Below are 57,671 nucleotides of genomic sequence, written 5' to 3'. Positions count from 1 at the left end.
TTCGCGCGCCTGTTCCGGCCGGTCATCGCCGCCCTGAACGCCGTCGCCAACCGGCTCGTACGCGCCCTGGGCATCGAGCCCACCGAGGAGCTGGCCTCCGCGCGCACCCCCGGTGAACTGGTCTCCCTGGCCCGCCACTCCGCGCGCGCCGGAACCCTGGAGCAGGACACCGCGGACCTGTTCGTACGGACCCTCTCGCTCGGCGAGCTGGCCGCGCAGCACGTGATGACCCCGCGGGTGAAGGTCAGCGCGCTCCAGTCGTCCGCGACCGCCGAGGACGTGGTCAATCTGACCCGGGCCACCGGCCTGTCCCGCTTCCCCGTCTACCGGGAGCGCATCGACGAGGTCGTCGGCATGGTCCATCTCAAGGACGCGCTCGCCGTGCCCGCCGCCGAGCGGCTGCGCACCCCGGTCGACGCGATCGCCCGCCCGCCCCTGCTGGTCCCCGAGACCCTGCCGGTCCGGCCGCTGCTGGCCCGGCTGCGCAGCGAGCAGCCCATCGCGGTCGTGGTCGACGAGTACGGCGGCACCGCGGGTGTGGTCACCCTGGAGGACATCGTCGAGGAGATCGTCGGCGAGGTCCGCGACGAGCACGACGGACAGGACCTGCCCGAACTCGCCGCGGCCCCGGCCGAGGACGGCAGGCCCGCCTGGGACGCCGACGGCAGTTGCCGGGTCGACATCCTGCAGCGGATAGGTCTCGACGTGCCCGAGGGCCCGTACGAGACCGTCGCCGGACTCGTCGCCGATCTGCTCGGCCGGATCCCGGTCCCCGGCGACAAGGCCGAACTGCCCGGCTGGCGGCTGTCGGTGCGCCAGGTCGGCCACTACCGCGCCGAGCGGGTCCGCCTGGTGCGGACCGCCCCCGTGGCGGAGGCCGCCCGATGAGCCTGCTCCAACTCCTGCTCGCCGCCCTGCTCGTGCTCGCCAACGGCTTCTTCGTCGGCGCCGAGTTCGCGCTGGTCTCCGTGCGCCGCAGCCAGATCGAACCGCTCGGCACCGCCCGCGCCCGCCAGGTGCTCTACGGCCTGGAACACCTGCCGCAGATGATGGCGGCCGCCCAGTTCGGCATCACGGTCTGCTCCCTGACGCTCGGCGCGGTCGCCGAACCGACCGTGGCCCGCCTCCTGGAACCGGTCTTCGCCTGGATCCACCTTCCGCACGCGATGATCCACCCCCTCGGGTACGTCATCGCCCTCGCGACGGTTGTCTTCTTCCACCTCGTCATCGGCGAGATGGTCCCGAAGAACCTGGCGATGGCCGCGCCGGAGAAGGCCGCGCTGTGGCTCAGCCCCGGCCTGGTCGCCTTCGCCCGGCTGTGCCGCCCGATCACCGTCGCCCTCGGCGCCTGCGCCCAGGGCATCCTGCGGCTCTTCCGCGTGGAGCCGAAGGACGAGGTGGAGGCGGTCTTCACCAGCGTGCAGCTGGGCCGGCTGGTGGAGGACGCGGGCCAGGCGGGTCTGCTGGACCCCGAGGAGCAGGAACGCCTGGAGGACGCCCTGGAACTGGGGTCCCGCCCGGTCACGGACGTGCTCCTGGCCCGGGAGTCCCTGGTGACGGTCCCGCCCTCGGTCACCCCGGGTCAGATCGTCGGCCTCACCGCCCGCACCGGGTACTCCCGCTTCCCGGTGGTCGCCGACTCGGGCGCCTTCATGGGCTATCTGCACGTGAAGGACGTACTGGACCTGGAGGACACCGAACGGGCGGTGCCGCAGCAGGTGTGGCGGCCGATGACGACGCTGCGGCCCGAACTCCCGCTGGACGACGCCCTGACGGTGATGCGGCGGGCGGCGACCCATCTGGCACAGGTCGCGGACGCCTCCGGCCGGGTGCTCGGCCTGGTGGCGCTGGAGGACGTCCTGGAACTGCTGGTCGGGGAGGTGACCGACCCGGCGCACCGGACCCTGCCGAAGCAGGCGCTGGCGAGCTAGGTCCACAACTGACGTGGCCCCGCGCCCCCCAGGGGGCGCGGGCTCACATCCCCGGCGGGTCCTGGGGCCCCCGGCCCGACAGCACTTCCCCGTACGCCTGCATCAGGTCCGGCAGCCGCAGAGTCGACAGGTCGTCCCGCGTCAGCGTCCCGGGGTACGTCGACAGCCGCAGATCCCGGTAGGCGCAGCTCTTCTCGTACAGCGTGCGCAGGAACCGTCCGTTGCCCAGCTCGTCGATCCAGCCCTGGTCCACCACGTGCCCCGCGATGGAGCGCAGCTCGTCCAGGGCCTCCTCGTCCCACACGTCGCCGTTCTCCGCGGCCAGCACCTCGCCGATCGCGGTGAGCTCCAGCGGGCGGTAGGAGGGGAAGTCCACGCGAGTGGTGAAGCGGGAGGAGAGCCCGGGGTTGGCGGCGAGCAGCCGGTCCATGCCCTCGGGGTACCCGGCGAGGATCACCACCAGGTGGTCCCGGTTGTCCTCGGCCCGCTTCAGCAGCACCTGGAGCGCCTCGTCGCCGTACGCGTCGCCCTTGCCGTAGCCCGAGTTGGACAGCGAGTACGCCTCGTCGACGAAGAGAACGCCGCCGAGCGCGGAGTCGATGAGCTCGTTGGCCTTCACGGCCGTCTGCCCGAGGTACTCGCCGACGAGGTCGGCGCGCTGTGCCTCGACGAGATGGTCGCCGCCGAGCAGGCCGAGCGCGTAGAACACGCGGCCCAGGATGCGCGCGACCGTGGTCTTGCCGGTGCCGGAGGGCCCGGAGAAGACGAAGTGCCGTTTCGGCGGCTGGACCGGAAGCCCCTGCCCCGCCCGCAGCCGGGCCATGTTCAGCTGCGCGGACAGCGCCTTCACCTGGCGCTTGACCGGCTCCAGGCCCACCATGCGCTCCAGTTCGGCGAGCGCCTCCTCAAGTAACCCGGGGTCGGTGGGTCCCGCGGGCGGCGGCTGGCCGGGCAGGCTCGCCCGCTCCCGTACGGCAGGATCGGGCACCGGGGGCAGCGGACCGGAGGAGGGCATCTCGGGACCGGAGAGCTTCAGGTCGCGGCCCTCGCCGAAGAGCGGGTCCAGGGTGTCGGGGCCGTCCACGGAGTCCTGGCCGAACCCGGTCAGCGTGATCGGGGCGAGATCGCCGGCCTCCTCGTACCCGTCGCCCTCGGCGATGGCGGCGAGCCGGGCGGAGGTGTCCATGAAGGCGGGGTCCACCCGGTGCACCGCCCGGTACAGCGGCAGCGCGGCGGCCGAGCGGCCGGTGCCCTCGTGGGCGCGGGCCAGCCAGTAGCGCAGTTCCTTGCGCTGCGGCTGCTCGCTGCGGCAGCGCATCAGCGCCGTGGACAGCAGCGGTTCGGCCTGGCCGTACATCTCCAGGCGGACCCGGGCCATGCCGCCGAAGAGCCCGGCCTCGATGCCGAGCATGGGGTCGTCGAGCAGCGGGTCGGTGTGCCGTACGAGCTGTTCCCAGTCCTTGACCAGGTAGGCCCGGCAGGCGTGCAGGAAGCGGACCTGGGGGTCGGTGTCCACCGGCGGCAGACCGGCCAGGGCCCGGTCCAGTTCGGGCACGTGGCGGCCGTCCAGCCAGTGCGAGGCGTGCGCGAGCAGCAGGTCGCGCGGGCTCTCCAGCACCGGCTGCACCCACCAGCCCAGCCAGTACCAGGAGTTGAGGGTGCGGCGGTGGCGGGCGCGCTGTTCGCCGAAGCGGTCGCGGTGGCGGAACATCCGCAGCAGCGCGGTCGTGGTGTCCACGCGCAGCGCGTGCAGGCCGAGCCAGCCGTCGGCCATGCCGGGATCGATCCGCACCGCGGTGCGGAACTCCTCCTCCGCCTGCGGATAGGCGCCCATGGTGTAGGCGTCCACGCCTCGCAACCAGGCGAGGTCGGCCGGGGCCTCGGGGCCCTGCGTGCCGAAGTCCATCACGTCCCCCACAAACCGTGCCCCCGTCGGTTGGCCGGCGGGCGTTCACCCGTCGGCCGCCAAGTCGAACCGCCGTACGGCGGACCGCAGTTGCAACGGTGCGCGGAGCAACTGTCCAGGTCGCACCGAGGGCATCGTACCTGCGGTGGTGTCGCCCGCCCCAGGGTCCCGCACGGCCCGTTTGGCGAGGTGGGGACGGATCCGGAGCGCACGAAACGGTGACCGAGGGTGAGCGGATTTCGCCTCGGTACGGCCGGAAAACGGGGTCAGGGCAGAACGAAGCCCCCGATCACGGGGGAACAACCGGGGGCTTCGCGTCTTTCGGGCGGCCTTCGAGGACCGCACATTGAGAACGTAAGACCTGTACGGCCCTTGGGTCAAGCCGAGTTGGGGCACTCCGGCGAGTTCTCGCAGGCCGCCCTTCACAACTTCACCACATTGGGGACGGTCCGTCACTGAGGGTGAGGAAGTGGTCCGTTTCTCCTGTCCCGGCAGGCCCGGGACGCACCTCGTATCCCTCCTCGCACTGACGTACCAGCCAGTCGGCGAAGGGCTTCGAGGGGTCGTCCGCGAAGTGCTTCCGCTCCGCCCGGACCCAGCCGTCCCAGAACTCCCGCTGCTCCTCTCCGTCCCGCGCCCGGCCCCGTGCCCAGGACTGCTCGCGCGGCAGATCCATCCACAGGAGCAAAGCCAGATACGGCCGCAGCGCCCGGCGCCCGGCGCCGACGCCCTCGACGAGGACGACGGGGGAGGGCGGCAGCGGAACGGGGGCCCCGAAGGCACGGGCGTGCCAGTCGTAGGGGGTGTAGTGGGCGCTCTCGCCGCGGGAGAGGGGGGTGATCACCTGGGTCAGCAGCCGGTCGGTCCAGTCGAACAGCTCGTCGTGGCTGGCGATGTCGTCGAGCCGGAGCACCGGCGCCCCGCCCAGCGCTCGTGCCAGCCGCGCGGCGAACGTGGACTTCCCGGACCCGGCGTGCCCGTCGACCCCGACCAGCCGGACCGGACCACAGGAGGGGGACAGGCGGAGAAGGCGCGAGGCGAACTGGTCGATGACGGGTCCCGGAGGGTGTGGGGCAGGTGCCTGCCGAGTCTAGTGATCCGGCCCCCGGGTGATGTCAGAGGTCGAGTCCAATGTTCCTGCGGCGGCATGCCCCGAAGTGCTGGCAGGAGCCCTTTCGTACGTCCATAGTTGGCCCACACACCATAAGGACCTGCCCCGACTCGGACACCTGGGGGTCTTTCCGCCCATGAGCAGATCCGAACAGCCGTCCCGCAGAACCGTCCTGACCGCCGCGGTCGCCGCCGCCGTGGCCGGTGGCGCCGGCGCGGTACCGGCCGCCGCCGCCCCCACCGGGGCGCCCGGCCACGGCAAGCACCCGGCCCGCCCGATCGACAACCGCGCCTGGACGACGTACACCGACTGGCGCTCGGGCACCACCAGGGGCACCCGTGCCGTCGCGGGCTCCCGGCCCGGCGTGATGATCGGTTCCCCCATCGGCCTCGCCGACTACACCGACCCGCACACCGGCACCACCGCCACCTGGGAGTACGCCACCTGGACCTCGCCGGTCCACCGGCTGTCCGTGCCCTCGACCGAGGCCATCGCCTCTTGGAACGCGCACACCCCGGCCGGAACCTGGATCCAGATCGAACTGAAGGGCACCTACTCCGACGGCACCGACAGCCCCTGGTACGTGATGGGGCGCTGGGCCGCCGGGGACGAGGACATCAAGCGGACCTCCGTCGACGACCAGACCGACGACAGGTCGACCGTCTGGACCGACACCTTCGCCATCGACGACCCGGCGACCGGCCTACGCCTGACCGCGTACCGGCTCAGGCTGACCCTGTACCGCAGGCCCGGCACGAAGAAGTCGCCGGTCGTGTGGCGGCTCGGCGCGATGGGCTCCGACATCCCGGACCGCTTCACCGTCCCGGCCTCCACGCCGGGCCTCGCCCAGGAACTGGCGGTGCCCCGGTACTCGCAGGAGATCCACGTCGGCCAGTACCCCGAGTACGACAACGGCGGCGAGGCCTGGTGCAGCCCCACCTCCTCGCAGATGATCATCGAGTACTGGGGCGGCCGGCTCACCCCGGAGCAACTGGCCTGGGTGGACCCGACGTTCGCCGATCCGCAGGTGTGCCACGCGGCCCGGTACACCTACGACTACCAGTACGGCGGCTGCGGCAACTGGCCGTTCAACGCCGCCTACGCGGCCACCTTCGACGGCCTCCAGGGCGTGGTCACGCGGCTCGGCTCACTGGCCGAGCTGGAGCGGCTGATCGCGGCCGATATCCCGGCCATAACGTCCCAATCCTTCCTGAAGGAGGAGCTGACCGGGGCGGGGTACGGCACCTCGGGCCATCTGATGACCGTGATCGGCTTCACCGCCGACGGCGACGTGATCGCCAACGACCCGGCCTCGCCGACCAACGACGCCGTGCGGCGGGTCTACCGCAGGCGCGAGTTCGAGAACATCTGGCTGCGCACCAAGCGGTACAACGCCAGCGGCAAGGTCGTCTCGGGCACCGGAGGCGTCTGCTACCTGTACTTCCCGGCCCGTCCCTCGGGCCGCCAGCGGCTGGCGCTGGCCTCGGTGGGCGTGCGCTGACGGGTGGGCGGCGGCGGCCCTCGGACACGGGTCCGGGGGCCGTCCCCTGTGACCAAACTCTCGGTCGCAAAAGCCCCGCCCGGTGGCAAGGTGGGCGGATGAGCACGAACGCAGCGACGGCCGGCCGGGTCCGCACCGGCGGGCCCCAGGAGAACGGCCCGAAGATCCTCGAACACGTCATGGGGTGGACCCTGGTCGTGGTGGTCGCGATGCTCGTGACCCAACTCGGCCTGCTCTGACCCGTTGTGACCCGACCGGTGTGACCTGACACATATTCGAACCTGTCATACTGCGGATGTCCCGCCGCCCGTATGAAGACCAGGGTCGACATTGAACAGTCAGCAGCACGTTGCCGTCGTCCGGCCCCGGCCCCGCGGTACCGAGCGATCGGCGGCCCGGCGCGCCGAACTCATCGCCATCGGGCGGAGGTTGTTCGCCGACACCTCCTACGACGCGCTCTCCATGGACGACATCGCGCGCCACGCCCATGTCGCCAAGGGGCTGATCTACTACTACTTCCAGTCCAAGCGCGGCTACTACCTGGCGATCATCGAGGACTCCGTCGCCGACCTGGTCACCTATGCGGCGAGCGGTGTCGAACTGCCCCCGGTGGAGCGGGTCCACCGCACGATCGACAGCTATCTGCGCTACGCCGAGGCCAACCAGGCCGCCTACCGCACCATCGTCAGCGGCGGCGTCGGCTTCGACACCGAGGTGCACGGCATCCGGGACGGGGTGCGCGAGGCGATCATCACGACCATCGCCGAGGGCGCGTACGGCCGTACCGACATCGACCCGGTGGCCCGGATGGGTCTGCTGGCCTGGGTGTGCAGCGTCGAGGGTGCGGCCCTGGACTGGATCGACCGTCCCGAACTCTCCCGCGACACCATGCGCGACCTGCTGGTGAAGATGCTGGGCGGCGCCCTGCGCGCCGTCGAGGAACTCGCCCCCTCCTTCCCGGCGCCGGCCCCGGCCCGCCGCGAGCGGTGACACGACTCCCCTTTACGGATCATTGGTCCGGACCAATGCGGTCGGCTCCAGCTTTCTTGGAGTAAGCGGTCGTTAACTGGTGACTGGGTGCCTCCAATCGGGCATACTCACAGCGCACAGCCGCTGGTCAGCAGCTTCCGTGACCCGGGAGTGCGAGCCTCGGCCCGCACCAAGTGAGACCCCGGCGGAGCCGCCCCACCCAAGGCGCACGTCCGCCGATGCGCCCGAAAAGGGAGGAGAGCGTCGCCATGCCCGACCGCGCCCCGCAGCCGGTGGACCGGCAACTGCCCACGGACGAGGCCCGGGACTTGATCTCGCTCGTCCGCGACATCGCCCAGCGCGAGATCGCCCCGAAGGCGGCCGAGGAGGAGGACGCCGGACGCTTCCCGCGCGAGGTGTTCCGACTGCTGTCCGAGTCGGGACTGCTCGGACTTCCCTACGACGCCGAGTACGGCGGTGGCGAGCAGCCCTACGAGGTCTACCTCCAGGTCCTTGAGGAGCTCGCGGCGGCCCGCCTCACGGTCGGCCTCGGAGTCAGCGTGCACACCCTGGCCTCCTACGCCCTCGCCGCCTACGGCACCAAGGAACAGCAGGTCGAGCACCTGCCCGCGATGCTCGGCGGCGGACTGCTGGGCGCCTACTGCCTCTCCGAGCCGTCCTCCGGCTCCGACGCCGCCTCCCTGCGCACCAAGGCGGTGCGCGAAGGCGACGACTGGGTGATCACCGGCACGAAGGCCTGGATCACCCACGGCGGCATCGCCGACTTCTACACGGTCATGGCCCGCACCGGCGAGGACGGCCCGCGCGGGATCACCGCCTTCCTGGTGCCCGGCGACGCCGAGGGGCTGAGCGCGGCGGCGCCCGAGAAGAAGATGGGCATGAAGGGCTCCCCGACCGCCCAGGTCCACTTCGACGGCGTCCGAGTCTCCGACGACCGGCGCCTCGGGGAGGAGGGCCAGGGCTTCGCCATCGCCCTGTCCGCGCTGGACTCCGGGCGGCTCGGCATCGCGGCCTGCGCCATAGGCGTGGCCCAGGCGGCGCTGGACGAGGCCCTGACGTACGCGCGGGGGCGAAAGCAGTTCGGACGGCCGATCTCCGACTTCCAGGGCCTGCGCTTCATGCTCGCCGACATGGCGACCCAGATCGAGGCGGGCCGCGCGCTGTACCTGGCGGCGGCGCGGCTGAGGGACGCGGGGCGGCCGTTCGCCAAGCAGGCCGCCATGGCCAAGCTGCACTGCACCGACACCGCGATGAAGGTGACCACGGACGCCGTGCAGATCCTCGGCGGCTACGGCTACACCGCCGACTTCCCGGCCGAGCGCTACATGCGCGAGGCCAAGGTGCTCCAGATCGTCGAGGGCACCAATCAGATCCAGCGCATGGTCATCGCCCGTCACCTCGCGGGTCCCGAGGGGCGCTGAACGCACCGGGCCGCACCGTCGGCGCCGCCAGCCTGACCCACTCCGGGTCGTGGCGGCCCGGCAGCGTGCGGCCCCGGCCCGCCCACGTACGCACCAGGTCCCGGTAGATCGGCGGGTCGGGGTGGAGCGGCGGTGCCGGCGGAAGCGATTCTGCGGGTGGCGGAACGAAGATGCGGAGCTGACGCCCGGTCGTGGAATAGGTGGGGGTCATACCAGGGCAACGCGGGGGTGACCGGGCAGGTCACCGGTCCCCCGATTCGGGAGTGCGTTCGCCGCTGCCCACCGAGAACCGCCGAAACCGCACCGCGGCACGTCAGGAGCCGCGGTACGGGTTCGGGGTGGTGCGCTACGGGGCCGCTCTCAGGCGGCGTGGCGCCGCATCGTCGGTACGCGCATCGGGCGTGAGCCCGGGCCGCCGACGTGCGAGAAGGGCTGCATCCGCCAGTCGAGGCCCTGCGGGAGCGTCAACAGAAGGGCGGTGTCCTGCTCCTGGGGTTCGGCCGACTCGTCCGCGGAGCGGGCCTCACTGGCGCGGCGGCCGGTGCCGGCGCACACGGTCAGGCCGAACGGGTTCCACGGCGAGGCGCACAGCGCGTGCTCCGGCAGGACCTCCTCGTCCGCCAGCAGCGCGATGGGCTGCGCGCAGTCCGGGCAGATCACCCGGTACATCTCGAAGGTGTCGTACGCGTCGAACTCCTCGTCCGCGGCATCGGACGCGACGGGTTCGACGCCCTCCGGCTCGGGCTCGACAACCGGCTTGGAACGCTTTGCCGCGGTACGACCGGGGCGCTTCAGACTCTGCATGGGATTCTCCCCCTCGGGCTGGGCCGTTCAGGCACTGCGGCCTCGACCACAGCAAGCACTTCCCGCCCCGTCTCGGCGGTAATCACGAGAACATCACGGAGCCGGTTCCATGCCTGTGGCGTTCGTCACATGCCGCCCGCAGGTGCCCGCGGCGGCCGGTTTGTCCCCCGGCCGGCCCACCGGCCGGGCGCCCGCAGATCACGAACTGGGTATGACCTGGGCCGCCGAGGTGTCCCGGGAGGTCAGGGGCACTGTAGGTTCTTGCGCCATGGAGGAGCTGGATCGACAGATCGTGCAGCTGCTCGTCAAGGACGGGCGTATGAGCTACACCGACCTGGGCAAGGCCACGGGCCTGTCCACATCCGCCGTGCATCAGCGGGTGCGACGGCTCGAACAGCGTGGCGTCATCCGCGGTTACCGCGCGGTCGTGGACCCCGAGGCGGTCGGGCTGCCCATGACCGCCTTCATCTCGGTGAAGCCGTTCGACCCCAGCGCGCCCGACGACATCGCGGAGCGACTCGCCGGGGTGCCGGAGATCGAGGCGTGCCACAGCGTCGCGGGCGACGAGAACTACATCCTCAAGGTGCGCGTGTCGACCCCGCACGAACTGGAGGAACTCCTGGCCCGGCTGCGCTCGTTGGCCGGCGTCTCCACCCGTACGACGGTGGTCCTGTCCACGCCCTACGAGGCACGCCCGCCGCGCATCTGAGGCGACCCGCGCGCAGGACGGCCCCGGACAGGCGCGAGACTGTTCCCCATGAGTGAGCGCACCGCCGAGTCCACCACCGTCCTGCTCCGCCGCGGAGAGGTCCACAGCCCCGCCGACCCGTTCGCCACCGCGATGGTCGTCGAGCGGGGCCAGGTCGCCTGGGTCGGCTCCGAGGGCGCCGCGGACGCCTTCGCGGACGGTGTGGACGAGGTCGTGGACCTGGACGGCGCCCTGGTCACCCCGGCCTTCACCGACGCCCATGTGCACACCACCGCCACCGGCCTCGCCCTGACCGGCCTCGACCTGTCCGCCGCCCCCACCCGTCAGGCGGCCCTGGACCTCGTACGGGACTTCGCCGCCACCCGCCCGCACGACAAGGTCCTGCTCGGCCACGGCTGGGACGCCGCCCGCTGGCCCGGCGGCCGCCCGCCGGCCCGGGCCGAGCTGGACGCGGCGACCGGCGGACGGCCCCTGTACCTCTCCCGCATCGACGTCCACTCGGCGGTCGTCACCACGGCCCTGCTGGACCTGGTCCCGGGCCTCGACGCGCCCGACGCCCCGCTCACCGCCGACGCCCACCACGCCGTACGGGCCGCCGCGCTCGGCGCCGTCACCCCCGCCCAGCGCGCCGAGGCCCAGCGCGCCGCCCTCGCCCACGCCGCCTCCCTGGGCATCGGCACCCTGCACGAGTGCGCGGGCCCGGACATCTCCTCCGAGGACGACTTCACCGGTCTGCTCCGGCTCGCCGCCGAGGAGCCGGGCCCCCGGGTGGTCGGCTACTGGGCCGAGCGCGACGTCGACAAGGCACGCGCGCTCGGCGCGGTGGGCGCGGCGGGGGACCTCTTCGTCGACGGCGCCCTCGGCTCGCACACCGCCTGTCTGCACGGGCCGTACGCCGACGCCGAGCACACCGGCGTGGCCTACCTGGACGCCGCCGCAGTCGCGGAGCATGTCGCCGCCTGCACCGAGGCGGGGCTCCAGGCGGGCTTCCACGCCATCGGCGACGCCGCCGTGACCGCCGTCGTGGAGGGCGTGCGCGCCGCCGCCGAGAAGGTCGGCCTCGCCCGCGTCCGCGCCGCCCGGCACCGGGTCGAGCACGTCGAGATGCTCACCCCCGAGACCATCGCCGCCTTCGCCGAGCTCGGCCTGACCGCCTCCGTCCAGCCCGCCTTCGACGCCCTGTGGGGCGGCGAGGAGGGCATGTACGCCGCCCGCCTGGGCGCCGAGCGGGCCCGCACCCTCAACCCCTTCGCGGCGCTGCTGCGGGCCGGGGTGCCGCTGGCCTTCGGCTCCGACAGCCCGGTGACCCCGCTGGACCCCTGGGGCACGGTCCGCGCCGCCGCCTTCCACCGCACCCCCGAGCACCGGGTCTCGGTACGGGCCGCGTTCACCGCGCACACCCGGGGCGGCTGGCGGGCGACCGGCCGCGACGACGCGGGCGTCCTGGTGCCCGGCGCGCCCGCCGACTACGCCGTGTGGCGCACCGACGAACTGGTCGTGCAGGCCCCCGACGACCGGGTGGCCCGCTGGTCCACCGACCCCCGCTCCGGCACCCCCGGCCTGCCCGATCTCACCCCCGGCCGTGACCTGCCGGTCTGTCTGCGCACGGTGGTCGGCGGACGGACGGTGTTCGTACGGCCGGGCGAGTGATCTCCCGGGGTGGCGTACCGCCGATCCGGCGCCGCCACCGCGTCGCGCGACCTGCGCATCCTCCCCGCTGACCAGGGCATTGGCTGAGAAGTCGCAGATCAGACGGCTGTTGACAGCCGACGGCGGGGGGCGGGTAGGTTCGGCGAGTCCACCACCGGACGCCCGACCCGGCACCAGGCAACGTCCGGGAACTCGTCGCGAACGCCGCTGGGTCAGGGACGGTGTGCCGCACCGGGGCACCGTCACTGGGAGCCAGGCTCAGCGCCCGCGCCACGGCGAGGGAACGTTCCGGCCGGTCGGGGAGGTGTGACCCGGGTGGGGCCCGGGTGCTCAGTAGACAACGGCTTTCGGTCGACCCGCAGCCAGCGGGTCCCAGGTCGGCCCGAAGGGTGCCGGGCCCCCATCCGCCGCGCGACGGCATGATCCGAAATGCGGATGACTACCCCGCTCTTGTGCAATGAACACCACCATACGAACGTGATGTCACGTAATCGCAGGCCGAGACCACTAAGGTGGTGCATCTGCGGACGCACACGAAGGGGCAGCAGTGAGCAACGACGGCGACGGGATCCGTGAGGCGGAGTCCTCGGGGAAGCGGTTCGGCCCGCTCGGCACGGCGTTGGTGATCATTCCGACCTACAACGAGGCGGAGAACATCAAGGCGATCGTCGGCCGGGTGCGCACGGCGGTACCCGAAGCGCACATCCTGGTGGCCGACGACAACAGCCCCGACGGCACCGGCAAGCTCGCCGACGAACTGGCCGCCGAGGACGACCACGTCCAGGTGCTGCACCGCAAGGGCAAGGAGGGCCTCGGCGCCGCCTACCTCGCGGGCTTCCGCTGGGGCCTGGAGCACGGCTACGGCGTGCTGGTCGAGATGGACGCCGACGGCTCCCACCGCCCCGAGGAACTGCCCCGGCTGCTCACCGCCCTCAAGGGCGCCGACCTGGTGCTCGGCTCGCGCTGGGTGCCCGGCGGCCGGGTGGTGAACTGGCCCAAGAGCCGGGAGTTCATCTCCCGCGGCGGCAGCCTGTACTCCCGGGTGGCCCTGGACCTGCCGCTGCGCGACATCACCGGCGGCTACCGCGCCTTCCGCCGCGAGACCCTGGAGGGTCTCGGCCTCGACGACGTGGCCTCGCAGGGCTACTGCTTCCAGGTCGACCTGGCCCGCCGCGCGGTCAAGGCCGGCTACCACGTGGTCGAGGTGCCCATCACCTTCGTCGAGCGCGAGCTGGGCGACTCGAAGATGAGCCGCGACATCCTCGTCGAGGCCCTGTGGCGGGTCACCACCTGGGGCGCGCAGGAGAGGGCGGGCAAGCTCCTCGGGCGGGGGAAGAAGCCCGCCGGGCCGCCCCGGCCGTAACCCGCCGAGCCGCCCCGGCCGTAACCCGCCGAGCCGCCCGGCCGTAACCCGCCGAGCCGCCCGGCCGTAACCCCGCCACCGGCGCTTATCCCGCACTGAGCCGCCGCCAGGCACACTGGACGCATGACGACTGGCGCTCCGAGTCCCACGTATCCCGCGCGGCCCCGGCGCTCGCGGCTGCGCACCTTCCTGCCGCTGGGCATCGCCGCCTGGCTGGTGCTGGAGATCTGGCTGCTGCTCCTGGTCGCCGACGCGACGAGCGGCTTCGTGGTCTTCCTGCTGCTGGTCGCCGGCCTGGTGCTCGGCGGCGTGGTCATCAAGCGCGCGGGCCGGCGCGCCTTCCAGAACCTCAACGAGGCACTGCAGCGCGGTGGCACCCCGGCGCCCTCCGGCGGCGGCAACGGCCTGATGATGCTCGGCGGCCTGCTGCTGATGCTGCCCGGGCTGATCTCGGACGCGGTCGGTCTGCTCCTGCTGGTCCCGCCGGTCCAGAAGGCGCTCGGCCGGTACGCGGAGCGGACGGTCGAGAAGAAGCTCCGCCAGGCCGGACCCGGCTCCCTGGGCGACGCCTTCCAGCAGGCCCGCATCCGCCGGCCCGACGGCAAGGTCGTACAGGGCGAGGTCATCCGGGACGAACCGCGGGACACCCCTGAGGACCGGCGGCCCCCGCTGACCCACTGAGCGCCGCCCACTCACGCGGACACACGAAGACCGCGGGCGCCGTACGTCGAAACGTACGGCGCCCGCGGTCTTGTGTTGCTCTCTCGGGTTCCGGACCCGCTGGGACTAGGCCGACTTGCGGCTGTCCCTCGGGTGGACCGCGATGTTCATCGCGCCGGAACGCAGAACGGCCAGGCGCTCCTCAAGGACCTCTTCGAGTTCCTCGCGGGTGCGCCGCTCCATCAGCATGTCCCAGTGCGTACGCGCGGGCTTGGCCTTCTTCTCCTCAGGGCCGTCACCGTCAACCAGGAGTGCCTGGGCCCCGCAGACCTTGCACTCCCACTCCGGCGGGATCTCCGCCTCGACCGAGAAGGGCATCTCGAAGCGGTGCCCCTTCTCGCATGCGTACTCCACGGCCTGGCGAGGGGCCAGGTCGATGCCGCGGTCCGTCTCGTAGCTGGTCACCACGAGGCGCGTGCCGCGAAGAGCTCGCTCACTCATGAATCGTGCCTCCCGGGCTTGTCGCCCACAGGACAGGTGTCGCTGTCGTCGTCATCCGGTCAACGTCCGGTCGGCGGTAAAGATTCCCGTTCCGGGTCATGCGTCGCCGTCGTAGCCGCCCCTTGTTCTACCCACCGGCGCCCGGTTTGTCACATCTGCTAGCAGATGTCACCCAGCGTTTCGGCATCTTTGACGCGCAGTAACGGTACGCCTGGCAGGCCAAACGCGTACACTACAGCCCTTTCGCGTCCAACGCTAAATCCTTGCCGGAACGGGGTTCCCGGCCGCCGCGATCGCCTGCCGCACCGGAACCCGTGCGAGCAGGACGAACCCGAGCGCGAAGAACGCCACCAGGGAGATGATCGCGTCGCGATAGCTCCCGGTCAGCTGGTAGGTGAGCCCGAACAGCAGCGGGCCGAGCCAGCTCATTCCGCGGTCGCTCACCTCGTATGCGGAGAAGTACTCGGCCTCCTTGCCCGGCGGCACCAGATGGGAGAACAGGGAACGGGACAGGGCCTGGCTGCCGCCGAGCACCAGTCCGATCCCGGCCGCCAGGACGAAGAACCACACCGGCGCCCCGGCGGGCAGGAAGTAGCCGGCCGCGAGCGTCACCGTCCACGCCACCAGCGAGCCGAGGATGGTGCGCTTCGCGCCGTAGGTTCTCGCCAGCCGCCCCAGCAGCAGCGCCCCGGCCACCGCCAGCACCTGGACCAGCAGTACGGCGCCGATCAGCGTGGACTGGCCGAGCCCCAGTTCCTCGGAGCCGTAGAGGGAGGCCTGGGAGATCACCGTCTGGATGCCGTCGTTGTAGACCAGGTATGCCAGCAGGAAGGCGAGGGTCAGCGGGTGGCGACGCATGTCGCGCAGGGTCGCCGCGAGCTGCCGGAAGCCGGTTGCTGTCGGCGTCGCGATGCCCTGGGCGGCCGAGCGGCGGTCGCGCAGGCGCCGGAGCGGGACGAGCGTGAAGGCGCCCCACCACAGTCCGGCGGAGGCCAGGCAGATCCGCACGGCGGCGGACTCGGAGAGGCCGAACCTGTCGTGGGCGAGATACAGCACCAGGTTCAGGACGAGGACGAGGGCGCCCGCCGCGTAGCCGAAGGCCCAGCCGCGCGAGGAGACCGCGTCGCGCTCCTCGGGCGGGGCGATCTGCGGCAGGTAGGAGTTGTAGAGCATCATCGCCACGGACTGCGCGGCGTTGGCGACGACCAGCAGGGCGCCGCCGAGCAGATAGCGGTCGCCGTCCAGGAAGAACATCGCCGTCGTCGCGGCCGCCCCGGTGTACGCGGCGGCCGCCAGCAGCGGCTTCTTCCGGCCCGTGCGGTCGGCGGCGGCGCCGACCAGCGGCATCACCAGCACGGCCACGATCACCGACAGGGACACCGAGTAGGCGAAGAAGGACCCGGCGCGCACCGGGATACCGAGCGGATGGACGAAGCCGTCCGCGTCCGCGGCGTTCTCGGCGACCGAGGTCAAGTAGGGGCCGAGGAACACCGTGAGCACGCTCGTCGAATAGACGGAGCAGGCCCAGTCGTAGAAGTACCAGCCGCGCTGTTCGCGGCGCCGGTCCGCGACCTGCTCGGCCGCCGTCGTGCCCATGGTGCCGGTGTCCACCCGCGCCCCTCACTTCCGTCCGGGCCGCGGGCCGCCGGGGTTCAGACCCAGACGCCCCGGTCCTCCATGACCTTGCGCAATGCCTCGATGTGATCGGTCATGATGCCATCGACTCCCAGGTCCAGGAGCCGGTGCATCCGATCTTCCTCGTTGACCGTCCATACGTGGACCTGCAGCCCGCGCGCGTGGGCGGCGCGCACGAAGCGGTGGTCGACGACGGGGATCCCGGACTGTGCCTCGGGAACCTGTGCGGCGACGGCCGACGCGCGCACCGGCGCGGGCAGTCCCCAGGAACGCAGCCGCAGGCCGAGCACCCCGCGCGTGCCGTACGACGTGGCCAGCCGCGGACCGGCCAGCCGCTGTGCCCGGACCACCCGCGTCTCCGAGAACGAGCCCAGACACACCCGGTCCCAGGCGCCGACGCGCTCCACCAGCTCAAGGAAGGGCAGCAGCGCCGGCTCCGCCTTCACATCCACGTTCCAGCGCGCCTCGGGGAACTCCTCCAGCAGTTCCTCGAAGAGCGGCACCGGTTCCCTGCCCGCCACGCGCGCGTGCCGCACGTCGCCCCAGGGCAGGTCGGCGATCCGGCCCGCCCCGTCGGTGACCCGGTCCAGCGTGTCGTCGTGGAAGGCGACGAGCCTGCCGTCGGCAGTGGCGTGGACGTCGGTCTCCAGGTACCGGTAGCCCAGCTCCACCGCCCGGCGGAACTGGAACAGGGTGTTCTCCAGGCCGTCGGCGTCCCCGCCGCGGTGGGCGAAGGGGATCGGACCGGGGTGGTCGAGGTAGGGGTGGCGTATCGGCGTGGTCACCGTCGCAGTATGGCGCGCCGGGGGAGACGCGAGGCAACGACCGCGCTGCCGCCGGGCGCCGCGGGGACGGCGAAGACGCGCAGGAAGAGCTGGGCGAGCGGGCCGATGGCGAGCGCGTACAGGACGGTGCCCACACCGACCGTGCCGCCCAGCAGGAAGCCGGTGATGACCACCGCGATCTCGATGCCGGTGCGCATCAGCCGGATCGAGCGTCCGGTGCGCCGGTGCAGCCCCGTCATCAGGCCGTCGCGCGGGCCGGGTCCGAAGCTGGCCGCGATGTAGAGGCCGGTGGCCACACCGTTGAGGACGATGCCGGCGACGAGAAGGGGTATCCGGACGGCCAGGGAGTGCGCCGCGGGGACGGCGGCCAGGGTCGCGTCCATGGCGATGCCGACCACGAACACATTGGAGACGGTGCCGAGTCCGGGCCGCTGGCGCAGCGGGATCCACAGGAGCAGCACCGCCGCGCCCACGATGATCGACACCACGCCGATCGTCAGCCCGGTCAGTTCGGCGAGGCCCTGGTGCAGCACGTTCCAGGGTTCGAGGCCGAGGCCCGCCTCGACCAGAAGGGCGGAGCTGGCCCCGTACAGCGCGAGACCGGCGTACAGCTGGGTCAACCGTCGTCCTAGACGGCTCCTGGTGGACAAGGTGGGTGCCCCCTGTGGTGGTAGTGGCCTGCCTCATGACACCCTGTGGCTTGAGGAGAACGGCCATCCATGGCCAATTCGGGGAAGGTGGACTGATTTCCATGGCGCAGTGGACCTCGGCGGTGGGGCCGGCTCAGCTCGCCCGGCTGCTCCACTCCCAGCAGGACCGCCCCGCGGGCCCCGGCACGCGCCGCCCGCCCGCCTACCGCGCGCTCGCCGACGGCATCCGGCTGCTGGTCCTGGAGGGCCGCGTGCCCGTGGCCGCACGGCTGCCCGCCGAACGCGAACTGGCGCTCAGTCTGTCCGTCAGCCGGACCACCGTCGCCGCCGCCTACGAGGCCCTGCGCGCCGAGGGCTTCCTGGAGTCCCGGCGCGGCGCCGGCAGCTGGACCGCCGTACCGGCCGGAAACCCGCTGCCCGCGCGCGGCCTGGAACCACTGCCCCCCGAGGCCCTCGGCTCCATGATCGACCTCGGTTGCGCTGCCCTGCCCGCCCCCGAGCCCTGGCTCACCCGCTCGGTGCAGGGCGCGCTGGAGGAGCTGCCGCCGTACGCCCACACGCACGGCGACTATCCGGCGGGGCTGCCCGCGCTGCGCGCCATGATCGCCGAGCGGTACACCGCGCGCGGCATCCCCACCATGCCCGAGCAGATCATGGTGACCACCGGCGCCATGGGCGCCATCGACGCCATCTGCCACCTCTTCGCCGGGCGCGGCGAGCGGATTGCGGTGGAGTCCCCCTCGTACGCCAACATCCTCCAGCTGATGCGGGAGGCGGGCGCCCGCCTGGTGCCGGTCGCCATGGCCGAGGGGCTCACCGGCTGGGACATGGACCGCTGGCGGCAGGTGCTGCGCGACGCGGCCCCCCGTATCGCCTACGTCGTCGCCGACTTCCACAACCCGACCGGCGCCCTGGCCGACGACGACCAGCGCCGGGCGATGGTGGACGCGGCCCGCTCGGCCGGGACCGTGCTGGTCGCCGACGAGACGATGAGTGAGCTGTGGCTGGACGAGGACGTCACCATGCCGCGGCCGGTCTGCGCCTTCGACCCCGCCGGGGCCACGGTCATCACGGTCGGCTCGGCGAGCAAGGCGTTCTGGGCGGGCATGCGCATCGGCTGGGTCCGGGCCGCCCCCGACGTCATCCGTAGCCTGGTCGCCGCACGCGCCTACGCCGACCTCGGGACCCCCGTGCTGGAGCAGCTCGCGGTGAACTGGCTGTTCAGCACCGGGGGCTGGGAGCAGGCGGTGGAAATGCGCCGCAGCCAGGCGCTGGAGAACAGGGAGGCGCTGGTCGCCGCCGTGCGCCGGGAGCTGCCCGACTGGGAGTTCGAGGTCCCCAAGGGCGGTCTCACCCTGTGGGTCCGCACCGGCGGCCTGTCCGGCTCGCGGCTCGCCGAGGCGGGGGAGCGAGTCGGCGTCCGGGTCCCGTCCGGGCCGCGCTTCGGGGTCGACGGGGCCTTCGAGGGGTACGTCCGGCTGCCGTTCACCGTGGGGGGCGCGGTCGCCGAGGAGGCGGCGGTGCGGCTGGCCGCGGCGGCGCGGGTGGTGGAGAACGGCGGGGCCGGGGGCGGGGAGGCGCCGCGGACGTTCGTGGCGTGAGCCTTGTGGGCGGGCGTCAGCCTTGTGGACGTGGCGTGAGCCCTTTGGAAGTGAGTCCTTTGGAAGTGGCGTGAGCCATGGGGAACACGAGAACCGCCTCCTGCCGGTCCGTCGGCGGGAGGCGGTTCTCGTACGGTTCGGGTCCCGCTAGCTCGTCTCGGCGGGTACCGCCTCGGCCGCGACCGGCGCTTCCTGGTCCGCCGGGGTGGTGCGGGGCGGGAGCAGGTCCAGCACCGCCTGGCGGTGGGCGTCGGAGGTGGCGTCGTCGTAGGGGTCCGGGGTGGCCGGGACCTGGAGGCGCAGGACCGGACCGGAGCCCAGGCGGGCGTAGCCGCGGCCGGGGGGCACCTGGGCGAGCGGGGTGGTCTGCGGGGGAGCGCCCAGGAACGCCGTGAGCTGGTCGGCGGTCGCGGGGCCGAGGACGGCACGCGCGCGTGTGTGCTGACGTACCGCGTCGCTCAGCAGGTCGGCGGTGTCGAACTGGTCGGCCACGACGACCGTGACATTGGCGGCGCGGCCGTGGCGCAGCGGGACCTGGAGCAGGGACTGGGGGTCCTTGTGGCCGTCGGTCGCGGCCAGGTGGGCGAAGGCCGTCGGGCGGTCCAGCAGGATCCACAGCGGGCGCCTGGTGTCCTCCGGCGGCGGATGCCCCGCCTGCCGGGCGCGGTTGGCGGCGATCAGCCGTCGTTCCGTCTCGTGCGCGGCCCACTCCAGGCTGGCCAGCGCCCCGGCCAGCGCGCACTCCACGGCCAGCACGCCGTCGCGGCCGATCAGACAGGCGTACTCGCCGGTGCCGCCGCCCTCGACGATGACGACGTCCCCGTGCTGGAGCGCCTGGAGGGCGATCGAGCGGAGCAATGTGGACGTGCCGGTGCCGGGCTGGCCGAGGACCAGCAGGTGCGGCTCGGTGGAGCGGATGCCGGTGCGCCAGACGACCGGCGGCATGTCGCGCTGCTCCTCGCCGTGGGTGAGGGGAAGCGTGCGCTGGACCTCACCCGGGTCGGTGAAGCCGAGCACGGTCTCGCCCGGTGCCGTGACGAACCGCTGGGCGGCGATGTCCGTGGGCAGCGGGGGAAGGGCCGAGACGGAGAGCTGGTTGCCCTCCTCGTCCCAGGTGAAGCGGTACTCGCGGCCGCGCCCCGACTTCGCGGTGAGCAGGTGCTCGATCCGTGCGCGGGCCTCGGGCTCGCCGTCGGTGAAGTAGGCGGGGTAGCGGACCGTCAGGCTCGTGACCCGCCCCGAGGAGTCGAACTCGTACGCCGGGAAGGCACTCTCCCAGGCACCGCCGTGGGAGTACATGGGGGCCGGGTCCTCGGCCGTGGAGAAGTACGGCACCAGCGCCTCGTACAGCGACTTCAGGCGCTCCGTCTGTGATTCGTCCGGTCCCTCGGGGGCCTGCGGGGCGCGTTCCCGGCCGTGCCAGGCCGCCGCCGCCATCAGGGTGATGGCGGCGAGCAGCGGGCCGTACGGGACGAGCACCACCACGAGGATCACCGAGGCCGCCAGGAACAGCAGGGGTCCGCGTTTGTCCTTCGGGGTGTCGGACCATTTGTGCCGCCCGGCCGAGGCCAGCCGACGCAACCCGCGGCTGATGGTGATCAGCGGATGCAGGACGTCGGTGGCGCTGTCGGCCGCCGTGCGGGCCAGCTCCCGGCTCCGGGCGATCTGGGCGCTGCCTGTGCTCAGGATGCGAGGGAGGGGGCGGCGGGCCACTGCTGTCTCCTGTTGGTGCGTACGGACGGGAGGGTCGGGCTCAGAACTTGATGCCGCCGAGCAGGCTCGCCAGGCTCTCGCCGCCGGCCTTGATGCTCGGCGCGATGGCCGTACTGGCCAGGTAGAAGCCGAACAGGGATGCGACGAGTGCGTGCGACGCCTTGAGCCCGTCCTTCTTGAAGAACAGGAAGACGATGATGCCGAGCAGGACCACGCCTGAGATGGAGAGGATCATTTGGGATCTCCTGGTTCGCGGGGACAGTCACCATGAGTACTTCCAGGCTCACAGGATGTATCCATACGATAAAAGGTGCAAACGGATGAAATTCGGCGGATTTCCCCCGCTCGGTGGAGCTGTCGCGGTCCGGATGAGCTGCGCTCTTGCGTCCGACCGGGTTCGTGGTGATCTTTACCTCGGGCACATCGGGTCATGTGCCGCGCGAGCCAGTACCCTGGCGATTCACCTGAACGGTTGTATGGAGAGGCGGTCCGGCGATGAGTGAAGCCCCCGACCCCGAGGTCGTGGAGCTGGCGACCAAGATCTTCGATCTGGCCCGGCAGGGGCGGACCGAGGCGCTGGTGGCGTACCTCGACGCGGGCGTCCCGGCCAACCTCACCAATGACCGGGGCGACTCCCTGGTGATGCTCGCCGCCTACCACGGCCACGCCGACGCGGTGCGCGCGCTCCTCGCGCGCGGCGCCGAGGCGGACCGGATCAACGACCGGGGCCAAACCCCGCTCGCCGGGGCCGTGTTCAAGGGTGAGACGGAAGTGATCAAGGTGCTCCTGGAAGGCGGAGCCGATCCTTCCGCCGGGACGCCGTCGGCGGTCGACACCGCCCGGATGTTCGCCAGAACAGAACTGCTCGAACTGTTCGGCGCGCAGTGATCCGTATGGTCTGACCAGCAACGACACAGAAAACGGGGGAGGCGGTAAGGGGCCGCCGAAATATCGGTCGCGGCAGGTGGAAGTGCCGAGTCATCATGGCGTCGTGATTCACGGACGCGATGGCTGGGCAGGTGTTGCCGCACCGCGCGGACCGTGATGCGGTCCGCATGGGCCACCGACGAGAGGCAGAGGAAAATGGTCTACAGCAAGCAGGAAACGGCGGGCGCCCCGACGTGTTGTCACGCGGCCAGGTAGAGCACGTTCCCGGTTGCGTCGACGCTTGATGTGAGGCTGTTTCCCATGTTCGATCCGGTCATAGCGCCCAGCGGCACGCTGCTCGGCCTGCTCCAGCGGGGCCGCGGCGACGGCACGCTGCACGCGCTCACCGCACCGCGGGCCGAAGCGCTCGCGGCCCTCAACCACTGCGTGCTCAACGACCCCCGCCACGACTGGCAGGTGGAGAACCGCTCCCTCTACTACGCCCGGCTCTACCTCGACCTCAACGGCGAGCTGGACGAGATCGAGGCCCATCTCCTCGGCGTCGAGGACGTCTACGACACCGAGGAGTCACGCACGGGCCTGGCCCTGGCCGTCCTCGGCCACCTGGCGTCCTACGGCAGGCGCGACGCGCTCGCCCTGTTGCGCAGGTACGCCGCCACCGGCTCGAACTGGGCCTGGGCCCTGGACGAGCTCGCGCTGCGCGACGACGACGCGGGCCTGCGCGCCCTCGCGGCGCCGGTACTGGCCCGCTTCTCCACCGACCCCGAGGGCGAGGCCGCCCTGGCCGCCGCCGTACGCGACGCCTTTGAGCCACGCCCATGGCGGCTGTGGGCCGAGGATCCGCGCGAATCGATCGCCACGCGTGTGCGTGCCGCCCAGGAGGCCGGCTGTTTCGACCGCTGGCAGCGGCAGATGCGCCCCTCCGGGCCCCGCCCCGGCTGGAGCGTGCGCGCCGTCTTCGAATGGGCCCAGCAGGGCGTCGACCGAGGCGCCGCGCTCCATGTGCCCGCCGCACGGTGCCTCGCCGCCGTCGCGGGCCCGGAGGACCGGCCCGAGATCGTGCGGGCCGCCAAGGACGGCACCGAGGGTGCCCGCTGTACCGCCCTGCGCTATCTCGCCGACAGCGACGACCCCGACGCCCTCGACCTGATCGAGGCCGCCGTCTCCGACGGGCCGCGCCCCGTCGTGGACGCCGCCGTCGACGCCTTCGAACGAATGAGCGGCGCCGCCGTCGACCGGGCCCGCGGCTGGGTCCACCGCCCCGATCCGCTGGGCGCCGCCGCCGGACGCGTACTCGCCTGCCGCGGCGGAGCCCAGGACAAGGACCTGGTCCTCGCGGCACTGCGCGAGGCCGTACGGGGCGAGGGCCCCGACGCACCGACCCTGTGGACGCTCGTCGACGGCACCGGTCGGCTCGGCATCGCCTGCGCCGCCCCCGTCCTGCGCCACATCTACCGCGAGACCGCCTCCTCCCACCTGCGCGGCCGCACCGCCCGCGCCCTGGCCGCCACCGATCCCTCCTTCCGCTCCGGCTTCGCCGTCGAATGCCTCTGGGACTGCGAGGAGACCACCCGCGAGATCGCCGCACGGCACGCCGAGACCGGTGACAACCGCGTCGTGGAACGCCTGCGCAGGCTCGCCGCCGACCCGGCCGAGGAGGCCGAGGTACAGACCGCCGTACGCAGCCGGATCGGGCCGGACACGCCTGCCGGGTGAAACGCGCCCCACGCGGGTCAGGCCGTCCTGAGGCCTGACCCGCGTGTTGTTCATTGCCGTTGTGTCGCTATGAACCGGACCGGCGTCCCCGGTACCGCCTGCGCCGCTGCCGGAAGGTCCTCGGGGCGGACCACCGCGATCACCGGGTAGCCCCCCGTCGTCGGATGGTCCGCCAGGAACACCACCGGCCTGCCGTCGGGCGGGACCTGGACCGCGCCCAGCACCATGCCCTCGCTGGGGAGTTCGCCGGACACCGACCGCTCCAGGGCGGGCCCCCGGGTGCGCAGGCCGATGCGGTTGCTCGCGGGGGAGACCTGGTACGCGCGGGAGGTGAAGGTCCGTACGGCCTCCGGTGTGAACCAGTCGTCACGGGGGCCGAGAGTGACGCGGAGGAGCAGTTCCGAGGGCGGGGACGGCTGCGGAGCCACGTCCACGCGCGCGTGGAGATTCATCGGGGCGCCCAGGGGGAGCACCGTGCCGTCCGTCAGCGGTGCGGGGCCGAGGCCGGAGAGCAGGTCCGTGGAGCGGCTGCCGAGCACCGGGTCCACGACGATGCCGCCCGCGAAGGCGACATAGCTGCGCAGGCCGAGAGCGGCCGGGCCGACGTCCAGTACCGCTCCGGCGGGCACCTGCACCGGGGCGCTCCACGGCGCCGGGCGGCCGTCCACGGTGACCGCGCAGGGGGCGCCCGTGACGGCGGCGGTGACCGCCGAACGCGGACGCACGGCGACGCCGTTGAGCGTGGTCTCCAGTACCGCCGCCTCGGGCGGATTGCCCACCAGCCGGTTCGCCAGCGCCGCCCCGGGGGCGTCCAGGGCACCGGAGCGGGGCACCCCGAGGTGGGCGTGACCCGGACGGCCGGTGTCCTGGACCGTGGTCAGGGCACCCGCGCGTACGACGGCCAGAGCGCGGTCGGTCATGCGGGCCTCGCGGCGGATACCGGCGCGGCCACGGGAACGAACCGCACGCGCGTGCCCGGCGTCAGCAACGCGGCCGGTACGCGCGCGTGGTCCCACAGAACCGCGTCCGTGGTGCCGACGATCTGCCAGCCGCCCGGGGACGAGCGCGGGTAGACGCCCGTGTACGGCCCGGCGAGCGCCACCGAACCGGCGGGGACCGCGGTACGCGGTGTGGCCCGGCGGGGCACTTCGTAGCGCGGGGGCAGCCCCGTCAGATAGCCGAAGCCGGGTGCGAAGCCGCAGAAGGCGACCGTGAACTCGGTGTCCGCGTGGATACGGGCGACCTCCTCGGTGTCGACACCCCAGTGCGCGGCGACGTCCGCCAGGTCCGGGCCGTCGTAGCGGACGGGGAGTTCGACGACCTCGCCCGCGCGTGGGGGCGCGGCCGGGGTCCCGGCGGCGGTCAGTTCCGACGCCAGCCGGGCCGGGTCGGCCACTCCGTCGAGGAGGACCGTACGCGCGGCCGGGACGATCTCGCGGACGGACAACGAGCCCTCCGCGCGGCGGCGCAGCAACTCCGCGTGGAGCGCCTGGGCCTGCTCGCCCGAGGACACCTCGACGAGCAGGGCGTCGCCGCCGACGCGCAGCGCCCTCATGCGAACGCCTCCACCCGGACGCCCGCGCGCACGAGGCGTTCGCGGATCCGGCGGGCCAGATCCACCGCGCCGGGCGTGTCGCCGTGCAGGCACAGGGAGCGGGCCCGTACCCGGATGTGCGCCCCGCCGTGGGCGTCGACCTCGCCGAAGCGGGCCATGCGCACCGAGCGGGCCACGACGGCGTCCGGGTCGGTGACCACGGCGCCCTCACGTCCGCGCGGCACGAGCGTGCCCTCCTCGGTGTAGGCGCGGTCCGCGAACGCCTCCGTCACGGTCGGCAGCCCCGCCTTCTCGGCCAGCTCCAGCAACCGGGAGCCGGGTAGCCCGAGCACCGGCAGCGAGGCGTCGGCGAGGAGCACTCCGTCGACGACCGCGCCCGCCTGCTCCTCGTCGTGCACGACCCGGTTGTAGAGCGCGCCGTGCGGTTTGACGTAGGACACGCGCGTGCCCGCCGCGCGGGCGAAGACCTCCAACGCGCCGATCTGGTAGGCGATCTCGGCCGTCAGCTCCGCGGACGGCACGTCCATAGCGCGCCGCCCGAACCCCGCGAGGTCCCGGTAGGAGACCTGGGCGCCGATCCGGACCCCGCGCTCGGCCGCCAGCTCGCACACCCGCCGCATGGTGGCGGCGTCCCCGGCGTGGAACCCGCAGGCCACGTTGGCGCTGGTGACGACGGACAGCAGCCGTTCGTCGTCGGTCAGCCGCCAGCGGCCGAAGCCCTCGCCGAGGTCGGCGTTCAGATCGATCGCGGTCATGGGTCTCCTGTTCTCAGATGCTCAGCACGTGGTTCCGGGTGCCGTTCATGCCAGCTCCCTCCCGCGCGTCTCCGGCAGCCCCAGCAGCGCCAGCGCGGCCAGGCCGTAACCGATCGCGCCGAAGACCAGCGCACCGCCGACACCCCAGCTGTCGGCCAGGAAGCCGACCGTGGTCGGGAAGACGGCGCCCACCGCGCGGCCGGTGTTGTACGTGAAGCCCTGCCCGGTGCCGCGCACCGCCGTCGGGTACAGCTCGCTCAGGTACGAACCGAAGCCCGCGAAGATCGCCGACATGCAGAACCCGAGCGGGAAACCCAGGACGAGCAGCAGGGTGTTGGCGCCGCTCGGGATGTTCGCGTACGCCAGGACGCAGACCGCCGACAGCAGCGCGAACAGCCAGATGTTGCGCCGCCTGCCGAGCCGGTCGGTGAGGTAACCGCCGGTCAGATAGCCGAGGAAGGCGCCCGAGATCAGAAAGGTGAGGTAGCCGCCCGTGCCGACGACCGAGAGGTCGCGCTCGGTCTTGAGGTACGTCGGCACCCATGTCGCCAGCGTGTAGTAACCGCCTTGGACCCCGGTGGAGAGCAGCACGGCGAAGACCGTGGTGCGCAGCAGGCCCGGCGATCCCGCCCGGCCCGGCTTGAAGATCGCGGCGAACGAGCCCTTCCGGGCACTGTGTTCGCGTACGGCGACCGCCTGGGGCGCGTCGTGCACCCGGCGGCGCATCCACACCACGAGCAGGGCGGGCAGGGCGCCGGTCCAGAACATCACGCGCCAGGCCAGGTCGTCGTCGAGCAACGAGAACACCAGCGTGTACATGATCGCGGCGAGGGCCCAGCCGACGGCCCAGGAGCTCTGGATCGCGCCGAGGGTACGGCCGCGGTGCCTGGCGCTCGCGTACTCGGCGACCAGGATCGCGCCGACCGCCCACTCGCCGCCGAAGCCCAGGCCCTGCAGGGCGCGGAATACCAGCAGGGTCTCGTAGTTGGGGGCGAAGCCGCAGGCCACGGTGAAGACCGCGTACGTGACGACGGTGATCATCAGGGCCTTGACCCGGCCGATCCGGTCCGCGACGACTCCGGCCAGGGCGCCGCCGACCGCCGAGACCACCAGGGTGACCGTGGTGAACAGACCGGTCTGGCCGCTGTCCAGGCCGAAGTACGCGGCCAGCGCCACCATGCTCAACGGCAGCGTGAAGTAGTCGTAGGAGTCCAGGGCATAGCCGCCGAAGGCGCCGGCGAAGGCGCGGCGGCCGCGCGGCCCCAGGGCGTGCAGCCAGGCGAGGGCGCCGTCGTCGGGGGAGGGCGCGGGGGCTGTGGCGGTCGGGGCGGCGTTCGTTTCGGCCGGGGTCGTGCTCATGGGCACCTCGCAGAGGGAGGACGAAGGGTGCGGGGACTGAGCCGTGCCGTGCGCAAGTGAACCTGCCGTGCGGGAGGGCGGCGCCGCGCGGTGAGGGAAGCGGGCGCCGTCCGTAGCAAGGTAGAGGATTGTTGAACGATCCCTCAATACCCACGTTGTTTCGTTCTTGTGTCTGCGGTTGAATTCCGGGCATGGCAGAGCAGCTCTCGGATCTGGCCGGCGACCGCGCGCTCCTGGGGCGTACCAGTACCGCCGAGCGGGTCTCCGACATCCTCAGGACCCGGATCTCCGAGGGGTACTTCCCGCCCGGCACCCGTCTGTCGGAGGACAGCATCGGCGGGGCACTCGGGGTCTCCCGCAACACGCTGCGCGAGGCGTTCCGGCTGCTCACGCACGAACGTCTGCTCGTCCACGAGCTGAACCGGGGCGTTTTCGTCCGGGTCCTGACCGTCGAGGACGTCGAGGACATCTACCGCACCCGCCGGCTCGTCGAGTGCGCCGTCGTACGCGGGCTCGGCCAACCTCCGTACGAGCTGGGCGCCCTGGAGGAGGCCGTCGCGGGCGGGCAGCGGGCGGCGCGCGAAGGTGACTGGAACGGAGTGGGTACGGCCAACATCCACTTCCACCGGGAACTGGTGGCCCTCGCGGGCAGCGACCGTACCGACGAACTGATGCGCAGCGTCTTCGCGGAACTGCGGCTGGCCTTCCATGTCGTGGACGATCCGCAGCAGCTCCACGAGCCCTACCTCAGCCGCAACCAGGAGATTCTCAAGGCGCTCGGCGCCGGCGACCGGGGCGCGGCGGAGCGGCTGCTCGCGGTGTATCTGGAGGACTCGCTGCGGCGGATGGTGGAGGTGTACCGGCGGAGGGTCGGGGAGGACGGGGGCCTCTGACGGCGGCGGCGGGTCGGCGGGGACCGGAGCCTCCGAGGGTGATGACGGGTCGGCGGGGACCGGAGCCTCCGAGGGTGATGGCGGGTCGGCGGGGACCGGAGCCTCCGAGGGCGATGGCGGGTCGGGGCAGACCGGAGCCTTCGTGATGGCGAGGGCTGTCGCGTCCCGGTGACGACCGGGGCTTCTGAGTCGTTTGGGTCGATGTCAGACCTAGCACCTAGTCTGTGCACCGTGACTTCGCCTGCATCGACGGACAGCGTTCCGCCCCAGCTCAGCGCGGGGCCGCGCCCCGCGCCGGGCCCGGCCGCCGACGAGGGTCTGGCGCGGCGCCTGCGCGCGCTCGCCTGCACCGCCCCCCTGCACGACCTCGACGCGCGCAAGGCGAACCTCGCCGGTGAGTACTCGGTCTACGGCATGGCGGAGGTGGCGCTCGCCGCCATCGACCTGGTCACCCTGAACATGGACTTCGACACCGGCGCCGACCACGACCAGATAGTGGCCAGGCTCATCCCGCGCATCGCCGCCCAGGCCCCGCAGCGCCCCGTCGCCGAGCACGAGCGCGTGGCGCGCTGGGTGCTGGAGAACCTGATCAACGTCGGCAGCGTCGACCGCGGATTCCGCGCGGTATACGGCACTTTCACCGCCGATGGCACTTATGTCCGGCGCGACTACGACTTCAAGCTGATCGAAGAGGTCCCCGGCCCGGGCGGCACGGTGTATCTGCGGACCACGGACGAGGCCGTGAACGTCCTCGTCGGCGCCCTCGACACCGACGTGACCAGCGCCCAGATCGCCGCCGAGGTCAAGCTGGAGGTGCTGATCAGCCGGGGCCGTCTCGCCGACGCCCAGCTCGCCGCCGAGCAGGCCCGCTACCGGACCGTGCAGTACTCGGAGACCCTGCGCAGGGCCCTGGACGCGACCCGGCGCAACGTCCGGGCGGTGGACTGGCTCCAAGCCGTGCCCGACATGATCGCCGAAGCGCTGGACCACGTCGCCGACCGCTACCGCCACGAGAACGCGATCCTCACCAACATCCGCAAGGCCCGCGACGAGTCCGAGGACCCCGAGCACAAGCGCCGCGCCGCCGAGCTCGTCGACATCGTCAAGGACTGCATCCGGCGCCACACCCAGCTGCAGTCCCGTCTGCTGGAGGCCGGACCGCTGTTCCGCGCGGAGCAGGACCGGCAGGCCTTCGCCGCCCCCACGACGACCTCGGGGATCGACCTCTACGGCCAGCTCGTCGCGCCCCTGCTGCCGATGCCGGTCGAACAGGCGGTCCGCGTCACCGACGCGTTCTTCGCGCACGGGACCGGTCTGCGCACGCCCGTGGCGGTACGCGTGGCCGACCTGGTCGACATACTGCTGACGCCACCGGTGGAGCGGGAGCACCTGGGCGCGGAGATGCCCGAGCCGGACCTCATCGCCACCCCGGACGACAGCCGGTTCTCGGAGGAACAGCTCGCCGCGGCCATGGAACTGCTGGACCTCCCGGCGGACGCGCCGCGCCGTCTGTCCGGACTGCTCGCCGAGGCCCGCCGCTGCGACCCCGACCTGCCCTATCTGGTCGCCCTGCTGGCCGTGCACGCCGCCAGCCCGGCCGTCGGCACCGCCTACCGGCAGGGCGAGGAGAGGCTGTTGTTCGCCGTGGACGACGGCACCGAACTCGACGACCCGGAGTTCGGCGGGGCGGACCTGATCGTCGGTACGGCCCTGCTGGACGCGGCCGGAATGGCGGCGGACCGGACGGAAGCAGCATGACCCGCACGACAGCACAGCAAGGAGACCGACCGTGACCGAGCACGTCGAGTGGAGCGAGCCGGAGGCCGCAGCCCCCTCCGCCGGTGCCGCCGTCACGCCCGCCGACGCCGCCGACGCGGCCCGCCTGGTGTCCTTCGGCCTCCAGCCGAAGCTCCAGCCCGCGCGGGACCAGGAGTACACCGAACTGCTCCGGCGCTACCGCGACGACCCGCCCTTCGCCCGGCTCGCGGACGCCGTCGCCACAGGGCTCGGCCTGGTCGTCCTGGAGGTGTCTCCGCGCGCGGGGATGGCGGTGACCGCCGCCGAGGACTCGGTGTTCGCCGTCCGCATGGGCGACTACGCCCGGCGCACCTCCGCCGACGGCGGCGACCGGTTCCTGCACGGCCTCGCCCATCTCGCCGTCGCCGCCATGGCCTTCCCGCGGCCCGAGGACCTCGCCGACGACGGCTACATCGGCCGTGTCTCCGTCAACGGCGTCGACGCCTTCGTACGCCAGGCGTGCCGGCGCCTGGAGGAGCGGGCCGAGCAGCAGGGCGAGAACACCGACCCGGCCACCGACGCGCCCGGTCTGGAGGCCGCCTGGCGGATCTGGGCCAGACGCACCGCCACCGGCGCCACCAAGGACGCCCGCCGCCTCGCCGGGTCCACCACCGGCATCGTCGGCAAGGCCGTCGCCTTCCTCACCGACTCCGGGTTCCTCCAGCGGACCGGCGACGACAACGGCGGCACGTACCGCACGACCGCCCGTTACCAGCTCCAGGTCCGTGACATGGCGGGCAGCGCCGCCATGGCAGAGCTGCTGGAACTGGGCGTCGTCCCGGTCACCGACGGCTCGGCGACCCTGCTGCCGCCGGACGAGGCCGACGACCTGGACCTGGTGGCCGACGCCGGGCTGCCGTTCCACTCCGCCTGAACACCCCCCCACCTGCCGAAGACTTACGAGAGTCCGCCATGTACGAGCTGTCCCGGGTCCGCCTCTACTCCATCGGGCCCGCCGGTGCGCGTTACGCCGACACCGTGCTTGACCTGCGCGGCGTGGGCGAGCCCGTGCCCGACCCCGCGCCCACGCAGGCGGAGTTCTTCGAGGAGGAGCCCGTCGGCCCGCCGCGCCGCCCCGCGCCCGCGGGCGTGCTGTTCCTGGAGAACGGCGGCGGCAAGTCCGTCCTGCTCAAGCTGATCTTCTCGGTGATGCTCCCCGGCCACCGCAACACCCTCGGCGGCGCCAGCTCCGGCGTGCTGCGCAAGTTCCTGCTCGCCGACGACTGCGGCCATGTCGCCCTGGAATGGCAGCACACGCTGACGGGCGAGTGCGTGGTGGTCGGCAAGGTCAGCGAGTGGCGCGGCCGGCAGGTCTCCAACGACCCGCGCAAGTTCGCCGAGGCCTGGTACTCCTTCCGGCCCGGCCCCGGCCTCTCCCTGGACAGCCTGCCGGTCGCCGAGTCCACCGCCGTACGGCCGCCCGCCGAGGGCACCTCGGGCGCGCAGGGGCGGCGGCGCACCATGAAGGGCTTCCGGGACGCGCTCACCGAGGCGGGCAAGGCGTATCCGCACCTGGAGGTGCACTGGGAGGAGATCCACGACCGGTGGATCGAGCACCTCGGCGACCTCGGCCTTGACCCGGAACTCTTCCGCTATCAGCGCGAGATGAACGCCGACGAGGGCGAGGCGGCCGGTCTCTTCGCGGTGAAGAAGGACTCCGACTTCACCGATCTGCTGCTGCGCGCGGTGACCGACACCCGGGACACCGACGGCCTCGCCGACCTGGTCAGCGGTTTCGGCAACAAGCTCGGCCGACGCGCCGAACTGATCGCCGAGCGCGACTTCACGGCCGGTTCCGTCGACCTGCTCGGCCGGATCGTGGAGGCCGCCGAGACGCGCTCCCGCGCGCGTGACATCCACGCCGGGGCCGAGCGCCGCACCCGGACCCTGGCCCGGCGGCTGTCCGCTCGCGGCGTCCAGGAGCGGGTACGAGCCGCCGACCTCGCCCAGCGGGTCACCGCCGCCGCGTACGCCGTCACGCACGCCGAGGCCGCCCGCGAGCGCAGCGCGCTCGTCGCCGCCGAACTCGCCTACCGGCACGCCTCGCTGGCGCTCGCCGCGGCGGAGAAGTCCGCGGCCGCGCAGAAGCGCGAGCTGGCCGACGCCCGCACCCTGCACTCGGCGTGGCAGGCCGCCGAGGCCGTACTGCGCCATCGCGCCGCCGCCGACCGGGTCACGCGCGTGGCCGCCGCCATCCAGGAGGCCGAGCGCGACGCGGCCCCCGCCCTCGCCGCCCGCGCGAAGGCCGCCGTCGATCTCGTCCGCGCGCTGCACGCGGCCGCGGAGAGCGCCGAGGCCCTCGCCAACGAGGGCGAGGAGCGCTCGGCCGCCCTCCAGGAAGTCAGCGAATCCGCCTACCGCGACTCCACCTCCGCCGCCACCGAGGCCCAGCGCGCCCGCAGCGAGATCGGCCACCTCAAGCAGCGGCTCGCCGAGGTCGAGCAGGAGACGGCCGAGGCCGTCCGCGCGGGCTGGCTGGACGACAGCGCGCCCGACGCCGACCCGGCCCGCGCGGCGCTCGCCGCCAGCGACGCCGAGAAGAGCGCCGTCGCCGCCTGGGACACCGCGCGGGAGGCCGCGCGGCGCGCCTCGGAGCACGCGCGCGAGGCTGCCGCCGCCGAGTCCCGCGCGGAGCTGACCGCGGCCCGCGCCTCCGACGCGGCCACGGCGGCGGAGCGGTCCTTTGAGGCCGAACGGCGCCTCGCGGAGGCCCTGGCGGCCGAGGAAAGGCTGGCGGAACTGCTCAGCCTCACCGGCTCCGGCCGGACGACCGTCCCGCAGCCCCGGCACGAAGAGCGCGGCGCGCTGAGCGCCGAGGAACTCGACCGGTTCGCCGACGAGCTGCGCGAACTCCTCGACGACGCCGTCTCCTCCGCCGAACGGCAGCTCTTCGACCTGCGCACCGCCGCCGCCGACGACTCCCGCATCCTCGGCGCCCTCGGCGACGGGGGACTGCTGCCGCCGGGACCGGACGTCCTGGCCACCGTGGAGTTCCTCGGCGAGCACGGCATCCCCGCACTGCCCGGCTGGCGCTACCTCGCCCAAGCGGTCGACCCCGCCGACCACGCGCGCGTGCTGGCCGCCCGGCCCGAACTCGTCGACGGCGTGATCATCACCGACCCCGACACCCACGTCCGCGCCCGTGAGGCGCTCAGCGAGGCGGCCCTGCTGCCCCGCTCCGCCGTGGCCGTCGGCACCGCCGCCGCCCTCCTCGCGCCGACCCCGGGAACGGACGCGCTGAGCGGCGACGTCTTCCTCGTACCGCCGAACCCGGCGATGCACGACGAGCACGCCGCCGACGAGGAACGGCAGGCACTGCGCGCCCGCGCCACCGAGCGGGACGAGGAGATCCGCACCCTCGCCGCCCGGCTCGGCAAGGACCGCGAACTGGCCGCCCGGCTCGCCTCCTGGCGCACCGGCTGCCCGGCCGGACGGCTCGTGGAGCTGGCCGAGGCAGCCCGCGAGGCGCGCGCGTTCGCCGAGGAGGCCGAGGCCGAGCTGGCCGAGGCCCGCACCGTGCGCGCGGAGGCCGACGAAGCCGCCGCCGAAGCGGCCCAGGTCCGCGACGAGCGGCAGGAGGCCGCGCAGAGGGCCCGGCGCGCCGCCGACGCCCTCGCCGGGCTCGCCTTCCGGCTGCGCGAGCGGGCGGGCTGGCAGGCCAAGCTGCGCGAACTCGCCGACGAGGCCACCGAGTCCGAGGCCCGCGCACAGGCCTGCCTGGAACGGGCCCGCGCCGCCGACGAGGACCGGCGCGCCGCCCAGCGCGCCGCCGACGACGCCCGCCGCACGGCCCGCGCCCTGCGCGCCGAGCGCTCCGAGATCGCCGGCGCCCCCGACGACGTACCGGACACTGACACGGACGCCCCGACGGCGTCGCTGCCCGCGCTCCGCGAGGCGTATCGCGCCGCCTCGCAGGTCTACGAGAAGGTCGGCGTGGGCGCCGACCTGCGGGCCGAACAGGCGCGCGCGGAGAGCGACGAGAGCGCGGCACGCGCGGAGCTGGACCGGCTCAGCAACAAGGTCCGCACCCGCGCCGAGCAACTGCTGCAGTCGCCCGACGGCTCCGACGGTCCGTCCCGACAGGCGGCCGTCGCCCGCGCCGAGGAGCTGGTGCAGCTCCTGGAGACACGCATGTCGAGCGCCAGCGAACAGCTCGGCCGGCTGCGCGGCGAGGCCGAACGGCTCGCACCCGAGGACGGCGAGGCGCACACCGGGCTGTCCGAGGAGCTCCAGCCGCGCGACGCCGACCACGCCCAGGCCCTTCTGCGCACCGCCACCGCCGAACTCGCCTCACGCACCGAGGCATTGGCCCAGGCCCGCGAGGCGCACGCCGAGCTGCTGGCCGCCCACCGCGCCGCCGAGGACGCGGCCGCGGGCTTCGAGGAGATCGCCGCGATGCTCCGCGACCTGCTGCGCGAGCACGCCCCGGAGGAGGACCACGAGGAGCCCGAGCCGTACCCCGGCACGCTGGAGGAGGCCCGGCACTCCGCCGCCGAGGCCCGCCGCTCCCTGCGCGGCTGCGCCGCCGACCTCTCTGCCGCCGAGTCCGCCGTCCGCGACGCGAGCGACGTGCTGGTGCGGCACGCCAACTCCACCCGCTACGAACAGGTACGCACTCCCGCACGCCAGCAGATCCGGGAACTGCCCGCCGCCGCGCTGCCCGAGCACGCGCAGAAGTGGGCCGATGCCTTCGCACCCCGCCTGCGCGTCCTCACCGACGAGCTGGACCAGCTGGAGCGCAACCGCGACTCCATCGTGGACCGGCTGCGCGGCCTGGTGGAGTCCGCGCTGGCGACGCTCCGGTCCGCGCAGCGGCTGTCCCGGCTGCCCGAGGGCCTCGGCGAGTGGTCGGGGCAGGAGTTCCTGCGCATCCGGTTCGAGGAACCGGACCAGGCCACCCTCACCGAACGGCTCGGCGAGGTCATCGACGAGGCCACCCGTGCCGCGGTGAAGAAGAACTCCGACCTGCGCCGGGACGGCATGTCCCTGCTGCTGCGCGGAGTCGCCGCCGCGCTCCAGCCGAAGGGCGTCGCCGTCGAGATCCTCAAGCCGGACGCCGTCCTGCGCGCCGAGCGCGTGCCTGTCGGACAGATGGGCGATGTGTTCTCCGGCGGTCAGCTCCTGACCGCGGCGATCGCGCTGTACTGCACGATGGCCGCCCTGCGCTCCAACGACCGGGGCCGGGACAAGCACCGGCACGCGGGCACGCTCTTCCTGGACAACCCCATCGGCCGCGCCAACGCCACCTACCTGCTGGAGCTCCAGCGAGCCGTCTCCGACGCCCTCGGTGTGCAACTGCTGTACACCACGGGCCTGTTCGACACCACCGCGCTCGCCGAGTTCCCGCTGGTCATCCGGCTGCGCAATGACGCGGACCTCAGGGCGGGCCTGAAGTACATCAGCGTCGAGGAGCATCTCCGCCCCGGCCTGCCCCAGCAGGCCCAGGGGGACGAGGCGGTGCACAGCGAGATCACGGCGACCCGGATGTTCAAGCGGCCCCAGCCCTGACCGTCTCCAGGGAGGGACGCGCGACCCCTCCCGGCAGACGCTGTCAGGGGTGCGACAGCTGCCCGGCGCCGCCCCGCCTGCGTATCCGCTCGTGGGCGCGCTGGGCCGCGCGCTCCTGGCGGCGGGCCCGGCGCCGCTCGCGGCGCAGCGCGCGTGCGGTGCTGGCCGGGGTCGAGACCACGCCGTTGCGCTGCTTCCACACCTGGCGGGTCACCCAGACGTCCAGCGCCGCCCAGGTGGCGACCACCGTGCTCGCCACACCGCTCAGCACCATGGGGAACGCCAGCCACGATCCGGCCAGGGTGCACAGGAAGGCCACCATCGCCTGGATCAGCGTCACCGCGATGATCAGGACCGCACGCACCGCCGCGGTCCGCACCGGATCGGGCATGCGGTGCCGCTTCGCGGGCTCCTCGACCCACAGCGGGCGGTACGCCACCCGCTCCGGAACCTCCTCGAACTCCTCTTCCTCAACAGCCTCGTCGGTCACGGGCGCCGCCTTCTCCTCGACGGCCCTGAATGATTCGCTCCGGACCGCCGGAATGTCGCGATCCGACGCCCGAGGGCTCTCACGCACCGTCGAGCGCGCCGCCGCTCCACCGTCGTCGGGCGCCTCGCGCCGCTCCGCCGTGCCCATCACCGTGTCACTCCCCACCGCCAGCAGACCGCTCGCTCCCGTGTCCGAAGACCCGGCTTCCCTGTGGCTGCCCGGCTTGCGCTGATTTACGCCGCCCGGTTGCGAGACGCGGCTCCTGTGGCCGATTCCGCCCCCGTTTCCTGATGAGTAGGACGAACGACACGCCCCGAAGATTCCCAACGAAGGAAAAATTCCGGCCAATTGGCGCGACCGTTGAACAGAGCTTGTTCGGCCGGTCGGCACTCGAAATCCGGGAGGCAATCTCCCCCAATGACCCGACAACTCCCCATCTCTCGCCCCCGGTGCGGAAGTTCAGGTTCCGGTCAGCTCTTCGAGTTACCAGTCCGTCGGTAGTAGGCTCGCGCCGTTTGTTGACGCACATATGTACCCCCGCCCGACGGGGGCCGAGCTGGGGGAGGCCATGCGCTTTCGCGGGAAGTCCATCCGCCGGAAGATCGTGGCGTTGCTTCTCGTGCCGCTGGTGTCCCTGACCGCCATCTGGGGTTTCGCCACGGTACTGACGGGGCGCGAGGCACAACAGCTGTTCAACGTGTCGTCCGTCGTGGAGCAGATCGGCTACCCCATCGAGGACACGGTCCGCGTCCTGCAGCAGGAACGCCGCCAGACCCTCGTCCACCTCGCCGACCCCCGTGCCTCCGACGGCCAGTCCGCCCTCGCCCGCAGCCGCACCGCCACCGACAGGGCCATCGCCGAGATCCGCGCGAACGCCGAGGACCCCGATGTGCGCGACGCCATGGGCCAGGGCACGGCCGAGCGTCTCACCACGGTCCTGGACGCCTTCGACGGCCTCGGCCCGCTGCGCCGCAGCGTCGACGACGGCACCGTCAACCGCGCCACCGCCCTCGACCTCTACAACGGTCTGGTCGACCCCTGCTACAACCTGCTCGCCAACCTCCACGTCGTCGACAACGTGGAGATGGACAAGCAGTACCGCGCCCTGATCAACCTCGCCCGCGCCCGTGAACTCCTCTCCCGCGAGGACGCCCTCCTCGGCTCCGCGCTCGTCGTCGGCGAACTCACCCGCGTGGAGGTCCGGGAGGTCTCCGACTACGCGGCCCAGCGCGACCTCCTCTACGACGTCAACCTCCCTCTGCTGCCCTCCTGGGAACGCGACCGCTTCAGCCGCTTCTGGAAGAACGCCGGCAGCGCCCCGCTGCGCGTCGCCGAGCAGGCCGCCGTCTCCGACGGGGCGGGCACCCCCAGCGGTGTCACGGCGAAGAGCTGGGACACCGCGGCCGGCAATGTGCTGGCCGAAGTGGCCGAACTCAACGACGAGGCGGGCGACCGCTATCAGGAACGCGTCCGGCCCGTCGCGATGGGCGTCATCGCCAAGGCGGTCATCGCCGGTGTGCTCGGCCTCCTCGCCCTGCTGGTCTCCCTGTTCCTGTCCGTCCGCATCGGCCGCGGCCTGATCCGCGATCTGCGCCAGCTGCGCCTGGACGCCCACGAGGCCTCCGGCGTCCGGCTGCCCAGCGTGATGCGCCGCTTGTCGGCGGGCGAACAGGTCGACGTCGAGACCGAAGTGCCGCGCCTGGAGTACGACAAGAACGAGATCGGCGAAGTCGGCCAGGCCCTCAACACCCTCCAGCGCGCCGCCGTCGAGGCCGCCGTCAAACAGGCCGAACTGCGCGCCGGTGTCTCCGAGGTCTTCGTCAACCTGGCCCGCCGCAGCCAGGTGCTGCTCCACAAGCAGCTCACCCTCCTCGACACCATGGAACGCCGGACCGAGGACACCGACGAACTCGCCGACCTGTTCCGCCTCGACCACCTCACCACCCGTATGCGGCGGCACGCCGAGGGCCTGGTGATCCTCTCCGGCGCCGCCCCGTCCCGGCAGTGGCGCAAGCCCGTCCAGCTCATGGACGTGGTGCGCGCCGCCGTGGCCGAGGTGGAGGACTACGAGCGCATCGAGGTCCGCAGGCTGCCCCGCGTCGCCGTCACGGGCCCGGCCGTCGCGGACGTCACCCATCTGGTGGCCGAACTGCTGGAGAACGCCACCGTGTTCTCCCCGCCGCACACCGCGGTGCAGGTGCTCGGTGAGCGCGTCGCCAACGGCTTCACCCTGGAGATCCACGACCGCGGACTCGGTATGGCCGCCGACGCCCTGCTGGACGCCAACCTGCGGCTCGCCGAGACCCCCGAGTTCGAGCTCTCCGACACCGACCGGCTCGGCCTGTTCGTGGTCAGCCGGCTCGCCCAGCGCCAGAACGTCCGCGTCTCCCTCCAGCCGTCCCCGTACGGCGGCACCACCGCCGTCGTGTTCATCCCCGACGCCCTGCTGTCCGACGAGGTCCCGGACACCAACGGCATCGGCTTCCGCCTGGACCGTCCCGGCCCTTCCAAGGAGGCCGAGCTGGAGGAAGCCCGCCGGCTGGAGGAGAGCCGCCGCACCGCGCTGGCCCAGGTGCCCGTACCGCTCCCCGGTCTGCCCACCCAGCTCCTGGACGGTCCGGTCGAGCTGGAAGCGCCGGTCGACCTGGACGCCCTGGACGACTTCCCGGACGCGCTGGACGAGGACGACGGCGAGCAGGGCGGCCTGTTCCGCCCCCGCCGGTCCCGTCTCTCCCGCACCGAGGACACCACCGGCAGGCCACGCACCGGTGCCCCCGACCGGCTCGCGCCGGACGACCAGCTCGGCGCGGCCGTCCCCCTGGTCCGGCGCGGCGCCCCCAAGCTGGTCAGCTCCCACGGGCGCCCGGTCACCGACCAGCGCTCCCGGCGGGACGAGCCCAAGGGCGGGTCCACGTCGGACGCCGGCCAGCACGACCCCGACGCCCCCGCACCGCTGCCCACCAGGCGCCGGGGCGCCTCGCCACTGCGCCGCGGCCCGGGCGGCACGGAGCCGTCGGCGCGGGCCGACATCGCGCCGCAGCTGGGCGAGCCCAGGGAAGCGGCTCGCGGTGATGCGGACGGGGAGCCCCCGTCGCTTCCCCGCCGCATCCGCCGTGCCGAGATCGAGTCCCGCACCCCGAACTCCCCGGACCGCCGCCAGGCACCCGGTCCGGCCGATGCCGACGCCGGCCCGGACCCCGCGCCACCGCAGCCCGGTGCGGCGCCCCTGCCCAGGCGCGTACGCCAGGCCAATCTGGCGCCCCAGCTCAAACGGGAGCCCGCTCGACCGACCGAGGGCACGACCGAGCCCGACGAGCGGGACGCCGATGAGGTCCGCAGCCGGATGTCCGCGCTCCAGCGCGGCTGGCAGCGCGGCCGTGAGGAGAACGCCGCGGGGGACGACGCCCCGGGCGGCACAGCACCACGAGGAACGAACAAGGGGGACGGTCGATGACCGCACCGAAGGCGACCGACGACACCGGGACCACGGGGTCCGGCGAGCTCAACTGGCTCCTCGACGAGCTGGTGGACCGCGTCGCAAGCATCCGCAAGGCCGTCGTGCTCTCCGGCGACGGACTGCCGACAGGCGCGTCCAAGGACCTGACCCGGGAGGACAGCGAGCACCTGGCCGCCGTCGCCTCCGGCTTCCACAGCCTGGCCAAGGGCGTCGGCCGCCACTTCGAGGCCGGCAGCGTCAGGCAGACCGTGGTCGAGCTCGACGAGGCCTTCCTCTTCGTGACGGCCGCGGGCGACGGCAGCTGCCTGGCCGTGCTCTCGGACGCCGACTCCGACGTCGGCCAGGTCGCCTACGAGATGACGCTCCTCGTCAAGCGGGTCGGTGTGCATCTGGGCACGACTCCACGCACCGATCTGCCCGCGGGCGGGTAGTGGGATGACATGAGTGCAGAGGGTCAGGCAACAAGCCACTGGTTCGACGACGAGGCCGGGCCGGTCGTCCGTCCGTACGCCATGACGCGCGGCCGCACCACGAGTGCGGCCCAGCACCGCCTCGACCTCATCGCGGTGGTCGTCGCGGACGCGCGCGCGGACGACCCGGAAGAGGACTCGACGCTGTCCCCCGAACACGTGGACATCGTCGAACGCTGCCGCGACACCCCGCAGTCCGTCGCAGAACTCGCCGCCGAACTCGACCTGCCCATCGGTGTGGTGCGCGTCCTCGTCGGGGACCTCGTGGCGGAGAAACTCGTCCATGTGAACCGGCCCGTCCCCCCGGCGGAGCTGGTCGACGAGAGTATCCTGCGCGACGTGATCAACGGCCTCCGGGCGCTGTGACCGGCGCGGAAGCGAGGTAGCGACGTGACAGGCTGGCAGTTCTGGGTCGACCGAGGCGGAACCTTCACGGACATCGTCGCGCGACGCCCCGACGGCCGACTGCTCACTCACAAACTCCTCTCGGAGAACCCGGCACGCTACTCCGACGCCGCCGTCGCAGGGGTCCGCCTGCTGATGAACGGCTCCGACGAGCCGATCGAGGCCGTCCGGATGGGCACCACCGTCGCCACCAACGCCCTCCTGGAACGCAAGGGCGAGCGCACCCTCCTCGTCATCACCCGCGGCTTCCGCGACGCCCTGCGCATCGCCTACCAGAACCGGCCCCGCATCTTCGCCCGCCGCATCGAACTCCCCGAGCAGCTCCACGAGCGGGTCGTCGAGGTCGACGAGCGCATCGCCGCCGACGGCACCGTGCTGCGCGCCCCCGACCTGGACGCCCTCGCCGGGCCGCTGCGCCAGGCGTACGACGACGGGATCCGGGCCGTCGCGGTGGTGTGCATGCACAGCCACCTCCACCCCGCCCACGAACAGGCCGTGGGACAGCTCGCCGAGGACATCGGCTTTCCCCAGATCTCGCTGTCCAGCGAGGTCAGCCCGCTGATGAAGCTCGTCCCGCGCGGGGACACCGCCGTCGTCGACGCCTACCTCTCCCCGGTCCTGCGCCGCTACGTCCAGCACGTCGCCGACGAGCTCCACGGCGTCCGGCTGATGTTCATGCAGTCCAACGGAGGCCTCGCCGAGGCCCGGCAGTTCCGCGGCAAGGACGCCGTCCTGTCCGGCCCGGCCGGCGGCATCGTCGGCATGGCCCGTATGTCGCAGCTGGCCGGATTCGACAAGGTCATCGGCTTCGACATGGGCGGCACCTCCACCGATGTCTCGCACTTCGCGGGCGAGTACGAGCGGGTCTTCACCACCCAGATCGCCGGTGTCCGGCTGCGCGCGCCCATGCTGGATATCCACACCGTCGCCGCGGGCGGCGGCTCCGTGCTCCACTTCGACGGCTCCCGCTACCGCGTGGGACCCGACTCGGCGGGAGCGGACCCCGGCCCCGCCTGCTACCGCGGCGGCGGCCCGCTCGCCGTCACCGACGCCAACGTCATGCTCGGCCGTATCCAACCGGCCCACTTCCCGCATGTGTTCGGCCCCGACGGCGACCAGCCGCTCGACGCGGACCTCGTCCGTGAACGGTTCACCGCCCTCGCGCGCGAGATCCGGGAACAGACCGGCGACGACCGCACCCCGGAACAGGTCGCCGAGGGCTACCTCCAGATCGCCGTCGCCAACATCGCCAACGCGGTCAAGCGGATCTCCGTGCAGAAGGGCCACGACGTCACCCGATACGCCCTCACCACCTTCGGTGGCGCGGGCGGCCAGCACGCCTGCATGGTCGCCGACTCGCTCGGCATCCGCACTGTCCTCGTCCCGCCCATGGCCGGTGTCCTGTCCGCACTCGGGATCGGCCTCGCCGACACCACCGCCATGCGCGAACAGTCCGTCGAGGCCCCCCTGGAGCCGCCCGCCATGCCGGCCGTCCGCAAGACCGCCGACGACCTGGAATCCGCCGCCCGCTCCGAACTCCTCGCCGAGGACGTCCCCGAGGACCGCATCACGGTCGTCCGCCGCGCCCAGCTCCGCTACGACGGCACCGACACCACCCTCTCCGTCGAGCTCACCGAACCCGACACCATGCGCCGCGTCTTCGAAGAACGTCATCGCGCCACGTACTCCTTCGCCCTCGACCGCCCGGTCGTCGTCGAAGCCCTCTCCGTAGAAGCCACCGGCATCACCGAACCCCCCGATCTCTCCACCCTGGGCACCCACCGCGGCGCCCCCTCCGCCCCCGGCACCGTCCGCCTACACACGGGCGGCGTCTGGCGCGACGTACCCCTCCACCGCCGCGAGGAACTGCCCCCCGGCGTGACCGTCACCGGACCCGCGCTCATCACCGAGGCCGGTTCGACGACCGTCGTCGACGACGGCTGGCGGGCCGCGACGACCGACGACGGGCATCTGGCCATGGAACGGGCGGCGATTACACAGAGTTCCGATCTCGACACAAAAGCAGATCCCGTTCTGCTGGAGGTCTTCAACAACCTCTTCATGTCGATCGCCGAACAGATGGGCGCCCGCCTGGAGTCCACGGCCCAGTCCGTCAACATCAAGGAGCGCCTGGACTTCTCCTGCGCCCTCTTCGACCCCGACGGAAACCTGGTGGCCAACGCCCCGCACATCCCCGTCCACCTGGGTTCGATGGGCACCAGCGTCAAGGAGGTCATCGAGCGCCGGGGCGACTCGATGCGGCCGGGCGACACCTACGCCGTCAACGACCCCTACCACGGCGGCACCCACCTGCCCGACGTCACGGTGATCACCCCCGTCTTCGATGCGGAGGGTGACCGGATCCTGTTCTACGTCGCGTCCCGCGGCCACCACGCCGAGATCGGCGGCATCGCCCCCGGCTCCATGCCGGCCGACAGCCGCACCATCGAGGAGGAAGGCGTCCTCTTCGACAACTGGCTCCTCACCGAGGGCGGCCGCTTCCGCGAGGAGGAGACCCGCCGACTGCTCACCGAGGCGCCCTACCCCTCCCGCAACCCCACGACCAACCTCGCCGACCTGCGCGCCCAGATCGCCGCCAACCAGAAGGGCGTCGACGAAGTCGGCCGCATGATCGAGGACTTCGGACTCGACGTCGTCCAGGCGTACATGCGGCACGTCCAGGACAACGCCGAGGAGGCGGTCCGCCGCGTCATCGACGCCCTCGACGACGGCGAGTACTCCTACGAGACCGACTCCGGCGCCGTCATCCGCGTCCGCGTGCGCGTCGACCGCGAAAGCCGTACCGCCACCATCGACTTCACCGGTACGTCACCGCAGCTCGCCACCAACTTCAACGCCCCCTTCGCCGTGGTGAACGCGGCCGTCCTGTACGTCTTCCGCACCCTCGTCGACGACGACATCCCCCTCAACGACGGCTGTCTGCGCCCCCTGAGGATCATCGTGCCGCCCGGCTCCATGCTCGCCCCCGAACCCCCGGCCGCCGTCGTCGCGGGCAACGTGGAGACCTCCCAGGCCATCACCGGCGCCCTCTACGCCGCGCTCGGCGTCCAGGCCGAGGGCTCCGGCACGATGAACAACGTCACCTTCGGCAACGAACGCCACCAGTACTACGAGACCGTCGCCTCCGGATCCGGCGCGGGCGACGGCTTCGCCGGCGCCCCCGTCGTCCAGACCCATATGACCAACTCCCGGCTCACCGACCCCGAGGTCCTGGAGTGGCGTCTGCCGGTGCAGCTCGACGAGTTCGCCGTCCGGCGCGGCAGCGGCGGGGCCGGGCGGTGGCGCGGCGGGGACGGCGCGGTGCGCCGCATCCGCTTCCACGAGCCCATGACGGTCTCCACGCTCTCCCAGCACCGCAGGGTCCCGCCGTACGGCATGGCGGGCGGGAAGCCCGGTGCGCTCGGCGTCAACCGCGTGGAGCACGCGGACGGCACGGTCACCGCACTTGGCGGAAGCGACACGACCGAGGTCGGCCCCGGCGACGTACTCGTCATCGAAACCCCCGGCGGCGGAGGGTACGGCCCACCGTCGCCCGACACCCATCAAGCAGGAGAAGAGATCGATGATCTTCGGGCGTTCTGAGCGCGGCAAGCCGCCGGTCGAGCCCGTCACGCTCAAGATCCTCGTGGCCGGAGGCTTCGGGGTGGGCAAGACCACCCTCGTCGGCTCGGTCAGCGAGATCAGGCCACTGCGCACCGAGGAGTACCTCACCGAGGCGGGCCGACCCATCGACGACACCAGCGGTGTGGAGGGCAAGACCACCACCACCGTGGCGATGGACTTCGGCCGCATCACCCTGCGCGAGGACCTCGTGCTGTACCTCTTCGGCACACCCGGCCAGGAGCGGTTCTGGTTCATGTGGGACGAGCTGTCCGAGGGCGCCCTGGGGGCGGTCGTCCTGGCCGACACGCGGCGCCTTGAGGACTGCTTCGCCGCGATCGACTACTTCGAGAGGCGTTCCATACCCTTCCTCGTCGGAGTCAACTGCTTCGAGGGCGCCGCCCGCTACCCGGTCGAGGACATCAGGCGCGCGCTCGATCTCGATGACGACGTCCCGCTCGTCCTGTGCGACGCCCGGGACCGCGAGTCCGTCAAGGAAGTGCTCATCGGTGTCGTCCAGCACGCCATGGCCCAGGCGGCGGACCGGCGCCAGAAGGTCACCACCTGATCCACGCGCGCGCACGGCCCGTACCCCCGCCGACCGGGGTACGGGCCGCGGCTTGTGGAGTACCGCACGCGCGCGTGGTTACTCCTCCTCGTCCTCCAGCCAGCCGAAGCTCTTCTCCACCGCCTTGCGCCAGTTGCGGTACTCACGGTCGCGCACCGCGGACTCCATCGACGGCGTCCACTCGACGTCCTTCCGCCAGTGCGCCTTCAGTTCGTCGAGGTCGTTCCACACCCCGGTCGCGAGCCCGGCCGCGTAGGCGGCGCCCAGGCACGTCGTCTCGGACACCTTGGGCCGGATCACCGGCACGTCGAGGACGTCCGCCTGGTGCTGCATGAGCAGGTTGTTCTTCGTCATGCCGCCGTCCACCTTCAGAGTGGTGATCTGCACCCCGGAGTCCTGGTACATGGCGTCCACGACCTCGCGCGTCTGCCAGCTCGTCGCCTCCAGCACGGCACGCGCGAGATGCGCCTTGGTCACGTAGCGGGTCAGGCCGGTGACCACTCCGCGCGCGTCGGAGCGCCAGTACGGCGCGAACAGACCCGAGAACGCGGGCACGATGTACGCGCCGCCGTTGTCCTCGACGCTCGCCGCGAGGGACTCGATCTCATCAGCCGTACGGATGATGCCGAGCTGGTCGCGGAACCACTGGACGAGCGCGCCCGTTATGGCGATCGACCCCTCCAGGCAGTACACGGGCGCCTCGCTGCCGATCTTGTAGCCCATGGTCGTCAGCAGACCGTTCTTCGACGGCACCGGCCGGTTGCCGGTGTTGAGCAGCAGGAAGCTGCCCGTGCCGTAGGTGTTCTTGGCCGTGCCCACGTCGTAGCAGGCCTGCCCGAAGACCGCCGCCTGCTGGTCGCCGAGCGCCGAGGCGACCGGCACCCCGGCGAGCTGGCCCACCGCCGTGCCGTACACCTCGGCGGAGGAGCGGATCTCCGGCAGCACCGCTTCGGGGACGTTCATGGCGGAGAGGATCGAGGAGTCCCACTGCAGGGTCTCCAGGTTCATCAGCATGGTGCGCCCGGCGTTGGTGACGTCGGTGACGTGCCGGCCGCCGTCGGTGCCGCCGGTGAGGTTCCAGATCAGCCAGGAGTCGATGGTGCCGAACGCGATCTCGCCGCGCTCCGCGCGGGCCCGCAGCCCTGGCACGTTGTCCAGCAGCCACGCCGCCTTGGGGCCGGAGAAGTAGCTGGCCAGCGGTAGGCCGGTCTGCTCGCGGAAGCGGTCCTGCCCGTCCGAGCCGCCGAGCTGGTTGCACAGCGCCGAGGTGCGGGTGTCCTGCCACACGATCGCGTTGTGTACGGGCTTGCCGGTCGCGCGGTCCCACAGCACCGTCGTCTCGCGCTGGTTGGTGATGCCGAGCGCGCTGAGCTGGTCCGCGCGCAGTCCGGCCTTGGCGAGGGCCCCGGCGACCACCGCCTGGACCTTGGACCAGATCTCGGTGGCGTCGTGCTCCACCCACCCCGGCTTGGGGAAGATCTGGCGGTGTTCGCGCTGGTCGACGGCGATGATCGCGCCGTTCTCGTCGAAGATGATGCAGCGGCTGGAGGTGGTGCCCTGGTCGATCGCAGCGACGAACTTGTTCGTCATGACGTCCCCTTCGTGGGTTCCTTCAGAATGCTGCGTTGAAGATGAGCCCGGACAGCGCCCCGCCGATCAGCGGCCCGACCACAGGAATCCAGGAGTAGCCCCAGTCCGAGGTGCCCTTGTTCGGAATCGGCAGGACGGCGTGCGTCAGCCGAGGCCCCAGGTCACGGGCCGGGTTGATGGCGTATCCGGTGGGACCGCCGAGCGACAGACCGATGCCGACGACCAGGAACGACACGATGAGGATCGCCGTGCCGGACTCGCCGAGGCCCTCGGTCAGGCCGAACGCCAGGATGGGCAGCACCAGGGCGATGGTCGCGATGATCTCGGTGATGAGGTTCGCCACGGGTTTGCGGATCGTCGGCGACGTGGCGAAGATCCCGAGCGTCGGCTGCGCCTTGTCCTCCTCGGCGTTGGCCTGGAACTGCGCGAAGTAGACCAGCCAGCACAGCACCGCGCCGAGGATCGCGCCGACCATCTGTCCGGCGATGTAGACAGGGACCTTGTCCCAGTCACCGGTGTCGATGGCGATCCCCACGGTCACCGCCGGGTTGAGGTGCCCGCCGGAAAGCGGCGCGGCCGTGTACGCCCCGGCCATCACGCCGAAGCCCCACCCGAACGCGATGACGACCCAGCCCGCGTCCTTGGCCTTGGAGTAGTTCAGTACGACGGCGGCGACGACTCCGGCGCCGAAGAGGATCAGGATCGCGGTGCCTATGACTTCACCGACGAAGATGTCTCCGTTGCTCATGGCGGCTCCTAGGCGCTGGCCCGGAGTGATCGACCCCGGCCCTCGTGCAGGGTGCGTTTCCCACAGCGACTTCAACCGAAGGCAGGGAGGGTCCCGCGCCCCGCCCGGCGTCCGTGACGAGCGTGCCGTCGTCGCATCGCCCCTCGGGGAACGGCCATGGCTGAAACAGGCCGGTCCCGCGCGGCACTGTGCCTGGTACGCCGTGAATGTACGGCGATGTCGACTGACACCGGAAGTGTTCACCGGTGTCCCAAGGGCGTCAAGGTCGTGGACAGCAACGGTTTGAGGGCGTGTTCTGTACGCCGGGGCGGCCGTTGTGGGGGGCGGGTTTCGGCCGCCGTCGGCGTCAGCGCACGGCCAGGACGGCCGATCCGTGCCCGAACAACCCCTGGTTCGTCGCGATGCCCACGCGCGCGCCCGGTATCTGCCGGTCGCCCGCCAACCCCCGCAACTGCCAGGTCAGTTCGCCGACCTGGGCGATGGCCTGGGCGGGGACGGCCTCACCGAAGGAGGCGAGCCCCCCACTGGCGTTCACGGGTATGCGCCCGCCCGGCGCCGTCGCGCCCTCCCGGAGCAGCTTCGCCGCCTCGCCCTCGGCGCACAGCCCCAGATCCTCGTACCACTGCAACTCCAGCGCCGTGGACAGGTCGTACACCTCCGCCAGGGACAGATCCTCAGGACCGACGCCCGCCTCCTCGTAGGCCGCGCGGGCGATCGACGCGCGGAACGACTCCGCGGCGGGCTCCACCGCGACCGCCGAGTCCGTCGCGATGTCCGGCAGGTCGAGCACCGTGTTGGGGTAGCGCGGGGTCACGGTGGACACCGCGCGGATCCGCACCGCCTCCGCCCGGCCGTGCCGCCTGGCGAAATCCATGCTGGACAGCACCAGCGCAGCCCCGCCGTCGGAGGTCGCGCAGATGTCCAGCAGCCGCAGCGGATCGGCCACCGTGGGGGAGGCGGCTACCTCCTCGGCGGTGACCCGCTTGCGGTAGCGGGCGTACGGATTCAGCGCACCCATCGCCGAGTTCTTCACCTTGACCTGCGCGAAGTCCTCCGCGGTGTCCCCGTGGAGAGCCATGCGCCGCCGCGCGTAGAGCCCGAAGTAGGTGGGATTGGTCGCCCCGAGCACGCGGAACCGCAGCCAGTCCGGATCGTCCGGACGCTCCCCTCCGGCAGGCCGGAAGAAGCCCTTGGGAGCCGCGTCGGCCCCCACCACGAGCACGGTGTCCGCGAGCCCGGCGAGGATCTGCGCCCGCGCGGCACCGATGGCCTGTGCCCCGGACGCGCAGGCCGCGTACACGCTGGTGACCCGCGCCCCCTGCCAGCCGAGCGCCTTGGCGAACGTGGCCCCGGCGACATACCCCGGATACCCGCCCCGCACGGTGTCCGCCCCGACGATCGAGCTCACCTCCCGCCAGTCCAACCCCGCGTCGGCGAGCGCGGCGCGTGCGGCCACCGCCCCGTACTCGACGAAGCCGCGCCCCCACTTGCCCCACGGGTGCAGGCCCACGCCGAGCACCGCCACCTCGTCCGTCACGCCGCTCGCCCCCTCACCGGCCGCCACTGCCAGGTCGTCCAGACGGTCTTCGCGTCCTCGTGGAGCACCCCCGGCACGACCTCCACCTCCATGCCCACGGTCAGATCACCGACCGTGACCCCCACAACCGCCTGACCCAGCACCACCAGGCGCTCTGCCTCCAGTTCCACAGCGACCAACGTGTACGGCCGCCACGGAAGTTCCGGATCGGTCACATAGGGTGACGGCGGCCGGTACTGGCTGTCCGTGTACGACCAGACGCGGCCCCTGGGGGAGAGCGGCACCTCCTCCAACGCGCCGCCCAGGCACCCCGGGTTGCGGCAGTGCGTGTCCTCGCGCGGGAAGAACACCGACGCACAGGCGGAACAGCGCGTGCCGAGCAGCCGGAAGCCGTCCCCTTCCCCGGTGAACCAACCCTCGACCACAGGCGAATGTGAGCGCGACAAAGGCCCTCCCCGGAACGGATCTGACGGAACGTCAGAAGTGTGACACGGGCGCGCAGGAAAGGGCACCGCCCCTTCGAGACCCGCTGGTGGAACGTTCCTGGGCCGCCCGCGGAAGACGTCGTTCTCGTGATCGGCTACAGTCCGCCGCGTGTCCGAAACTCAAACCTCCAACCCCAACTCCGCGCCGGACTGCCACTGTTCGAGCTGCGGAGCGCCCTTCGGAGAGGGCGTGACCGGCTGGCCCCGCACCTGCCCGGCCTGCGGCGCGGTCGCCTACCGCAACCCGCTTCCCGTCGCCATCGCGCTCCAGCCGGTGTACGACACCCAGGGGACAGCCCTGGTCGTCATCACCCGGGCCATCGGCCCCGCGCGGGGGAGCCTGGCGCTGCCCGGCGGCTACATCGACGACCGCGAGGACTGGCGGCAGGCCGTCGTCCGCGAACTCAAGGAAGAGACCGGCATCGACGCCGCGGCCCGCGACGTACGCCTGGTGGACGCCATGAGCGCCCCCGACGGGCATCTGCTGCTCTTCGGGGTCCTTCCCACGCGTCCGGCCGACAGTCTCCCGCCGTCCGTGGCGACGCACGAGACCGAGGGCTGGCAACTGCTGCGCCGCCCCCAGGAACTCGCCTTCCCCCTGCACACCGTGGCCGCACGGGCCTGGTTCGAGGGCCGCTACTGAGATCGGCCCCGGTCGAGCCCGCGCACCCGCACCGGGTAGTCGGGCTCACCGGCGCCGCCCTCGCCCTCCCGCTCCACGACCACCCGCCGGCCCTGCCAGCGGGCGACGTACCGTTCGATCTCCGGCTCGTCCCAGCCGTCGCCCGCGTCCGGCACGACCAGCCCGCCCCCGGTGCGGCCCCGCGCGGGCGCCCACACCTCCAACTCCAGCCCGCCGTCCTTCCCACGCACCGGAAGGACGGCCCCCGCGCGGGCGAGCACCGGAATCCGTGACAGCGGCGCGTCCACGAGCACCTGACCAGGACCCTCGTAGACCCGCTCCGTCACCACGTCGTACCAGCGCCCGCGCGGCAACTGCACCGCACGCCGGTCCGCACCGGGACCGAGCACCGGCGCCACCAGCAGACTGTCGCCCAGCAGAAAGGCGTCCTCACAGTCGCGCAGTGCCCGGTCCTCAGGCGTCCACCACCACACCGGCCGCACACAGGGCGCCCCGGTACGGCGGGCCGAATGCGCCAGTGTCAGGAAGTACGGCAGCAGCCGACGGCGCTCCAGCAGCGCCACACGCGCGTGCTCCAGCACCTCGGGACCGAACTCCCAGGGCTCCCTGCGCCCCGCGCGCAGCCCGGCGTGCGTCCGGAACAGCGGCAGGTACGCGCCCAACTGGAACCAGCGCAGATACAGCTCGGGCGACGGACTCCCGTCGAAGCCCCCGATGTCCGGCCCCGAGTACGGGACCCCGCACAGACCCAGCCCCAGCACCAGGGACAGCGAGGCCCGCAGCCCCGGCCACCCCGTCGCCACATCCCCCGACCACGTGCCGCCATAGCGCTGCAGCCCCGCCCACCCGGAACGGGAGAACACGAAGGGCCGCTCCTTGGGCGACAGTTCGCGCAACGCCTCGTACGCCGCCCGGGCCATGCACAACGCGTACACGTTGTGCGCCTCACGATGATCGCCGCCGCGCCCCTCCAGGGAGTGCCGGGCGGAACGCGGCAATGTCGACTCCCCGAACGCGGTGAACGACGTGGGCTCGTTCATGTCGTGCCAGAAGCCCGCGAACCCCTGCGCCAGCCGCTCCTCGTACAGGGCACCCCACCACTCACGCACGCGCGCGTGCGTGAAATCCGGGAACACCGCCTCCCCGGGCCACACGACCCCCTCCACGTGCCGACCACCGGCGTTCCGCACGAAGGCGTCCACGGCCGCCCCGCCGTCGTAGACGGCGATTCCGGGTTCGGCCTTGACCGCGGGGTTGACGATCGACACCAGCCGTATGCCGTCCCGCCGCAGGTCGTCGGCCAGCTGCGGCAGCTTGGGGAAACGCTCGCGGTCGACGGTGAACACGCGGTGGTCGTCGAAGTGGTCGATGTCCAGATGAACCGCGTCCAGCGGCAGCCCGCGCTCCAAGTAGCCCGAAACGATTCGCCGCACTTCCTGCTCACTGCCGAAACCCCACCTCGCGTGATGGTGCCCGAGCGCCCACGCGGGCGGCACCGCGGCACCCCCCGTCAGCGAGGCCCAGGCGAGCAGCACGCGCGCGGGAGTACCGACCATCACCCAGCAGCGCAGCGGACCGCCCTCCATACGCAGCTCGGACATCCCCACGCGGTCGTGACCGGAACCGGCCCCCTCCTCGCCCTCCCGCAACGTCACCGTGCCGTCCCAGGACGTGTCGTGGAACACCAGATGCGTCGCGGCGTCGGCCACCACCATCTGCACCGGCATGGTGAGGTACAGCGGATCGTCCTCCGGGCCGTAGACACGGCCCGGGTCGGTGTTCCACAGACGGTACGTACCGTTGCGCAGCCGGGGCCCCGACGCCCGGCCGCCCAGCCCGAAGAAGCGCGCGTCAGCGGCCACCTCCGAGCGCTGCATCCACCGCGCCGGACCGCCGCCCACCGGCTCCCACCAGCGCGGCGGCAGATCGCGCCGCAGAGATACCCCGCCGGGGGTGAGCACCTCGACGGCACCGTGCCGCGAGACCACCACCGTCACCCGCTCGGCCACCACCCGCCAGCCCCCGTCCGTGTCCGGCTCCAGCACCGCCCGCGGATCGGGCTCCGGACACCCGCCCGCCAACGCGTACGACGGCTCCGCCTCCGCCCCGTCCCAGCCCCAGAACACGGCACCGTTCACCGCCACCGTGATCCGCAGCACCGACCGGCTGAACCGGAGAACCCCGCCGCCGGGCCCGGGCTCCGCAGCCCGCACGGCACCGGGCACGCGCGCCCGCTCGGCCCCCCGGGGAGGCAGCCCGACGGCGTCCGCACGCCATCTGCGCCAAGCCGCCCGCACGGTACGCAACCCCTGAGCCGTCCCCAAAAAACCGGCCCTCCTCACCGAACGCACCAGGTCACGACCGTCCATGCTGCTCAGCCTGCCATTCACCGCGTCCCACATGCGTGTCGTTCAATCTCCGTTCACCTGTGGTGGGCCGCCACATCCTCGCGACACGGACTATGTGCGGGGCACCCTGGTGCAGGAGTCGATCACATGGCATCGTCCGTGTCAGCCGCGTCACGCGCACACCCAGCTCGTGCGCGGATGACGCCCACAACGCGCACAGTCCGGGAGCCGCTACATGTCGACCCTGAACCCCGAGCCGCTCTGGCAGCCGGATCCGGAACATATCGCCCGAGCACAGGTCACCAAGTTCCAGACCTGGGCCGCCGAGCGCCACGGAGCGCCGGCGGAGGGCGGTTACGCGGCACTGCAACGCTGGTCCGTCGACGAGCTGGACACCTTCTGGAAAGCCGTCACCGAGTGGTTCGACGTCCGGTTCTCCACGCCCTACGCGCGCGTGCTGGGCAGCCGCGAGATGCCCGGCGCCCAGTGGTTCCCCGACGCGACCCTGAACTATGCCGAGCACGCCCTGCGCGCCGCCGACACCCGCGCCGACGAGGCCGCGCTCCTCCACGTGGACGAAACCCACGACGTGACCCCCATGAGCTGGGGCGAACTGCGCCGCCAGGTCGGCTCCCTCGCCGCCGAACTGCGCGCCCTCGGAGTACGCCCCGGGGACCGCGTCAGCGGCTACCTGCCCAACATTCCGCAGGCCGTCGTCGCCCTCCTCGCCACAGCCGCCGTGGGCGGCGTATGGACCTCCTGCGCCCCCGACTTCGGCGCCCGCAGCGTGCTGGACCGCTTCCAGCAGGTCGAACCGGTCGTCCTGTTCACGATCGACGGCTACCGCTACGGCGGCAAGGAACACGACCGCCGCGACACCGTCGCCGAACTCCGCCGTGAACTGCCCACCCTGCGCGCCGTCGTCCACATCCCCCTCATCGGCACCCCGGCCGTGGACGGGGCCATGGAGTGGTCCGCGCTCACCGGCGCCGACACCGAGCCGGTCTTCGAGCAGGTGCCCTTCGACCACCCCCTGTGGGTGCTCTACTCCTCCGGCACCACCGGACTGCCCAAGGCGATCGTCCAGTCCCAGGGCGGAATCCTCGTCGAACACCTCAAACAGCTCGGCCTGCACTGCGACCTCGGCCCCGAGGACACCTTCTTCTGGTACACCTCGACCGGCTGGATGATGTGGAACTTCCTCGTCTCCGGCCTCCTCACCGGCACCACGGTCGTCCTCTACGACGGAAGCCCCGGCTACCCCGACACCGCCGCCCAGTGGCGCGTCGCCGAACGCACCGGCGCCACCCTCTTCGGCACCTCCGCCGCCTACGTCATGGCCTGCCGCAAGGCGGACGTCCACCCCGGCCGCGACTTCGACCTCTCCAAAGTGCAGTGCGTCGCCACCACCGGCTCCCCCCTGCCGCCCGACGGCTTCCGCTGGCTGCACGACGAGGTCCGCGACAACCTCTGGATCGCCTCCGTCAGCGGTGGCACCGACGTCTGCTCCTGCTTCGCCGGAGCCGTACCGACCCTGCCCGTCTACATCGGCGAACTCCAGGCCGCCTGCCTCGGCACCGACCTGCAGTCCTGGGACCCCAGCGGCAAACCCCTCATCGACGAGGTCGGCGAACTGGTGGTCACCAACCCGATGCCCTCCATGCCGATCCGCTTCTGGAACGACCCCGACGGCACCCGCTACCACGACAGCTACTTCGACACCTACCCCGGAGTCTGGCGCCACGGCGACTGGATCACCGTCACCTCACGCGGCTCGGTGATCATCCACGGCCGCTCCGACTCCACGCTCAACCGCCAGGGCGTACGGATGGGCTCCGCCGACATCTACGAGGCCGTCGAGCGGCTCCCCGAGATCAAGGAGTCCCTCGTCGTCGGCATCGAGCAGCCCGACGGCGGCTACTGGATGCCCCTCTTCGTCCAGCTCGCGCCCGGCGCGGTCCTCGACGGCGCCCTGCTCGACCGGATCAAGCGAACCATCCGCGAACAACTCTCCCCGCGCCACGTCCCCGATGAGGTCATCGAAGTGCCGGGCGTCCCGCACACCCTGACCGGAAAGCGCATCGAGGTACCCGTCAAGCGCCTCCTCCAGGGCACCCCCCTCGACAAGGCCGTCAACCCGGGCTCCATCGACAACCTCGACCTGCTCCACTTCTACGAGGACCTCGCCCGCAAGCGCGCCTGACACCTCGCGCGACCACACCCTCCGCCACCGGCCTCGGACGACAAAGTCCGAGGCCGGACGCATTGTCAGTGCCCCCGGTTACTGTGAGTGAGCATTGATCGACCGTGCACACAGGGGGAAACATGACGCACACCGACCACCGCACCATGCGACACGTCCTGCACCGCGAAATCGCCGGCACCATCGGCCTGCTCACCGACGAGCACGACTTCCGTACCATGCGCCGCTACCGAAGTTTCACCTTCGACGACCACACGACCTACCTCCGACAGGTCGAGACCCTCCTCAAAACCCGCGCCTCGGAAGGCAGCCACACCACAGTGGCCCTCTTCGACCCTCAGGAGTACGCCGAATTCTGCGCGGCCACCGGCCTCGACCCGGACGTACCGTCCAGCCGCACCCGCTACACCGCCGAACTCGCCACCACCGGCCCCAGCCTCCCCTACGAGGGACAACCCCTGACCGACCTCGTCCCGGACCTCATCGACGAAGCGGTACGCCAGGCCACCTGGGAGTACGCCTCCACCCTCCTGGCCCGCCTCGGCGCCTGCGCCACCTGCGGCGAGGACATCGGCCGCGCGGCTTTCACCCGCGCCTCCGCCCTGCTCGTCCGCATCCTCGACACCGCACGCCCCGGCCACCGGCACCTCGTCTGCAGCGTCTCCAGCACACCCGAACCCCTGGTCGCCGTCCTCCAGGCCGACGAGGACACCCACGGCACCACACAACTCGACGAAGCCGAAGCCCTCGAATTCACCACCGTCCTCGCCCTCGGCATCGCCACCCGGAGCACCGGCGGACTCGTCATGCGCACCAGCGCACCCGGCAGCGCCGACACCATCTACGGATGGCGCCTGCGCGGAGACGGCCTCGAACCCCTCACGGCCGGAGAGGTCTTCGACGCCTATTGCACCGACGCCGAATCCGGCGAGCTCATCTCCCCGGAGTCCAACGTCGACTACACGGTCCCACCGGACCTCGGAGAACCAGGAGAAGGAACAGCGCACACCCACTGAGCGTGAAAGGGGCGCCCCACCCGCAGGCGGAGCGCCCCTCACGACCCCGGGACCCAGGCCCCGGACCGACTACTCGCCGGACAGCACCGCCTGCGCGGCACTGCGTGCCTCGTCGGCACTGTCAGCAGCCCGCGCGGCGGCCGCGGCCCGCTCGCACTGGGCCAGCGTGTACTTGGCCAGAGTCGCCCGCACATAGGGAATCGACGCCGCACCCATGGAAAGGGAGGTGACACCCAGACCCGTCAGCACACACGCCAGCAACGGATCGGACGCGGCCTCACCGCAGACACCACAGCTCTTGCCCTCGGCCTTCGCCGCTTCGGCCGACAGCGCCACCAGGTCCAACAGCGCCGGCTGCCACGGATCCTGCAGCCGGGACACCGCACCCACCTGACGGTCAGCGGCGAAGGTGTACTGCGCGAGGTCGTTGGTGCCCAGTGACAGGAACTCGACCTCCTGGAGGATCGAGCGCGCCCGCAGCGCCGCCGACGGGATCTCCACCATCGCGCCGAACTTCGCCTGCAGCCCCGCCTCACGGCAGGCCTCCGCGAACGCCTTGGCATCCGTGCGATCGGCCACCATGGGGGCCATGACCTCCAGGTAGACCGGCAGACCTTCGGCAGCCTTGGCGAGCGCGGTCAGCTGCGTGCGCAGGATCTCCGGGTGGTCCAACAGCGTCCGCAGCCCCCGCACGCCCAGAGCCGGGTTCGGCTCGTCGGCCGGGGTCAGGAAGTCCAGCGGCTTGTCGGCACCGGCGTCCAGCACCCGCACCACGACACGCCCCTCGGGAAACGCCTCCAGGACCTGGCGGTACGCTTCGACCTGCTTCTCCTCCGACGGCGCGTTCTTACTGTCGTCCAGGAAGAGGAACTCGGTACGGAACAGACCGACACCCTCGGCACCGGCCTCGACCGCGGCAGGCACGTCCGAGGGCCCACCGACATTGGCCAGCAGCGGCACCTTGTGACCGTCGGCCGTGGCACCAGGACCGGTCGAAGCGGACAGCGCGGCCTTGCGCTCGGCGGCAGCAGCCCGCAGCTGCTCCTTCTTCTCCTCGCTCGGTTCCACGAAGATCTCGCCGGTGCTGCCGTCGACAGCGATCAGCGTGCCCTCGGCCAGCTCACCGGCCCCGGGCAGCGCCACCACGGCCGGTACTCCGAGGGCGCGCGCCAGGATGGCGCTGTGACTCGTCGGACCGCCCTCCTCGGTGACAAAACCGAGCACCAGGGTCGGGTCCAGCAGTGCCGTGTCGGCCGGCGCGAGATCCCGGGCGACCAGCACGTACGGCTCGTCGCTGTCCGGAACACCCGGCATCGGAACCCCGAGCAGACGAGCGACAATACGATTCCGCACGTCATCCAGATCGGCCACCCGGCCGGCCAGGTACTCACCGGCGTTCGCCAGCAACTCGCGGTACGCGGCGAAGGCGTCGTACACCGCGCGCTCGGCGGTGCTCCCCACGGCGATACGCCGCTCCACGTCCGCCAACAGCTCGGGGTCCTGGGCCATCATGGCCTGCGCCTCAAGCACCGCCTGGGCTTCGCCCCCCGCCAGATTGCCGCGCGCCATCAGATCGGCTGCCACAGCCTCCACGGCCTTGCGAGCCCGCCCCTGCTCGCGCTCCGCCTCTTCCGCCGGGATCTGCTTGGCCGGCGGCTCAAGGACCGCCGTTCCCATGTGCCGAACCTCGCCGATCGCCACACCGTGGCTCACGCCGACGCCTCGCAGCGTTGTCTCCATCTCACCCGTCTCCGTTAATGCGGCGGGTCCCGCCGCCGCGGTGGTTCTCCCTACGTGCCGTCACGGGGCGGCCTGCGATGACGTCACTTCCAAAGGAAGAGACTATCGCCGGCCTTCACATCGCCCTCGTCACGGAGATCGGCAAGGGCCTCGGCGGTGGCTTCGAGAGCGACGACCGGGCACACCGGGGACTTGCCGGCGGCCTCAACCGCGGCCGGGTCCCAGCGCACCACGGCCTGGCCGCGGGTCACGGTGTCCCCCTTGTTCACGAGCAGTTCGAAGCCCTCGCCATTGAGCTGCACGGTGTCGATGCCCAGGTGGGTCAGCACGCCGTGGCCGTGCTCGTCCACCACTACGAACGCGTGCGGGTGGAGGGAGATGATGACTCCGTCCACGGGGGAGACGGCTTCGGAGGGCTCACGGACGGGGTCGATCGCGGTACCCGGGCCGACCATGGCCCCGGAGAAGACCGGATCCGGCACTGCCGCGAGTCCGATGGCGCGTCCGGCGAGCGGGGACGTCACGGTGGTCATGGGAAGCCTCCCAGGGGTGGAGAGTCATATGGGCCGTCACTGCCTGTACCCGACGGCGCACTGTTCAGCAGCGTGTCATAGGAAGCACAGGTTCCGCATGACCGGCCGTCTGGTGGTCTAGACCACTATAGCCTCTATCGATTTGCGGCGCCTCCTCGGCCGCGTGTACAGTCGTAACCCTGCCTGGGGGTGAACGACGCGAACCAAGCGTCATCACTCGGCAGCACCCAAACTTGTCAGATCCTGTCTCGGGGTCACTTTCTGCATGCCTGCAGGACGGTGGTCAGAGGGTCGGAAAAACCCTGATAGAGTTTGGAAACACCGAAGGGAAGCGCCCGGAGGAAAGCCCGAGAGGGTGAGTACAAAGGAAGCGTCCGTTCCTTGAGAACTCAACAGCGTGCCAAAAGTCAACGCC

General features: G+C 72.1%; 47 protein-coding genes (1 of these 47 running past the window's edge). 25 read left to right on the top strand and 22 right to left on the bottom strand.

Going from position 1 to position 57,671, the window contains the following annotated elements; genetic code table 11:
- Window positions 1–888, top strand: the 3' portion of a protein-coding gene (locus ACZ7L7_RS34875) for a hemolysin family protein (RefSeq protein WP_471429931.1). 438 nt of this gene lie to the left of the window's left edge; only the last 888 of its 1,326 coding nucleotides appear in the window; the start codon falls outside the window, past its left edge; the stop codon is at window positions 886–888.
- Window positions 885–1,931, top strand: a complete 1,047-nt coding sequence (locus tag ACZ7L7_RS34870) for a hemolysin family protein (protein WP_285511349.1) — start codon at window positions 885–887, stop codon at window positions 1,929–1,931. The genes ACZ7L7_RS34875 and ACZ7L7_RS34870 overlap by 4 nt, the downstream gene beginning before the upstream one ends.
- Window positions 1,932–1,974: 43 nt before the next feature.
- Here ACZ7L7_RS34870 and ACZ7L7_RS34865 read toward each other — a convergent pair whose 3' ends face one another.
- Both ACZ7L7_RS34865 and ACZ7L7_RS34860 read right to left on the bottom strand, forming a co-directional pair.
- Window positions 1,975–3,837, bottom strand: a complete 1,863-nt coding sequence (locus ACZ7L7_RS34865; RefSeq protein ID WP_285511348.1) for an AAA family ATPase — start codon at window positions 3,835–3,837, stop codon at window positions 1,975–1,977.
- 430 nt (window positions 3,838–4,267) lie between these two features.
- On the bottom strand, window positions 4,268–4,888 hold the full coding sequence (locus tag ACZ7L7_RS34860; RefSeq protein WP_285511686.1) for a uridine kinase family protein: 621 nt from the start codon (window positions 4,886–4,888) through the stop codon (window positions 4,268–4,270).
- A 196-nt stretch (window positions 4,889–5,084) separates the two neighbouring features.
- On the opposite strand from ACZ7L7_RS34860, the gene ACZ7L7_RS34855 reads away from it, so the two are divergent.
- From ACZ7L7_RS34855 to ACZ7L7_RS34840, 4 genes are all read left to right on the top strand, one after another.
- The gene (locus ACZ7L7_RS34855) at window positions 5,085–6,449 is read left to right on the top strand and encodes a peptidase C39 family protein (protein WP_472077882.1); all 1,365 of its coding nucleotides are present in this window, start codon (window positions 5,085–5,087) and stop codon (window positions 6,447–6,449) included.
- A 98-nt stretch (window positions 6,450–6,547) separates the two neighbouring features.
- The gene (locus tag ACZ7L7_RS34850) at window positions 6,548–6,688 is read left to right on the top strand and encodes an SCO1431 family membrane protein (protein ID WP_285511346.1); all 141 of its coding nucleotides are present in this window, start codon (window positions 6,548–6,550) and stop codon (window positions 6,686–6,688) included.
- Window positions 6,689–6,779: 91 nt separating this feature from the next.
- Window positions 6,780–7,439 carry a TetR/AcrR family transcriptional regulator gene (locus tag ACZ7L7_RS34845; RefSeq protein ID WP_285511345.1) on the top strand — a complete coding sequence of 220 codons (660 nt, stop codon included), beginning with the start codon at window positions 6,780–6,782 and terminating at the stop codon, window positions 7,437–7,439.
- A 248-nt stretch (window positions 7,440–7,687) separates the two neighbouring features.
- On the top strand, window positions 7,688–8,860 hold the full coding sequence (locus ACZ7L7_RS34840) for an acyl-CoA dehydrogenase (RefSeq protein ID WP_285511344.1): 1,173 nt from the start codon (window positions 7,688–7,690) through the stop codon (window positions 8,858–8,860).
- Here the strand turns inward: ACZ7L7_RS34840 and ACZ7L7_RS34835 are convergent.
- Both ACZ7L7_RS34835 and ACZ7L7_RS34830 read right to left on the bottom strand, forming a co-directional pair.
- Window positions 8,823–9,071 (bottom strand): hypothetical protein, encoded by a 249-nt coding sequence (locus ACZ7L7_RS34835; protein WP_472077881.1) that lies wholly within the window; start codon window positions 9,069–9,071, stop codon window positions 8,823–8,825. The two genes, ACZ7L7_RS34840 and ACZ7L7_RS34835, sit on opposite strands and share 38 nt — an antisense overlap.
- 149 nt (window positions 9,072–9,220) lie before the next feature.
- The gene (locus ACZ7L7_RS34830; protein WP_453604211.1) at window positions 9,221–9,664 is read right to left on the bottom strand and encodes a hypothetical protein; all 444 of its coding nucleotides are present in this window, start codon (window positions 9,662–9,664) and stop codon (window positions 9,221–9,223) included.
- Between the two features lie 268 nt (window positions 9,665–9,932).
- Here ACZ7L7_RS34830 and ACZ7L7_RS34825 point away from each other — a divergent pair, with 268 nt between their 5' ends.
- From ACZ7L7_RS34825 to fxsA, 4 genes are all read left to right on the top strand, one after another.
- Window positions 9,933–10,373 (top strand): Lrp/AsnC family transcriptional regulator, encoded by a 441-nt coding sequence (locus ACZ7L7_RS34825; RefSeq protein ID WP_093718899.1) that lies wholly within the window; start codon window positions 9,933–9,935, stop codon window positions 10,371–10,373.
- A gap of 48 nt (window positions 10,374–10,421) precedes the next feature.
- Complete coding sequence (locus tag ACZ7L7_RS34820) at window positions 10,422–12,023, top strand: amidohydrolase (RefSeq protein WP_453604213.1); 1,602 nt, start codon at window positions 10,422–10,424, stop codon at window positions 12,021–12,023.
- Window positions 12,024–12,570: 547 nt separating this feature from the next.
- A complete protein-coding gene (locus ACZ7L7_RS34815) occupies window positions 12,571–13,386 on the top strand; it encodes a polyprenol monophosphomannose synthase (RefSeq protein ID WP_471429940.1) in 816 nt (271 codons plus the stop codon).
- 123 nt (window positions 13,387–13,509) lie between these two features.
- Window positions 13,510–14,067, top strand: coding sequence for an FxsA family membrane protein (gene fxsA / locus ACZ7L7_RS34810; RefSeq protein WP_285511340.1), 558 nt, complete (start codon window positions 13,510–13,512; stop codon window positions 14,065–14,067).
- A gap of 105 nt (window positions 14,068–14,172) precedes the next feature.
- Here fxsA and ACZ7L7_RS34805 read toward each other — a convergent pair whose 3' ends face one another.
- The 4 genes from ACZ7L7_RS34805 to yczE form a co-directional block, all read right to left on the bottom strand.
- Window positions 14,173–14,547, bottom strand: coding sequence for an RNA polymerase-binding protein RbpA (locus tag ACZ7L7_RS34805; protein ID WP_003977404.1), 375 nt, complete (start codon window positions 14,545–14,547; stop codon window positions 14,173–14,175).
- Window positions 14,548–14,802: 255 nt separating this feature from the next.
- A complete protein-coding gene (locus ACZ7L7_RS34800; protein ID WP_285511685.1) occupies window positions 14,803–16,143 on the bottom strand; it encodes an MFS transporter in 1,341 nt (446 codons plus the stop codon).
- A 56-nt stretch (window positions 16,144–16,199) separates the two neighbouring features.
- Window positions 16,200–16,967, bottom strand: coding sequence for a glycerophosphodiester phosphodiesterase family protein (locus ACZ7L7_RS34795; RefSeq protein WP_285511339.1), 768 nt, complete (start codon window positions 16,965–16,967; stop codon window positions 16,200–16,202).
- The gene (yczE, locus tag ACZ7L7_RS34790; protein ID WP_285511338.1) at window positions 16,964–17,617 is read right to left on the bottom strand and encodes a membrane protein YczE; all 654 of its coding nucleotides are present in this window, start codon (window positions 17,615–17,617) and stop codon (window positions 16,964–16,966) included. Before yczE ends, ACZ7L7_RS34795 begins: the two co-directional genes overlap by 4 nt.
- A gap of 101 nt (window positions 17,618–17,718) precedes the next feature.
- On the opposite strand from yczE, the gene ACZ7L7_RS34785 reads away from it, so the two are divergent.
- Complete coding sequence (locus ACZ7L7_RS34785) at window positions 17,719–19,218, top strand: SCO1417 family PLP biosynthesis transcription factor (RefSeq protein ID WP_453604220.1); 1,500 nt, start codon at window positions 17,719–17,721, stop codon at window positions 19,216–19,218.
- A 147-nt stretch (window positions 19,219–19,365) separates the two neighbouring features.
- Here the strand turns inward: ACZ7L7_RS34785 and ACZ7L7_RS34780 are convergent, their stop codons facing one another.
- A complete protein-coding gene (locus ACZ7L7_RS34780) occupies window positions 19,366–20,931 on the bottom strand; it encodes a hypothetical protein (protein WP_453604222.1) in 1,566 nt (521 codons plus the stop codon).
- A gap of 40 nt (window positions 20,932–20,971) precedes the next feature.
- Window positions 20,972–21,166, bottom strand: coding sequence for a hypothetical protein (locus ACZ7L7_RS34775; protein ID WP_093718891.1), 195 nt, complete (start codon window positions 21,164–21,166; stop codon window positions 20,972–20,974).
- Window positions 21,167–21,426: 260 nt separating this feature from the next.
- Between ACZ7L7_RS34775 and ACZ7L7_RS34770 the strand changes: the two genes are divergently transcribed.
- Both ACZ7L7_RS34770 and ACZ7L7_RS34765 read left to right on the top strand, forming a co-directional pair.
- Entirely contained in the window at window positions 21,427–21,819 is a 393-nt protein-coding gene (locus ACZ7L7_RS34770; protein WP_285511335.1) for an ankyrin repeat domain-containing protein, read from the top strand.
- 300 nt (window positions 21,820–22,119) lie between these two features.
- Window positions 22,120–23,535 (top strand): HEAT repeat domain-containing protein, encoded by a 1,416-nt coding sequence (locus ACZ7L7_RS34765; protein ID WP_285511334.1) that lies wholly within the window; start codon window positions 22,120–22,122, stop codon window positions 23,533–23,535.
- Window positions 23,536–23,585: 50 nt separating this feature from the next.
- On the opposite strand, the gene ACZ7L7_RS34760 is transcribed toward ACZ7L7_RS34765, so the two are convergent.
- From ACZ7L7_RS34760 to ACZ7L7_RS34745, 4 genes are read right to left on the bottom strand one after another with little or no spacing between them, the layout of a single operon-like run.
- The gene (locus tag ACZ7L7_RS34760; protein WP_471429948.1) at window positions 23,586–24,455 is read right to left on the bottom strand and encodes a 5-oxoprolinase subunit C family protein; all 870 of its coding nucleotides are present in this window, start codon (window positions 24,453–24,455) and stop codon (window positions 23,586–23,588) included.
- Window positions 24,452–25,090, bottom strand: a complete 639-nt coding sequence (locus tag ACZ7L7_RS34755; protein ID WP_285511332.1) for a 5-oxoprolinase subunit B family protein — start codon at window positions 25,088–25,090, stop codon at window positions 24,452–24,454. The genes ACZ7L7_RS34760 and ACZ7L7_RS34755 overlap by 4 nt, the downstream gene beginning before the upstream one ends.
- Window positions 25,087–25,845 (bottom strand): LamB/YcsF family protein, encoded by a 759-nt coding sequence (locus ACZ7L7_RS34750; RefSeq protein ID WP_285511331.1) that lies wholly within the window; start codon window positions 25,843–25,845, stop codon window positions 25,087–25,089. The genes ACZ7L7_RS34755 and ACZ7L7_RS34750 overlap by 4 nt, the downstream gene beginning before the upstream one ends.
- 45 nt (window positions 25,846–25,890) lie before the next feature.
- Window positions 25,891–27,204, bottom strand: coding sequence for an MFS transporter (locus ACZ7L7_RS34745; RefSeq protein WP_453604226.1), 1,314 nt, complete (start codon window positions 27,202–27,204; stop codon window positions 25,891–25,893).
- Window positions 27,205–27,395: 191 nt separating this feature from the next.
- Here ACZ7L7_RS34745 and ACZ7L7_RS34740 point away from each other — a divergent pair, with 191 nt between their 5' ends.
- The 4 genes from ACZ7L7_RS34740 (at window position 27,396) to ACZ7L7_RS34725 (ending at window position 35,402) form a co-directional block, all read left to right on the top strand.
- Window positions 27,396–28,097 (top strand): GntR family transcriptional regulator, encoded by a 702-nt coding sequence (locus ACZ7L7_RS34740; protein WP_285511329.1) that lies wholly within the window; start codon window positions 27,396–27,398, stop codon window positions 28,095–28,097.
- Between the two features lie 231 nt (window positions 28,098–28,328).
- On the top strand, window positions 28,329–29,855 hold the full coding sequence (locus tag ACZ7L7_RS34735; protein WP_285511328.1) for a hypothetical protein: 1,527 nt from the start codon (window positions 28,329–28,331) through the stop codon (window positions 29,853–29,855).
- 31 nt (window positions 29,856–29,886) lie between these two features.
- On the top strand, window positions 29,887–30,768 hold the full coding sequence (locus ACZ7L7_RS34730) for a hypothetical protein (protein WP_285511327.1): 882 nt from the start codon (window positions 29,887–29,889) through the stop codon (window positions 30,766–30,768).
- 38 nt (window positions 30,769–30,806) lie between these two features.
- The gene (locus tag ACZ7L7_RS34725; protein ID WP_453604230.1) at window positions 30,807–35,402 is read left to right on the top strand and encodes a hypothetical protein; all 4,596 of its coding nucleotides are present in this window, start codon (window positions 30,807–30,809) and stop codon (window positions 35,400–35,402) included.
- 43 nt (window positions 35,403–35,445) lie between these two features.
- On the opposite strand, the gene ACZ7L7_RS34720 is transcribed toward ACZ7L7_RS34725, so the two are convergent.
- On the bottom strand, window positions 35,446–36,039 hold the full coding sequence (locus ACZ7L7_RS34720; RefSeq protein WP_285511325.1) for a hypothetical protein: 594 nt from the start codon (window positions 36,037–36,039) through the stop codon (window positions 35,446–35,448).
- A 421-nt stretch (window positions 36,040–36,460) separates the two neighbouring features.
- Here ACZ7L7_RS34720 and ACZ7L7_RS34715 point away from each other — a divergent pair, with 421 nt between their 5' ends.
- Genes ACZ7L7_RS34715 through ACZ7L7_RS34695 form a run of 5 tightly spaced genes read left to right on the top strand, consistent with a single transcriptional unit; the run spans window position 36,461 to window position 44,413 of the window.
- On the top strand, window positions 36,461–39,346 hold the full coding sequence (locus ACZ7L7_RS34715; protein WP_472077880.1) for a nitrate- and nitrite sensing domain-containing protein: 2,886 nt from the start codon (window positions 36,461–36,463) through the stop codon (window positions 39,344–39,346).
- A complete protein-coding gene (locus ACZ7L7_RS34710; RefSeq protein WP_285511323.1) occupies window positions 39,343–39,780 on the top strand; it encodes a roadblock/LC7 domain-containing protein in 438 nt (145 codons plus the stop codon). Before ACZ7L7_RS34715 ends, ACZ7L7_RS34710 begins: the two co-directional genes overlap by 4 nt.
- A 9-nt stretch (window positions 39,781–39,789) precedes the next feature.
- Entirely contained in the window at window positions 39,790–40,185 is a 396-nt protein-coding gene (locus ACZ7L7_RS34705; protein ID WP_453604233.1) for a DUF742 domain-containing protein, read from the top strand.
- 24 nt (window positions 40,186–40,209) lie between these two features.
- Window positions 40,210–43,827, top strand: coding sequence for a hydantoinase B/oxoprolinase family protein (locus ACZ7L7_RS34700; RefSeq protein ID WP_471591745.1), 3,618 nt, complete (start codon window positions 40,210–40,212; stop codon window positions 43,825–43,827).
- Window positions 43,808–44,413, top strand: a complete 606-nt coding sequence (locus ACZ7L7_RS34695) for a GTP-binding protein (protein ID WP_285511320.1) — start codon at window positions 43,808–43,810, stop codon at window positions 44,411–44,413. Before ACZ7L7_RS34700 ends, ACZ7L7_RS34695 begins: the two co-directional genes overlap by 20 nt.
- Before the next feature lie 78 nt (window positions 44,414–44,491).
- Here the strand turns inward: ACZ7L7_RS34695 and glpK are convergent, their stop codons facing one another.
- The 4 genes from glpK to ACZ7L7_RS34675 all read right to left on the bottom strand — a co-directional run bounded on the left by glpK (window position 44,492) and on the right by ACZ7L7_RS34675 (window position 48,713).
- Complete coding sequence (glpK, locus tag ACZ7L7_RS34690; RefSeq protein WP_285511319.1) at window positions 44,492–46,003, bottom strand: glycerol kinase GlpK; 1,512 nt, start codon at window positions 46,001–46,003, stop codon at window positions 44,492–44,494.
- A 22-nt stretch (window positions 46,004–46,025) separates the two neighbouring features.
- Entirely contained in the window at window positions 46,026–46,751 is a 726-nt protein-coding gene (locus ACZ7L7_RS34685; RefSeq protein ID WP_453604238.1) for an MIP/aquaporin family protein, read from the bottom strand.
- Window positions 46,752–47,097: 346 nt separating this feature from the next.
- Window positions 47,098–48,288 carry a lipid-transfer protein gene (locus ACZ7L7_RS34680; protein ID WP_453604240.1) on the bottom strand — a complete coding sequence of 397 codons (1,191 nt, stop codon included), beginning with the start codon at window positions 48,286–48,288 and terminating at the stop codon, window positions 47,098–47,100.
- Entirely contained in the window at window positions 48,285–48,713 is a 429-nt protein-coding gene (locus tag ACZ7L7_RS34675) for a Zn-ribbon domain-containing OB-fold protein (protein ID WP_453604242.1), read from the bottom strand. Before ACZ7L7_RS34675 ends, ACZ7L7_RS34680 begins: the two co-directional genes overlap by 4 nt.
- Window positions 48,714–48,882: 169 nt before the next feature.
- On the opposite strand from ACZ7L7_RS34675, the gene ACZ7L7_RS34670 reads away from it, so the two are divergent.
- On the top strand, window positions 48,883–49,416 hold the full coding sequence (locus ACZ7L7_RS34670; protein ID WP_471429960.1) for an NUDIX domain-containing protein: 534 nt from the start codon (window positions 48,883–48,885) through the stop codon (window positions 49,414–49,416).
- Here the strand turns inward: ACZ7L7_RS34670 and ACZ7L7_RS34665 are convergent.
- Entirely contained in the window at window positions 49,410–51,785 is a 2,376-nt protein-coding gene (locus ACZ7L7_RS34665; RefSeq protein ID WP_472077879.1) for a glycoside hydrolase family 31 protein, read from the bottom strand. The two genes, ACZ7L7_RS34670 and ACZ7L7_RS34665, sit on opposite strands and share 7 nt — an antisense overlap.
- A gap of 214 nt (window positions 51,786–51,999) precedes the next feature.
- On the opposite strand from ACZ7L7_RS34665, the gene ACZ7L7_RS34660 reads away from it, so the two are divergent.
- Window positions 52,000–53,967 carry an acetoacetate--CoA ligase gene (locus ACZ7L7_RS34660; RefSeq protein ID WP_472077878.1) on the top strand — a complete coding sequence of 656 codons (1,968 nt, stop codon included), beginning with the start codon at window positions 52,000–52,002 and terminating at the stop codon, window positions 53,965–53,967.
- A gap of 122 nt (window positions 53,968–54,089) precedes the next feature.
- Window positions 54,090–54,983 carry a hypothetical protein gene (locus ACZ7L7_RS34655; protein WP_472077877.1) on the top strand — a complete coding sequence of 298 codons (894 nt, stop codon included), beginning with the start codon at window positions 54,090–54,092 and terminating at the stop codon, window positions 54,981–54,983.
- 69 nt (window positions 54,984–55,052) lie between these two features.
- On the opposite strand, the gene ptsP is transcribed toward ACZ7L7_RS34655, so the two are convergent.
- Both ptsP and ACZ7L7_RS34645 read right to left on the bottom strand, forming a co-directional pair.
- Window positions 55,053–56,723, bottom strand: coding sequence for a phosphoenolpyruvate--protein phosphotransferase (gene ptsP / locus ACZ7L7_RS34650; protein WP_472077876.1), 1,671 nt, complete (start codon window positions 56,721–56,723; stop codon window positions 55,053–55,055).
- 83 nt (window positions 56,724–56,806) lie between these two features.
- Window positions 56,807–57,256, bottom strand: a complete 450-nt coding sequence (locus ACZ7L7_RS34645) for a PTS sugar transporter subunit IIA (protein WP_453604248.1) — start codon at window positions 57,254–57,256, stop codon at window positions 56,807–56,809.
- Window positions 57,257–57,671: the final 415 nt, after the last annotated feature.

Source organism: Streptomyces sp. NPDC110618, from assembly GCF_055657065.1.
Note: the sequence above shows the minus strand (reverse complement) of the source record. Positions and strands in the feature narration are given on the sequence as shown.

Coding starts and splice junctions, on each gene's coding strand:
- ACZ7L7_RS34710 (WP_285511323.1), top strand. CDS start 39,343: ATGACCGCACCGAAGGCGACCGACGACACCGGGACCACGGGGTCCGGC.
- ACZ7L7_RS34785 (WP_453604220.1), top strand. CDS start 17,719: ATGGCGCAGTGGACCTCGGCGGTGGGGCCGGCTCAGCTCGCCCGGCTG.
- glpK (WP_285511319.1), bottom strand. CDS start 46,003: ATGACGAACAAGTTCGTCGCTGCGATCGACCAGGGCACCACCTCCAGC.
- ACZ7L7_RS34865 (WP_285511348.1), bottom strand. CDS start 3,837: ATGGACTTCGGCACGCAGGGCCCCGAGGCCCCGGCCGACCTCGCCTGG.
- ACZ7L7_RS34695 (WP_285511320.1), top strand. CDS start 43,808: ATGATCTTCGGGCGTTCTGAGCGCGGCAAGCCGCCGGTCGAGCCCGTC.
- ACZ7L7_RS34830 (WP_453604211.1), bottom strand. CDS start 9,664: ATGCAGAGTCTGAAGCGCCCCGGTCGTACCGCGGCAAAGCGTTCCAAG.
- ACZ7L7_RS34745 (WP_453604226.1), bottom strand. CDS start 27,204: ATGAGCACGACCCCGGCCGAAACGAACGCCGCCCCGACCGCCACAGCC.
- fxsA (WP_285511340.1), top strand. CDS start 13,510: ATGACGACTGGCGCTCCGAGTCCCACGTATCCCGCGCGGCCCCGGCGC.
- ACZ7L7_RS34725 (WP_453604230.1), top strand. CDS start 30,807: ATGTACGAGCTGTCCCGGGTCCGCCTCTACTCCATCGGGCCCGCCGGT.
- ACZ7L7_RS34720 (WP_285511325.1), bottom strand. CDS start 36,039: ATGGGCACGGCGGAGCGGCGCGAGGCGCCCGACGACGGTGGAGCGGCG.
- ACZ7L7_RS34855 (WP_472077882.1), top strand. CDS start 5,085: ATGAGCAGATCCGAACAGCCGTCCCGCAGAACCGTCCTGACCGCCGCG.
- ACZ7L7_RS34820 (WP_453604213.1), top strand. CDS start 10,422: ATGAGTGAGCGCACCGCCGAGTCCACCACCGTCCTGCTCCGCCGCGGA.
- ACZ7L7_RS34755 (WP_285511332.1), bottom strand. CDS start 25,090: ATGAGGGCGCTGCGCGTCGGCGGCGACGCCCTGCTCGTCGAGGTGTCC.
- ACZ7L7_RS34805 (WP_003977404.1), bottom strand. CDS start 14,547: ATGAGTGAGCGAGCTCTTCGCGGCACGCGCCTCGTGGTGACCAGCTAC.
- ACZ7L7_RS34850 (WP_285511346.1), top strand. CDS start 6,548: ATGAGCACGAACGCAGCGACGGCCGGCCGGGTCCGCACCGGCGGGCCC.
- ACZ7L7_RS34825 (WP_093718899.1), top strand. CDS start 9,933: ATGGAGGAGCTGGATCGACAGATCGTGCAGCTGCTCGTCAAGGACGGG.
- ACZ7L7_RS34765 (WP_285511334.1), top strand. CDS start 22,120: ATGTTCGATCCGGTCATAGCGCCCAGCGGCACGCTGCTCGGCCTGCTC.
- ACZ7L7_RS34760 (WP_471429948.1), bottom strand. CDS start 24,455: ATGACCGACCGCGCTCTGGCCGTCGTACGCGCGGGTGCCCTGACCACG.
- ACZ7L7_RS34655 (WP_472077877.1), top strand. CDS start 54,090: ATGACGCACACCGACCACCGCACCATGCGACACGTCCTGCACCGCGAA.
- ACZ7L7_RS34870 (WP_285511349.1), top strand. CDS start 885: ATGAGCCTGCTCCAACTCCTGCTCGCCGCCCTGCTCGTGCTCGCCAAC.
- ACZ7L7_RS34835 (WP_472077881.1), bottom strand. CDS start 9,071: ATGACCCCCACCTATTCCACGACCGGGCGTCAGCTCCGCATCTTCGTT.
- ACZ7L7_RS34660 (WP_472077878.1), top strand. CDS start 52,000: ATGTCGACCCTGAACCCCGAGCCGCTCTGGCAGCCGGATCCGGAACAT.
- ACZ7L7_RS34770 (WP_285511335.1), top strand. CDS start 21,427: ATGAGTGAAGCCCCCGACCCCGAGGTCGTGGAGCTGGCGACCAAGATC.
- ACZ7L7_RS34705 (WP_453604233.1), top strand. CDS start 39,790: ATGAGTGCAGAGGGTCAGGCAACAAGCCACTGGTTCGACGACGAGGCC.
- ACZ7L7_RS34775 (WP_093718891.1), bottom strand. CDS start 21,166: ATGATCCTCTCCATCTCAGGCGTGGTCCTGCTCGGCATCATCGTCTTC.
- ACZ7L7_RS34645 (WP_453604248.1), bottom strand. CDS start 57,256: ATGACCACCGTGACGTCCCCGCTCGCCGGACGCGCCATCGGACTCGCG.
- ACZ7L7_RS34715 (WP_472077880.1), top strand. CDS start 36,461: ATGCGCTTTCGCGGGAAGTCCATCCGCCGGAAGATCGTGGCGTTGCTT.
- ACZ7L7_RS34750 (WP_285511331.1), bottom strand. CDS start 25,845: ATGACCGCGATCGATCTGAACGCCGACCTCGGCGAGGGCTTCGGCCGC.
- ACZ7L7_RS34665 (WP_472077879.1), bottom strand. CDS start 51,785: ATGGACGGTCGTGACCTGGTGCGTTCGGTGAGGAGGGCCGGTTTTTTG.
- ACZ7L7_RS34840 (WP_285511344.1), top strand. CDS start 7,688: ATGCCCGACCGCGCCCCGCAGCCGGTGGACCGGCAACTGCCCACGGAC.
- ACZ7L7_RS34685 (WP_453604238.1), bottom strand. CDS start 46,751: ATGAGCAACGGAGACATCTTCGTCGGTGAAGTCATAGGCACCGCGATC.
- ACZ7L7_RS34800 (WP_285511685.1), bottom strand. CDS start 16,143: ATGGGCACGACGGCGGCCGAGCAGGTCGCGGACCGGCGCCGCGAACAG.
- ACZ7L7_RS34740 (WP_285511329.1), top strand. CDS start 27,396: ATGGCAGAGCAGCTCTCGGATCTGGCCGGCGACCGCGCGCTCCTGGGG.
- ptsP (WP_472077876.1), bottom strand. CDS start 56,723: ATGGAGACAACGCTGCGAGGCGTCGGCGTGAGCCACGGTGTGGCGATC.